At 72.0% G+C, this 52,033-nt stretch carries 47 protein-coding genes and 1 pseudogene (1 of these 48 cut by a window edge); 32 read left to right on the top strand and 16 right to left on the bottom strand.

The features are described from left to right. A partial coding sequence (locus DV20_RS12120; RefSeq protein ID WP_043779423.1) for an SDR family oxidoreductase occupies positions 1–624 on the top strand: 624 nt, incomplete at its 5' end. 70 nt (positions 625–694) lie between these two features. Here DV20_RS12120 and DV20_RS12115 read toward each other — a convergent pair. Continuing rightward, positions 695–1,657 (bottom strand): DMT family transporter, encoded by a 963-nt coding sequence (locus DV20_RS12115; protein ID WP_160169715.1) that lies wholly within the window; start codon positions 1,655–1,657, stop codon positions 695–697. Then, a complete protein-coding gene (locus DV20_RS12110; RefSeq protein WP_160169714.1) occupies positions 1,654–2,763 on the bottom strand; it encodes a fatty acid desaturase family protein in 1,110 nt (369 codons plus the stop codon). The genes DV20_RS12115 and DV20_RS12110 overlap by 4 nt, the downstream gene beginning before the upstream one ends. A 612-nt stretch (positions 2,764–3,375) precedes the next feature. On the opposite strand from DV20_RS12110, the gene DV20_RS12105 reads away from it, so the two are divergent. Genes DV20_RS12105 through DV20_RS12085 form a run of 5 tightly spaced genes read left to right on the top strand, consistent with a single transcriptional unit; the run spans position 3,376 to position 8,423 of the window. Beyond that, a complete protein-coding gene (locus DV20_RS12105) occupies positions 3,376–4,692 on the top strand; it encodes an ABC transporter substrate-binding protein (protein WP_043779420.1) in 1,317 nt (438 codons plus the stop codon). 6 nt (positions 4,693–4,698) lie between these two features. Further along, the gene (locus DV20_RS12100) at positions 4,699–5,658 is read left to right on the top strand and encodes a carbohydrate ABC transporter permease (RefSeq protein ID WP_043779417.1); all 960 of its coding nucleotides are present in this window, start codon (positions 4,699–4,701) and stop codon (positions 5,656–5,658) included. Further along, positions 5,651–6,490, top strand: coding sequence for a carbohydrate ABC transporter permease (locus DV20_RS12095; RefSeq protein WP_043779415.1), 840 nt, complete (start codon positions 5,651–5,653; stop codon positions 6,488–6,490). The genes DV20_RS12100 and DV20_RS12095 overlap by 8 nt, the downstream gene beginning before the upstream one ends. Before the next feature lie 38 nt (positions 6,491–6,528). Then, positions 6,529–7,869 (top strand): GH1 family beta-glucosidase, encoded by a 1,341-nt coding sequence (locus tag DV20_RS12090; RefSeq protein ID WP_043779412.1) that lies wholly within the window; start codon positions 6,529–6,531, stop codon positions 7,867–7,869. 17 nt (positions 7,870–7,886) lie between these two features. Then, positions 7,887–8,423, top strand: coding sequence for a DUF305 domain-containing protein (locus tag DV20_RS12085; RefSeq protein ID WP_152603680.1), 537 nt, complete (start codon positions 7,887–7,889; stop codon positions 8,421–8,423). A gap of 62 nt (positions 8,424–8,485) precedes the next feature. On the opposite strand, the gene DV20_RS12080 is transcribed toward DV20_RS12085, so the two are convergent. After that, the gene (locus DV20_RS12080; RefSeq protein ID WP_200876398.1) at positions 8,486–9,328 is read right to left on the bottom strand and encodes a DUF1996 domain-containing protein; all 843 of its coding nucleotides are present in this window, start codon (positions 9,326–9,328) and stop codon (positions 8,486–8,488) included. Between the two features lie 893 nt (positions 9,329–10,221). Continuing rightward, positions 10,222–11,460, bottom strand: coding sequence for an MFS transporter (locus DV20_RS12070; protein ID WP_043779404.1), 1,239 nt, complete (start codon positions 11,458–11,460; stop codon positions 10,222–10,224). 54 nt (positions 11,461–11,514) lie between these two features. Here DV20_RS12070 and DV20_RS12065 point away from each other — a divergent pair, with 54 nt between their 5' ends. Continuing rightward, positions 11,515–12,231 (top strand): AraC family transcriptional regulator, encoded by a 717-nt coding sequence (locus tag DV20_RS12065; protein WP_043779402.1) that lies wholly within the window; start codon positions 11,515–11,517, stop codon positions 12,229–12,231. A 66-nt stretch (positions 12,232–12,297) separates the two neighbouring features. Here the strand turns inward: DV20_RS12065 and DV20_RS12060 are convergent, their stop codons facing one another. From DV20_RS12060 to DV20_RS12050, 4 genes and pseudogenes are all read right to left on the bottom strand, one after another. Beyond that, entirely contained in the window at positions 12,298–12,759 is a 462-nt protein-coding gene (locus tag DV20_RS12060; protein ID WP_043779400.1) for a nitroreductase/quinone reductase family protein, read from the bottom strand. Positions 12,760–12,815: 56 nt separating this feature from the next. Beyond that, positions 12,816–13,025 carry a zinc-binding dehydrogenase gene (locus DV20_RS46495; protein ID WP_235190798.1) on the bottom strand — a complete coding sequence of 70 codons (210 nt, stop codon included), beginning with the start codon at positions 13,023–13,025 and terminating at the stop codon, positions 12,816–12,818. 128 nt (positions 13,026–13,153) lie between these two features. Further along, positions 13,154–13,816, bottom strand: a pseudogene (locus DV20_RS12055) (alcohol dehydrogenase catalytic domain-containing protein); the annotation flags it as partial. Positions 13,817–13,820: 4 nt separating this feature from the next. Further along, positions 13,821–14,417, bottom strand: coding sequence for an NADPH-dependent F420 reductase (locus tag DV20_RS12050; protein ID WP_043779398.1), 597 nt, complete (start codon positions 14,415–14,417; stop codon positions 13,821–13,823). A 152-nt stretch (positions 14,418–14,569) separates the two neighbouring features. Here DV20_RS12050 and DV20_RS12045 point away from each other — a divergent pair, with 152 nt between their 5' ends. The 3 genes from DV20_RS12045 (at position 14,570) to DV20_RS12035 (ending at position 19,128) form a co-directional block, all read left to right on the top strand. Next, the gene (locus tag DV20_RS12045) at positions 14,570–15,181 is read left to right on the top strand and encodes a TetR/AcrR family transcriptional regulator (RefSeq protein ID WP_235190797.1); all 612 of its coding nucleotides are present in this window, start codon (positions 14,570–14,572) and stop codon (positions 15,179–15,181) included. 157 nt (positions 15,182–15,338) lie between these two features. Continuing rightward, entirely contained in the window at positions 15,339–16,046 is a 708-nt protein-coding gene (locus tag DV20_RS12040) for a hypothetical protein (protein ID WP_043779393.1), read from the top strand. Positions 16,047–16,338: 292 nt separating this feature from the next. Beyond that, the gene (locus tag DV20_RS12035; protein ID WP_051735918.1) at positions 16,339–19,128 is read left to right on the top strand and encodes an AfsR/SARP family transcriptional regulator; all 2,790 of its coding nucleotides are present in this window, start codon (positions 16,339–16,341) and stop codon (positions 19,126–19,128) included. A gap of 36 nt (positions 19,129–19,164) precedes the next feature. On the opposite strand, the gene DV20_RS44850 is transcribed toward DV20_RS12035, so the two are convergent. The 4 genes from DV20_RS44850 to DV20_RS12015 all read right to left on the bottom strand — a co-directional run bounded on the left by DV20_RS44850 (position 19,165) and on the right by DV20_RS12015 (position 23,063). Continuing rightward, positions 19,165–19,641 carry a hypothetical protein gene (locus DV20_RS44850; protein ID WP_160169713.1) on the bottom strand — a complete coding sequence of 159 codons (477 nt, stop codon included), beginning with the start codon at positions 19,639–19,641 and terminating at the stop codon, positions 19,165–19,167. A gap of 155 nt (positions 19,642–19,796) precedes the next feature. Continuing rightward, positions 19,797–20,735 (bottom strand): hypothetical protein, encoded by a 939-nt coding sequence (locus DV20_RS12025; protein ID WP_152603679.1) that lies wholly within the window; start codon positions 20,733–20,735, stop codon positions 19,797–19,799. 135 nt (positions 20,736–20,870) lie between these two features. After that, positions 20,871–22,379, bottom strand: a complete 1,509-nt coding sequence (locus tag DV20_RS12020) for an FAD-dependent monooxygenase (protein ID WP_043779388.1) — start codon at positions 22,377–22,379, stop codon at positions 20,871–20,873. Positions 22,380–22,448: 69 nt separating this feature from the next. After that, positions 22,449–23,063: an acyl-CoA-like ligand-binding transcription factor gene (locus tag DV20_RS12015; protein WP_051735917.1), complete on the bottom strand. Its 615-nt coding sequence runs from the start codon at positions 23,061–23,063 to the stop codon at positions 22,449–22,451. Between the two features lie 147 nt (positions 23,064–23,210). Between DV20_RS12015 and DV20_RS12010 the strand changes: the two genes are divergently transcribed. The 3 genes from DV20_RS12010 (at position 23,211) to DV20_RS12000 (ending at position 26,243) form a co-directional block, all read left to right on the top strand. Further along, a complete protein-coding gene (locus DV20_RS12010) occupies positions 23,211–24,440 on the top strand; it encodes a serine/threonine-protein kinase (RefSeq protein WP_043779384.1) in 1,230 nt (409 codons plus the stop codon). A 214-nt stretch (positions 24,441–24,654) separates the two neighbouring features. Continuing rightward, positions 24,655–25,509 carry an LLM class flavin-dependent oxidoreductase gene (locus DV20_RS12005; protein WP_043779381.1) on the top strand — a complete coding sequence of 285 codons (855 nt, stop codon included), beginning with the start codon at positions 24,655–24,657 and terminating at the stop codon, positions 25,507–25,509. Between the two features lie 230 nt (positions 25,510–25,739). Next, a complete protein-coding gene (locus DV20_RS12000) occupies positions 25,740–26,243 on the top strand; it encodes an AAA family ATPase (RefSeq protein WP_043779380.1) in 504 nt (167 codons plus the stop codon). Positions 26,244–26,258: 15 nt separating this feature from the next. On the opposite strand, the gene DV20_RS11995 is transcribed toward DV20_RS12000, so the two are convergent. After that, positions 26,259–26,747, bottom strand: coding sequence for a beta-class carbonic anhydrase (locus tag DV20_RS11995; RefSeq protein ID WP_043779377.1), 489 nt, complete (start codon positions 26,745–26,747; stop codon positions 26,259–26,261). 234 nt (positions 26,748–26,981) lie between these two features. On the opposite strand from DV20_RS11995, the gene DV20_RS11990 reads away from it, so the two are divergent. Then, positions 26,982–27,938, top strand: a complete 957-nt coding sequence (locus DV20_RS11990; RefSeq protein WP_235190796.1) for an L-threonylcarbamoyladenylate synthase — start codon at positions 26,982–26,984, stop codon at positions 27,936–27,938. Positions 27,939–27,963: 25 nt separating this feature from the next. On the opposite strand, the gene DV20_RS11985 is transcribed toward DV20_RS11990, so the two are convergent. After that, positions 27,964–28,605 carry a carbonic anhydrase gene (locus DV20_RS11985; RefSeq protein WP_043779372.1) on the bottom strand — a complete coding sequence of 214 codons (642 nt, stop codon included), beginning with the start codon at positions 28,603–28,605 and terminating at the stop codon, positions 27,964–27,966. Positions 28,606–29,151: 546 nt separating this feature from the next. Between DV20_RS11985 and DV20_RS11980 the strand changes: the two genes are divergently transcribed. Together DV20_RS11980 and DV20_RS11975 are read left to right on the top strand one after the other, a co-directional pair. Beyond that, entirely contained in the window at positions 29,152–29,991 is an 840-nt protein-coding gene (locus DV20_RS11980; RefSeq protein WP_043779370.1) for a helix-turn-helix domain-containing protein, read from the top strand. Between the two features lie 35 nt (positions 29,992–30,026). Next, positions 30,027–31,013, top strand: a complete 987-nt coding sequence (locus DV20_RS11975; protein WP_043779512.1) for a hypothetical protein — start codon at positions 30,027–30,029, stop codon at positions 31,011–31,013. 28 nt (positions 31,014–31,041) lie between these two features. On the opposite strand, the gene DV20_RS11970 is transcribed toward DV20_RS11975, so the two are convergent. Beyond that, the gene (locus DV20_RS11970) at positions 31,042–31,905 is read right to left on the bottom strand and encodes a LysR family transcriptional regulator (RefSeq protein ID WP_043779368.1); all 864 of its coding nucleotides are present in this window, start codon (positions 31,903–31,905) and stop codon (positions 31,042–31,044) included. Between the two features lie 139 nt (positions 31,906–32,044). Between DV20_RS11970 and DV20_RS11965 the strand changes: the two genes are divergently transcribed. The 6 genes from DV20_RS11965 (at position 32,045) to DV20_RS11940 (ending at position 37,733) form a co-directional block, all read left to right on the top strand. After that, positions 32,045–32,902, top strand: coding sequence for an NAD-dependent epimerase/dehydratase family protein (locus tag DV20_RS11965; protein WP_043779366.1), 858 nt, complete (start codon positions 32,045–32,047; stop codon positions 32,900–32,902). Between the two features lie 40 nt (positions 32,903–32,942). Next, positions 32,943–33,359: a MarR family winged helix-turn-helix transcriptional regulator gene (locus DV20_RS11960; RefSeq protein WP_043779364.1), complete on the top strand. Its 417-nt coding sequence runs from the start codon at positions 32,943–32,945 to the stop codon at positions 33,357–33,359. Beyond that, the gene (locus tag DV20_RS11955) at positions 33,356–33,805 is read left to right on the top strand and encodes a hypothetical protein (protein WP_051735915.1); all 450 of its coding nucleotides are present in this window, start codon (positions 33,356–33,358) and stop codon (positions 33,803–33,805) included. Before DV20_RS11960 ends, DV20_RS11955 begins: the two co-directional genes overlap by 4 nt. 108 nt (positions 33,806–33,913) lie before the next feature. After that, complete coding sequence (locus tag DV20_RS11950; protein ID WP_160169712.1) at positions 33,914–34,507, top strand: toll/interleukin-1 receptor domain-containing protein; 594 nt, start codon at positions 33,914–33,916, stop codon at positions 34,505–34,507. Between the two features lie 385 nt (positions 34,508–34,892). Further along, positions 34,893–37,067, top strand: coding sequence for a cyclic nucleotide-binding domain-containing protein (locus DV20_RS43835; protein ID WP_084093432.1), 2,175 nt, complete (start codon positions 34,893–34,895; stop codon positions 37,065–37,067). Between the two features lie 240 nt (positions 37,068–37,307). Further along, positions 37,308–37,733, top strand: coding sequence for a hypothetical protein (locus tag DV20_RS11940; RefSeq protein ID WP_235190795.1), 426 nt, complete (start codon positions 37,308–37,310; stop codon positions 37,731–37,733). A gap of 6 nt (positions 37,734–37,739) precedes the next feature. Here DV20_RS11940 and DV20_RS43045 read toward each other — a convergent pair whose 3' ends face one another. Further along, a complete protein-coding gene (locus DV20_RS43045) occupies positions 37,740–38,570 on the bottom strand; it encodes an SEFIR domain-containing protein (protein ID WP_051735913.1) in 831 nt (276 codons plus the stop codon). Between the two features lie 85 nt (positions 38,571–38,655). Between DV20_RS43045 and DV20_RS11930 the strand changes: the two genes are divergently transcribed. The 10 genes from DV20_RS11930 to DV20_RS11885 all read left to right on the top strand — a co-directional run. Then, the gene (locus DV20_RS11930) at positions 38,656–39,276 is read left to right on the top strand and encodes an NUDIX domain-containing protein (protein WP_063607791.1); all 621 of its coding nucleotides are present in this window, start codon (positions 38,656–38,658) and stop codon (positions 39,274–39,276) included. Positions 39,277–39,307: 31 nt separating this feature from the next. After that, positions 39,308–40,552, top strand: a complete 1,245-nt coding sequence (locus DV20_RS11925; RefSeq protein ID WP_043779362.1) for a helix-turn-helix domain-containing protein — start codon at positions 39,308–39,310, stop codon at positions 40,550–40,552. A gap of 225 nt (positions 40,553–40,777) precedes the next feature. Further along, on the top strand, positions 40,778–41,428 hold the full coding sequence (grpE, locus tag DV20_RS11920; RefSeq protein WP_051735912.1) for a nucleotide exchange factor GrpE: 651 nt from the start codon (positions 40,778–40,780) through the stop codon (positions 41,426–41,428). Continuing rightward, positions 41,421–43,094: an Hsp70 family protein gene (locus DV20_RS11915; RefSeq protein WP_043779359.1), complete on the top strand. Its 1,674-nt coding sequence runs from the start codon at positions 41,421–41,423 to the stop codon at positions 43,092–43,094. Before grpE ends, DV20_RS11915 begins: the two co-directional genes overlap by 8 nt. 1 nt (position 43,095) lies before the next feature. Continuing rightward, positions 43,096–45,729, top strand: coding sequence for a hypothetical protein (locus DV20_RS11910; protein WP_051735911.1), 2,634 nt, complete (start codon positions 43,096–43,098; stop codon positions 45,727–45,729). Continuing rightward, a complete protein-coding gene (locus DV20_RS11905) occupies positions 45,729–46,925 on the top strand; it encodes a TRAFAC clade GTPase domain-containing protein (protein WP_043779357.1) in 1,197 nt (398 codons plus the stop codon). The genes DV20_RS11910 and DV20_RS11905 overlap by 1 nt, the downstream gene beginning before the upstream one ends. Continuing rightward, on the top strand, positions 46,922–49,405 hold the full coding sequence (locus DV20_RS11900) for a GTPase-associated protein 1-related protein (protein ID WP_051735910.1): 2,484 nt from the start codon (positions 46,922–46,924) through the stop codon (positions 49,403–49,405). Before DV20_RS11905 ends, DV20_RS11900 begins: the two co-directional genes overlap by 4 nt. 3 nt (positions 49,406–49,408) lie before the next feature. Beyond that, positions 49,409–51,034, top strand: coding sequence for a TRAFAC clade GTPase domain-containing protein (locus DV20_RS11895; protein ID WP_051735909.1), 1,626 nt, complete (start codon positions 49,409–49,411; stop codon positions 51,032–51,034). Continuing rightward, positions 51,031–51,222, top strand: a complete 192-nt coding sequence (locus DV20_RS11890; protein WP_043779355.1) for a hypothetical protein — start codon at positions 51,031–51,033, stop codon at positions 51,220–51,222. Before DV20_RS11895 ends, DV20_RS11890 begins: the two co-directional genes overlap by 4 nt. Continuing rightward, positions 51,219–52,033, top strand: partial view of an Hsp70 family protein gene (locus DV20_RS11885; protein ID WP_043779354.1) — the 5' portion only. It continues 706 nt past the right edge of the window; 815 of the gene's 1,521 nt are visible here — the first part of the coding sequence; its start codon is at positions 51,219–51,221; its stop codon lies beyond the right edge, outside the window. The genes DV20_RS11890 and DV20_RS11885 overlap by 4 nt, the downstream gene beginning before the upstream one ends.

The following is a 52,033-nucleotide window of genomic DNA, read 5'->3' as shown; positions in this document are numbered from 1 at the left end:
GCCGAGCGCACGGCGGAGCTGGTGCGCGAGGCGGGGCGGCGGGTCGTGCTGGTGCCCGGGGACATCCGCGACGAGCAGCATTGCACGCACGTCATCGACACGGCCGTGGCCGAGCTCGGGGGCATCGACGTGCTGGTGAACAACGCCGCCTACCAGATGGCCCAGGAGGAAGGCCTGCTCGCCATCTCCACCGAACAGTTCGATCGGGTGCTGAAGACCAACTTGTACGCGATGTTCTGGCTGTGCAAGGCGGCCGTGCCGCACATGCCCCGGGGATCGGCGATCATCAACACCTCGTCGATCCAGGCGTTCCAGCCCTCACCGGAACTGCTGGACTACGCCACGACCAAGGCGGGCATCGCGAACTTCACCAAGGGACTCGCGCAGGACCTGGCCGAGAAGGGGATCCGGGTGAACTCGGTCGCGCCCGGTCCGGTGTGGACACCGCTGATCCCGGCCACCATGCCCGAGGAGAAGGTGGACTCCTTCGGCGAGCAGACCCCGATGGGCCGGGCCGGGCAGCCGGCCGAGCTCGCCCCGGCGTTCGTGTTCTTCGCTTCCCCGGAGTCCAGTTACGTCACCGGCGAAGTCCTGGGTGTCACGGGCGGTCAGCCACTGACCTGACCGGGTCCGGCGAAGAAGCGATCCGATGCCCGACGTGGTCCCGGTGTGCCCGGCCGACCACGGCCGGGCGTCAGGTGCTGTCCTCGCTGCTGCGAACAGCACGCCCGGTATTTCCCCACTTCCGGCCGGTCCGGACCTTCGGCGGCTGACTTCGGGGCTTCGCCGCGTAGACGACACCGGCGCCGACGATCGCCGCGCCGAGGAAACGAAGGGGCGAGCCTGGGGAGACCCCCAGAACCATGCCGGTCACGAGGGCGCAGACCGGAACGGCGCCGGCGAAGACCCCCGCCGTCTCGACGGGAATCCGGTCCAAGGCCGCGTACCACATCGAGAACGCGCCCGCGGAGGCGACAACGGCGAGGTAGAGAATGGCCAATGCCTCTTCCGTGGTGGGCAGCCGGGGAGCGGACCAGTCGGCGACCACCGCGACGATCCCGCAGAGGACCGCGCCGGCCGTCGCCGCGTAGGTTGCCGTGGCCATCGCGCCGATCTCCCGTACCAAAGGCACCGCCACCAGCGAAAACGCGCATTCACCGGCGAGCGCGCCCAGCGCGAAGAGCAGCCCGGCCGGGTCGTTCACGGACCCGGACCACTGCAGGATCACCGTGCCGAGCACCACGACGACGGCTGCGGCCACGGCCCTTGCCGTAGGTGACCGGCCGGCCAGCAGCGGGCCGAACAGCACCAAGACGACCGGGACCCCGCCGACGACGGCGCCCGCTATTCCCGCGTCGATCCGTTGCAGGGCCAAGATCAGGCAGATGTTGAACCCCGCCAGTCCGGTCGCGCCGAGCACGCAGATCTTGACCAGCTGCGCCCTGGTGACTTTGCCGAGGTGCCGCCGGAAACAGACGGCGAGGAGCACCGCGGCGAGGCCATACCGAACCGCTTGACCGGTCATGACGGGGAAGTTCGTCAACGCTGTGGTCGCGGCGATCGCGGAGCCGACCGCGGCACTGGAGCCGAGCGCCAGCAAGTAACCCGGCCAGACGGCAGACACCTTGCCCGCCGCCGGAGGGGCGTCCGGTTTCATGCGCCCGCGCCTGCGGTGTCGAGCGAACCGGAGAGCGGACAGGTGTGGCTGCATCCGGCGGGGCCGGAACCCTTGCTCGGGCACGGCGGGCGTGGTCGGCCTTCCGCCATGCGTTCCGGTCGCAGGACGTCCTGGATGACGGACGGGCGGCAATGGTGACTGGCGAACAGGAAACCGGCGCAGTGGTGTGCCAGCCGGTAGGAAGGAACAGCCAGCAACGCCCGGTGCAGACGACGAACCCGGTAGTGCGGCACCGCCAGGTACAGGTGGTGCGCCAGGTGCCAATTCGAATTGTGCGGGGCGAGGAGCTGGCGGACCAGCCACGGCGCCTCCCAGCTGCGCGTGGCCTGCCACGGGTTTTCCGATCGCAGCCCGGCGTGATCGGCTATGTCGCTCCAATACCTCAGAACCTGGTAGACGGTGAGATACGGGACAACCCACAGAGTCAGCAACTCGAAGCCGAAACCCGTGGCCACCAGTGCAGCCGGTGTGATCACGAGAAACAGCACGCGAAGCCGCGTTTCCCCGCGGTCCTCGTCCCGGCCGGCGAGGTCCGCGGCCACCTGGAACGGTACGTGCGCCAGCAGCAGTGGTTTCAGGAGGTGGCGGCGGGTGAACTGTTTCATGTCCCGAGGGTTCACCAAGCCGAGACGCAGGTAGCCGAGCAACTTCGGATCACGGCGATCGTCCCACAGATGCCGATGGTGCTCGCAATGCGCGCAGGTGTAGGACGACAAGCCGGAGAACAGTGGCCATGCGATAAGGGCTCGGCCGAGCCAGGTGTTCAGCGAGGCGCGACGGGTGAGTTTCAGGTGGCTCGCCTCGTGCATGAGGCTGCGTAGGGCGCGCTGTTTGGCCCCGATGACGAGCACGCCCGCCAGGTACACCAGCGGTTGATAGCCGGAGAGCACGACGAGCGCGGCCACGCCGGCGATGACCAGCCAATCCGCGCCGAGCGCGAGCGGCCCGTGCCAATTGTCCCGGCTGTTGTGGATGTTCTTGACGGCTTCCTTCGTCTCCGTCGACAGTTCACTTTTGTATCCGCGCGCCGCCGGTCTCGAAGCCTGACATCTGGATCTGACTCGTTCGGGTTGTTTCGCCGTCATCTCTTGTTTCCCCCTTCGCGACATGTCAACAGCCTCGGCCACCCCATGCGCAGGCCAAGATCGGCGACAGAAAAATGATGTTCGGCTACGCGGCAAAGTTCGCTCGTGCGCCTGAACACGCATTAATGCGTGCATCCCCTACGGTATTACTACCATGGGACCGTGGTTCGGTCAAGCGTTTTTACGTCGGATTGCGGTGCGAACCGGGTGCCGGTTCGAAATCGATTTATATGACAAAAACTGGCCAACTCGCCGTGTGAAAAGATGCATTGATCGAATGTGTGGAACGGCGATGTTCAACTCCGGGATTGCCGTCTTCGGCCGGCCGCGTCCGCGACGCTGTCCGACGCGGTCGGCGAGCGGCGCGGGTCGAGCCCTCGGGTCCCGGGACTGCGTGGGTGCGGTTTCGTCGGCGTCCACCCCGGCCGCGAGGCCGGTGGGCGCTGCGTCACCGCCTGCTTTCTCCTGGTAACCACTTCGTCAAGGGTGTGAACAGCCGAGTTCACGCCCTTGACTCTTGTTGGTCACACGAGTTAAATCAAGGCGCGAATTAAGCTGTGTCCTGAGTCACAGAGACCTTCGTGGCTCGTCCACGCACCCCGAGGACTTCAGATGCGAATGAGAACCACCGCGTCAGCGCTCGTCCTGGCGCTGGCCGCCGCCACCACCGCCGCCTGTGGGGGCGGTGACTCCACGTCGGCCGACGGCCCCAAGGAACTCACCTACTGGGCCTCCAACCAGGGCACGAGCCTTGACAACGACAAAGCGGTCCTGCAGCCCGAGCTCGAAAAGTTCGAGAAGGCCACCGGCGTCAAGGTCAAGCTCGAGGTCGTGCCGTGGTCGGATCTGCTCAACCGGATCCTGGCCGCCACCACCTCCGGTCAGGGGCCCGACGTCCTCAACATCGGCAACACGTGGTCGGCGTCGCTCCAGGCGACCGGCGCTTTCCTGCCGTTCGACGACGCCGCCCTCGACAAGGTGGGGGGCAAGTCGCGGTTCCTCGGACCGTCGCTGGCCGCGACCGGCGCGAGCGGCCAGCCCCCGGTGGGCGTTCCGCTCTACGGGCAGGCCTACGGTCTCTACTACAACAAGAAGCTGTTCTCCGACGCCGGTATCACCGCGCCCCCGGCGACGTGGGAAGAGCTCGTCGCGGACGGCAAGAAGCTGACCGACCCGCAGAAGGGGCAGTGGGGGCTGTCGCTGCAGGCGGGCCAGGTGACCGAGAACAGCCACCACGCCGCGATCCTCGGCGCCCAGCACGGGGCGAACTTCTTCGCCCCGGACGGCAAGCCGCAGCTCGCGTCGGATCCGGCGGTCGCGGCCGTCCAGCAGTACGTCGACCTCATGCAGAAGGACAAGATCGTCAACCCGTCGAACGCGGAGTACGCCGACACCGCGAAGTCCCTCAAGGACCTGGTGGACGGCAAGGCCGCGATGTTCATGAACCAGGCGTCGACCGGTTCGTTCAAGAACATCGGCGCGGACATGAACAACATCGGGGTCGCGCCGATCCCGCTGCCGGCCAACCCGCCCCCGAACAGCCGGAAGGTCACCAGCTTCGTCGCGGGCATCAACCTGTCGGTGTTCAAGAGCACCAAGAACCAGGCCGCCGCACTGGACTTCGTGAAGTTCATGGTCTCCGCGCCCGAACAGGCCCAGCTGAACAAGACCTACGGCTCGCTGCCCACCGTCCAGGACGCCTACAGTGACCCGGCGTTCCAGACCGAGGACGTCAAGGTGTTCCAGAGCGTCCTGAGCAGCACCGCCGAACCGATGCCGCAGGTCACGCAGGAGTCGCAGTTCGAGACGCTGATCGGCACCGCGATGAAGACGATGTTCGCCGACGTCGCGGCGGGCCGGACGGTCGAGGCCGGCAAGATCAAGGATCAGCTGGCCCAGGCCGACCAGCAGATCGCGGCCGGGAGCTAACCCGAGATGACGACCGCTGTGCGGGGGGCTCCGGCCGCGAAGGCGGCCGGAGCCCCCCGGCCCGGAAGCTCGCGGCGCAACCGCCGCCGTCCGGCCCTCCCGTACCTCCTGCTGTTGCCCGCCCTGCTGCTCGAACTGCTCATCCACGTCGTCCCGATGCTCGTCGGCGTCGTGATGAGCTTCGTCAAGCTGACCCAGTACTACATCCGCAACTGGTCGGCGGCCCCGGGTGCCGGGCTCGACAACTACAAGTTCGTCCTCGACTTCGACACCGCCACGGGCAAGGCGCTGGCGCACTCGTTCGGGATCACCGTCGAGTACACGGTGCTGTCGGTGGGGCTGTGCTGGCTCTTCGGCACGTCCGCCGCGGTCCTGATGCAGCGCAGTTTCCGCGGGCGGGGCCTGCTGCGGACGTTGTTCCTCGTGCCGTACGCGCTGCCGATGTACGCCGCCGTCATCACCTGGTCGTTCATGTTCCAACGCGACACCGGCCTGGTGAACAGCCTGCTCGGCACCCACTCGTTCTGGCTGATCGGGGACAACAGCTTCTGGTCGCTGCTGACCGTGTCGGTGTGGCGGAACTGGCCGTTCGCGTTCCTCATCGTCATGGCGGGGTTGCAGAACATCCCCGGGGAGCTCTACGAAGCGGCCTCGATCGACGGTGCCGGCTGGTGGACCCAGTTCCGGGCGATCACGCAGCCCATGCTGCGGCCGGTCAACCAGGTGCTGCTGCTCGTGCTGTTCCTGTGGACGTTCAACGACTTCAACACCCCGTACGTCCTGTTCGGGAAGTCCGCCCCGCGCGAGGCGTCGCTGATCTCCGTCCACATCTACCAAAGTTCGTTCGTGACCTGGAACTTCGGCCTCGGCTCGGCCATGTCGGTGCTGTTGCTGCTGTTCCTGATGCTGGTCAGCGCCGGGTACCTCGCGTTGACCGCCCGCCGGAGGAGGACGGTCAGTGTCTGAGCCCCGTTGGGTCCCCTGGGCCCGCCGCATCGTCCTCGGCTTCCTCGCGCTGTTCACCCTGCTGCCGCTGTACGTGATGGTCTCCACGTCGCTGAAGCCCCTCGGGGACGTCCAGGGGGTGTGGCAGTGGATCCCGACGACGGTGACGATCCAGCCGTTCCTCGACATCTGGAAGACCATCCCGCTGGCCAAGTACTTCCTCAACAGCCTGGTCATCTCCGGCGCGGCCACCGTCTGCTCGGTGCTGATCGCGATCTTCGCGGCCTACGCCATCAACCGGTACAAGTTCCGCGGCCGGAACTTCTTCGCCATGACCGTCCTGTCGACCCAGATGTTCCCCGGCATCCTCTTCCTGCTGCCGCTGTTCCTGATCTTCGTCAGCATCGGCAACACGACCGGCATCGTCCTCTACGGCTCCCGCCTCGGCCTGACCCTGACCTACCTGACCTTCTCGCTGCCGTTCGCCATCTGGATGCTCGCCGGCTACTTCGACTCCATCCCCAAGGAGCTCGACGAGGCCGCGATGGTCGACGGCAACGGGCCGGTGGGCGCGCTCATCCGCGTCGTCATCCCGGCCGCGGTCCCCGGCATCGTCGCGGTGTCGATCTATTCGTTCATGACGGCTTGGGGCGAGGTCCTGTTCGCCTCCGTGATGACCGACTCGGACACCCGGACACTCGCCGTCGGCCTGCAGGAGTACTCCACGCAGGTGCAGGTGTACTGGAACCAGGTCATGGCCGCGAGCCTGATCGTCTCGGTGCCGATCGTCGCCGGGTTCCTGCTCTTCCAGCGCTACCTGGTCTCCGGGCTCACCGCCGGCGCCGTCAAGTAACCCCCCCGCCCACTTACTTCTCCAGGTGAGGTCCTGCCTTGAAGGTTTCTCTGCCCGCGGATTTCCTGTGGGGCGCGGCCACGGCCGCGTACCAGGTCGAAGGCGCCGTCGACGTCGACGGCCGCCTGCCGTCCATCTGGGACGACTTCTGCCGGGTACCCGGCGCCATCGACAACGGCGACACCGGCGACGTCGTGTGCGACCACTACCGGCGCTGGCCCGAAGACCTGGCGATCATGAAGCAGCTGGGTCTCGACGCCTACCGCTTCTCCATCGCCTGGCCGCGGGTGATCCCCACCGGCCGCGGCGAGGTGAACCCCCGGGGTCTCGACCACTACGACCGCTTCGTCGACGCCTTGTGCGAAGCCGGGATCCGGCCGTTCGTCACCCTGTACCACTGGGACCTGCCTTCGGCGCTGCAGACCACGGGCGGGTGGCCCGAGCGCGACACCGCCCACGCCTACGCGGAGTACGCCGCGGTCGTCGCCGCCCGGCTCGGAGACCGGGTGCGGGACTGGAGCACCATCAACGAACCCCTGTGCGCCGCCTGGCTCGGCCACCTCGAGGGCCGGTTCGCCCCCGGCGTCAAGGACCTGACGCAGGCTGTGCGCGCCTCGCACCACCTGCTGCTCGCCCACGGGCTCGGTGTGCAGGCGATCCGGGCGCACGCCGCCCGGCCCGCGAACATCGGTCTGGTCTGCAACCTGTCGGGCATCGAAGCCGCCTCGGACCGCGACGAGGACATCGCCGCGGCGAAGCGGATGGACGGGCACGTCAACCGGTGGTGGCTCGACCCGGCCAACGGGCGCGGCTACCCGGCCGACATGGTCGAGGTCTACGGCGTCGAGCCACCCGTGCTCGGCGACGACCTCGACGTCATCGCGGCGCCCACCGACTACCACGGCCTCAACTACTACTTCCGCCAGATCGTCGAGGACGATCCCACCGGCCCCGCGCCCTTCGCCAGGCAGGTGCCGGTGGAGGGCGCGGGTACCACCGCCATGGGCTGGGAAATCCACGGTCCTGGCCTGGCCGACCTGATCCACCGGCTGCACGACGACTACGGCGCGCAGGCCATTTACATCACCGAGAACGGGGCCGCGTTCGACGACAAGGTCGCCGAAGACGGCTCGGTCCAGGACCACGACCGCATCGCCTTCTTCGAGGAGCACCTTGCGGCGGTCGCCTCGGCGGCCGAGGCGGGCGCGCCGGTCAAGGGGTACTTCGCCTGGTCACTGCTCGACAACTTCGAGTGGGACAACGGCCTCGACAAACGGTTCGGCCTCGTCCGGGTCGACTTCGAGACCCAGTTGCGCACCGTCAAGGCCAGCGGTCACTTCTACAGCCAGCTCATCGCCGAGCACCGGACCCGCTCTTGAGGCGTCATCTTCTCGGATTGGGCATCGCGGGCACAGTATTCGTCGGCGTCTGCGTCACCGGGTGCCACGGCCAATCCGGAAATCCCTCCGCGAATACACCCACCTCTGCCGCGGCGTCGTCGTTCACTACTACGGACCGCGCCTGGATCGAGATCAACATAGCCATGGACGAGCAGCTTGTTCCGATGCTCGACCTCGTGGACAGCCGCACCGGCACCGCGGCTGTCCGCGACCTCGGCAGAAAAGCCGCTGCCTCGACGAAGTCGGAGCTGCTGGATCTGCGGCGGCTTCACGATGAGGCCGGCCTCCCGGCGGAGAACCCCCACCGGGGGATGGAGATGCCGGGAATGGTTTCCTCGAACCAGCTCGCGCAGGCCGGCGCCTTGCGCGAGGCGGACTTCGACAACCACTTCAAGAAGTGCCTGCGCGATCACCTGGATCAAAAAGAACGTCTGGCGCTCGGCGAGAAGTCGTCCGGCACAGAGCCGCAGACCGTGAGCCTGGCTTCGCGAGTCCTGCGGGAGCAGGACCAGCTCTCCGCGCTGGTCGAATAGCGGCACCGGTGGGCCGCCGTGCCGGCCGAGCAGGACGACACGGCGGCCGTTCGCCGTCGGTCTCAGCCGCCGGTGAAGCTCGGTGTGGTCCCGCACTTCGCGTTCTGGTTCAAGCAGGTCTTGACCAGTGCGGCCAGCTTGACGTGGTCCCAGCCGTTCATGAAGTCACCGTGCATCGACGACGCCATTCCGGACGACAAGGCGAGACCGTCGCCGCCCAGGATGTCGTAGTTCACCATGTACGACAGGTTCGGCACCGCGACCGGGTAGTTCCCCTGGCACTTGCCGGCGACCGGGTCACCCATGTGCGACTTGTGGTCGGGCGAGTCGATGTGCTTGCCGTCCCAGCAGTCCTTGAACACGAGTTGGTAGATCAGGTTCCCGCCAGGGGCGCAGACGGGCCAGTTCCCGTCGACGCTCCGCCCGATCTCGGCGCTGCCCGCGCACCAGAACTGGTTCCCCTGGCCCTTCTGCGTGGGCACCTGCAGCTTGGCGTCACCCTGCACCATCACCAGCCCGGGCGGGAACGGCCGGACGGCCGACGGGTCGGGGAGCCGGGAACCGTAGTAGACGCGCATGCTCTTGAACGGAACGGCCACCCCGTTCCTCTGCAGCTGCGGCACCCAGTAAGCGGCGTTGTCACCGGGGGAGTTGCACGTTGTCGATCCGGCGGCCAGCAGGGTTTCCGTTGTCATGAACGCGTCGTTCCTCGGCCCGAAGAACGTGTGCATGTGGGAGGCCCCGGGCAGCCGCGGGAAGACGATCGCGTCGTCCTTGGCTTCGTTCGCGATCGTGCAGTCGGTGTGGAACTCGGCGACCCGCGTCGTCCCGGCCGGCACCGGTGGCGGCACGATGCGCTGGTAGTCGGTCAGTTCACGCTGGTACCGGGCCTGGTCCACGTCCACCCAGCCGGCATCGGCCGCGACGGAGCTGCCCGAAGCTCCGGCGGCGGAGCCCGATCCGCCGGTTTCGCTCGCGCCGGCCGCGAAGGCCGTGCTCCCGGCCAGCGCAAGAGCGAGAGCGGCGGTGAGAACGGCTCGGGTCCGGAGCCGGGACTGTCGAGGTCGAGCAGCCCGATTCGGCGTATTTCGCATATGAATCTCCTTTCGAAATGGTGCACAGCTGCCACGAAGATCTGGAGTGAGGCCATCGCGGAGACGGCACAGTTGCCGAGGAAGCCACGGTCGCGCTGACGCCGTTGAGCGGCTGGACGCGGGCGCCTCGGTTACCCGTGGCCGCGGATGGTGCTCTCTTGGCGGGGGGAGGGCGGATGGCCTCGGACGCCCGGGTGTCGTTCGATGTCGCTCGCGGAAACCGCGGCTACTGCCGAGAAGTCGGGTTACCGCTCGCGTCGGCGAGCACGGTCCACCGTGACGCGGAGGGCACGGGGCACCACTCGGCCGGGGCGGACGGCGGATGCGCCCCGCGGCTGCGGTCGATGGTGCTGTGGCCCTGGAGCGTTGTGGCGCGTCGTGGTCGGGAGAACGTCGTTGATCTCATCGAGCCCACCTGGTCGGTCGTGATCGGCGTTCGGGTGAGGTGGCGGATTTACCACTGAAATCTCGTCACGATCCGTGAGCGAACCGACGGGGATGACGTGGGGGACCAGTGGAGCATCAACCAACCCGAGATGCTGGAGCGTTCCAGGTGGCGGCCGCGGAACCGGTTCCATCGAGACAACTGACAGTAAACCGCCCCCATTGGGGGACGTCAAGACGCTGGACCGCAAATTTCCCACCACCACGGTGCGTCACGGACGGCTGAGTGGACCTGGGAACCGCGGCCGGGCCGAAGCGGATCAGCCGCCGGTCGTGTACCGCCGGAACGGCCGCACCAGGACGGCTGCCGTGACGACCAGCACCACGCACATCAGCGCGGGCGCCGACCACGCCACGGTGAGCGGAAACGCCGAGGCCATGATCCCGGCGCGGACGTCGCCGAGGCGGGGACCGCCGGCGACGACGACCGTGTACACCCCCTGCAGCCGGCCGCGCATCCGGTCGGGGACGGCGGTCTGCAGGATCGTCTGCCGGTACACCGCGCTGACGAGGTCGGCCGCGCCGGCGATGACGAGCAGCGTGACCGCGAGCCACAGGTCGGGGGCCAGGCCGGCCAGCGCGACGGCGCCCGCCCAGACGGCCACCGCCGCGGCGAGGGCGGCGCCTTGGCGCCGCACCCGGCCGATCCAGCCGCTGGACAGCCCGGCCAGCACCGAGCCGATCGCGATGGAGGAGTACAGCAAACCGGCTCCGCCGTGCCACCGGGTCTCGGCGGCTTGGGGGTACAACGCGGTCGGCATGGCCAGCACCATCGCGGCGATGTCGAGGAGGAACGACAGCAGCAGAACCTGGCGGCCGGCGAGGAACCGCAGGCCGTCGAGGACCGACCGCAGCCCGGGACGGCCGATCGGGTCCGCCGAGGGCAGGGCGGGCAGCCGGAAGGTGGCGTAGAGCGCGGCGGTGAACAGCACCGCGTCGGCGCCGTAGGCGTAGCAGAAGCCGTTCGGGAGTCCGATGAGGACACCCGCGACGAGGGGCCCCAGCACCTGTCCGACTGTCGAGGCGGTGTAGCCGAGCGAGTTGGCCGCGGGCACCAGGCCGGGTGCGACGAGGGCCGGGGTGATGGCCCCGCGCACAGCGGACGACACGGCGAAGCCGCCGGACTGGACGGCGACGAGCGCGAGGATCACCGGTACCGATCCGAGCCCGGCCACCGCCTGGGCGAGCAGTGCGAGCGTGACCGTCCAGGTCAGCGCCGACGACGCCAGGTACAGGCGTCGCCGGTCCACGGCGTCGGCGACCGCGCCGCCGTAGAGCCCGAACACGAGGATCGGGACGAGCCCGGCCAGCCCGGCGAGACCGACGTCGAACGACGAGTGCGACAGGTCGTAGATCTGCACGGGCACCGCGACTTCGGTCACCATCGTCCCGATGACCGCGGCGCCCTGGCCGAGGAAGGTCCGGCGGAACACGGGATCCGCCAGCGGCCGCGTGTCCACGGCGATCCGCCGCAGGAGGTCCTTCGAACCGGTCGTCATGCGCTCACGTTCGCAGCACCCACCGGAGTCGCACTTCCGATAATCTGTCGACTTGTGTCAGAAAACCGCCACCGGCACGCCGCCGGGCAGGTCATCGAACGGCACCGGCACGACGAGCACCAGCTGGTGTACGTCATCCGGGGGGTGCTCGCGGTCCACACCGACCGCGGCGCGTGGGTCGCCTGCGCCGACCGCGCCGTCTGGATGCCCGCCGGAACCTGGCACGAGCACCGCGTCTACGGCGCTTCCGAGGTCCTCACCCTCATGTTCCCGACGCACGACGCGCCCTTGGACGGCGCCGCGCCGACGGTGATCGCCGTCAGCACGCTGCTGCGCGAACTGCTCCTCGCCGGTACCGAACCCGGTCTCGGCGCCGCGGAGGCCGGCCGGCTGCACGCTGTGCTGCGTGACCGGCTCCGCCGCGCGCACGACCAGCCGCTGACCCTGCCCGAGGCCCGCGACCCCCGGCTGGCCCACGCGTGCCGGCTCGTCACCGACGACCTCAGCCGGCCCCGCACGACGGCGTGGCTCGCCCGGCACACCGGCACCAGCGAGCGCACGCTGTCCCGCCTGTTCCGCCTCGAGTTCGGGACCACGTATCCGCAGTGGCGCACCACGACGCGCGTGTTCCACGCGATGATCCAGCTCGCGGAGGGCGCCAGCGTCACCCAGACCGCGCACCGCTGCGGCTGGGCGACGCCGAGCGCGTTCGTCGAAACGTTCACCCGGACCATGGGCCGCACGCCCGGCAGCTACCGGGCCACCGCCTGACTTGCCGGGCGTCCGGCCCCTCCGTCGGCGAACCCGCGCCCGGCAAGTTCCGCGTGGTGAGTCCGGTCAGCTCTGGGTGGGTTCGAGCAGGATCAGCGGCACCTCGCGGTTGCCGGCCTCGGCGGCCTGGGCGCGAAGGCCGGCGAAGAACGGGTAGAGCTCGTCGGCGTAGGCCAGCCAGTTCTCCCGCTCGGCGCCTTCGGCCACCCGGGCGGTCATCAGCCGGCGATCGGGACCGTCCTGCAGCTGCACCGTCGGGTGCGTCACGAGGTTGTGGAACCAGCTCGGGTTGCGAGCCTGGCCGCCGGCCGCCGCGCCGACGGCGTAGACGCCGTCACGCTCGATGCGCATCAGGGCGACCTTGCGCAGCTTGCCCGAACGGGCGCCGCGCATGGTCAGCACGACCACCGGGCCGCCCGCCGTCGTCGCGCCTTCGCGGCCGTCGGTGCGCTCGTAGAGCTCGACCTGAGCGCGGGTCGTCGCGTCGGCGCTGGGAACGTACTCGCCTTCGAGCAGATCTGTTGTCATGTCGGAGAATTCCCTTCGTGGGGTGGGTTTTCACGCGCCGCTGTGGTTCACCGGCTTCAGCCGGTCACCCGGATCACGGTCTTTCCGATGGTCCGGCCGCTTTCGGCGAGGGCGTGCGCCGTCTTCATGCTTTCGGCGGTCAGGCCCTCGAGCGTGGTGGTGACGATCGGGCGCAGCCGGCCCGCCGCGACGTCGTCCGCCGCGCGGGCGAGGATCCGGCCCTGGCTGCCGACGTCACCGCCGGCCACGATCCTGCTGAACACCATCTCGCTGTGCAGCGACAGTGACTTGGCCGTGAGGCTCCGGGGTCGAAGGGGCCGGCGAGGTCGGTGGCGGCCAGGTGACCGAAGGGGCGCAGCACCTCGGCGATCGCGCCCAGGTGGCCGCTGGTGCCCGAGGTCGAGAGCACCAGGTCGACGTGGTCGATCCCCGCCGCGCGGAGCTGTGCGGCCAGGTCGGCGCGGTGGTCGACGACCAGATCGGCGCCCATCTCCGTCGCCCACTTCCGCGACTCGGGTCGCGAGGCGGTGCTGATCACGAAGGCCGGCGTCGTGGCCTTGAGCAGTTGCGTGGCCATCGACCCGACGCCGCCGGCTCCGCCGACGACGAGCACGCGGCCGACACCGGGCGGCAGCGCGTCCTGGTCGCGGAACAGCGATTCCCAGGCCGTGAGGACACCGATGGGCAGCGACGCGGCGTCGGTGAACGCGAGCCGGTCCGGGATCTTGGCCACCACCCGGTGGTCGACCGCGACGCGTTCGGCCCAGCTGCCGTCGCGGGTGATGTCGCCGGTGCCCATCACCCGGTCCCCGGCCGCGAACCCGGTGGCCGCGGGCCCGGCCGCGGCGACGACCCCGGCGAACTCCCAGCCGAGGACGACCCGTCCGCCGGGCTCGGCGCTGCGCGTCTGCCGGATCGCGGCTTCGCCCGGGTTGATGCCGATCGCGCGGACGTCGACCAGCAGGTCGCCGTCCCGGAGCCGGGGTTCGGCGACTTCGGTCAGGGTGATGGCGAACGCGTCGAGCGCGTGGGCCTTTTCGTAGGCAAGCGCTTTCACGGCTTCAGTCCTGCCTGAGGGCGTGCAGGGCCGAGAGCGGGCCGCCGATCTGCATCAGGCGGCCGCCCTCCCGCAGCGTCCCGGCGTCGACCGGCGCGAACCCGAGGCCGTCGGCGACTTCGTGGAACGTGGTTTTGGCCGCCGTGTCGTCGCCGGCGTAGAACAGCAGCTGCCGTCCTTCCGCGTGCCGGGGATCGGCGGCGATGTACGGGGCGTAGAGGGTGTTGAAGGCCTTGACCACGCGCGCGCCCGGTGCCCGGTCGGCGACGAACTCGCTCGCCGTGTCGAACCCGAGATCGGCGACGGCCGGCCGCATCGACTCCAGGTTGTTGGTGGTGTCGACGAGGATGCGGCCGTCCCATTCGGGCAGGCCGGCCAGCGCGGCGCCGACCTGCGGCCACCCCACGGTGAGGAAGACCATGTCGGCGGCGGCGGCTTCGCCGGCCGTGCCCGCGCTCGCGAGCGGTCCCAGCCTGGTCACGACGTCTCCCAGGGTGTCCGGGCCGCGGCTGTTGCTGAGTGTCACCTTGTGGCCGGCCGCCACGAGGTGCCCGGCGATCGCCTGCGCGACCGTCCCGGCGCCGATGGTTCCGAAGTCCATGACCGTCCCTTCAGTCTTCGATGACGTCCGTCATCATTAGCAATGATGGTAGTGGTCATCATTCACTGTCAAGCGGGGCTCTCCCGTCGACATCCGATTTGATGATGAGTATCATCGGAAGACGCAGCCGGCTCGCGAGGAAGGTGTTCGACGTGCCCCGCATCACGCAGGAGCAGAAGCGGCTCAACCGCGAGAAGATCGTCAACGCGGCCGGCGCGGGGTTCCGCTCGCGCGGCATCGACGGCATCGGCATCGAGGAGCTGATGAAGTCGGCCGGCATGACGCACGGCGGGTTCTACAACCACTTCGCCTCGAAGGACGACCTCGCTCTCGAAGTCCTCCACCAGGGCTTCACCGACTCGCTCGCGTCGCTCGAGGCCATCCGCGAGGCGCATCCCCGCTCGGCGCGCGCGGCCCTGCACGACATGATCGACGGGTACGTCAACGCCGAGCACCGCGACCACCCCGAGGCCGGCTGCGCCTCGGCCGCCCTCGCCTCCGACGCCGGCCGCCACGGACCCGCTGCCCAGGCCGAGTACCGACGGGGGCTCGACGGCTACTTCGCCGCCATCACGGACATGCTGCTCGAACGCGCACGCCAGTCCGGCACCGAGCTCACCGCCGTCGAAGCCCGCGAGCGCGCCGTGGCGCTGTTCAGCCAGATGGTCGGCGCGCTGACCCTCTCCCGCGCAGTGGCCGACGCCGCCCCGGACCTGTCGGACGAGGTCTTGGCGGTCAACCGCAGGCGGCTCAAGAAGTTGTAGCCCGGCCGAGTCGAGAGGGCGGGATCGCCGGCCGGTCAGGGTGCCTCCCCGGGTCATCCCCGGGGCTGATCCCGGCTCGCCGATCGGCCTCCGGGCTGAGCGAAAGTGCCCACCACGGTCCGATCCGGACGACGGCGGCGGGTGGGACGGTGTCCCCATGACCGAAGATCGCGGGTTCCCCGGACGCTGGGTCGGCGGCACCGCCCTGATCCTGGGACCTTTGCTGCTGCTCACCGGAACCCTGCTGCGGGCGCCGTTCCCCTTCTTCTTCCCGCACCAGATCGCCGCGGCCACCGCCCACCCGGTGCTGATGACCGCCGCCTACAGTGCTTTCCTGGCCGGGAACGTGCTGATGGGGCCGGCCGTCGTGACGCTGGCCCGGAACATCGGCCTGCGAAGACCCGCTTGGGCGGCGTGGGGCGGCACCCTGGTCGTCGTCGGCCTGTTCGAACGCACTTTCCACGCGGGCATCGACCACGCGGCCTTCACCGTGGTGCGCCACCGCGGACCCGAGGCGGCGACCGGGTTCGTCACCGACCTCTACCAGGATCTCCACCTGTTCAGCTTCTTGTCCTTCACCATCATGTTCGGCTGGTACGTCCTCGCCATCGGCGCCTATCTCAGCGGCGCGCTGGGCAGGATCCGTTCGATCGCGCTCGCCACCATGGGTTTGCTGCCGCTCGGCGTGCTGAAGGGAACCGAGATCGTGTCGATCATCGGTACCACCGGACTGGTCGTCGCCCTGCTCCCGGCGGGTGTTCGCCTGCTGCGCGGCGGACCACGGCCGAGCCGCAAGGCGATCCTGCTCACCGGGCCCGCGGTCCTGGGCCTGGCCGCGCTCGGCTACGTGAGCACCCTCGGCTGAACCGCGCCGGCTTCAGCGAGCTGCGGGCTCTCTCGTGTGCCGACGCCCGGCCGGCACCGAACACGGGGGAGCCGGTCCGGCGCGTCCCCGTCCGATGGTCCCTCGGGCTTTCGAACCGGAGCTGCGCCGATTTCACCCGATCGATGATTCGGCGAACTCGGGCAGCGGAGTCTCGCTGGTCGAGGTGCGGACGCGGTACGCCGGCCGGTGCGCGGGGACCGGCGCACCCGGCGTGCCACCGGCCGGTGACCGTATCCTGGACCTCGGTGCCGGTTCGGGGAGGGATGGCGCGGTGCTGCGTTTGCTGGGCGAGGTGAGCGCATGCGTCGACGGCGCACCGGTCGAGCTGGGGCATCCCAAGCAGCTGTGCGTGCTCGCCGCGCTGGGTGTGGAGCACGGCCGGGCGGTGCCGATCGAGCGGCTCGTCGAGCGGGTGTGGGGCGGCGCCGCGCCGAGACGCGGTCACGAGACGGTGCACAGCTACGTGTCGCGGCTGCGGCGGGCGCTCGGTCCCCTGGACGGCGTCACCATCGTCCGGCGCCCGGGCGGGTACGCGCTGACGGCGGACACCACGCCGGCCGCCGTCGACCTGTACCGCTTCGAGGACTTGCGCGCGCAGGCGGAGGCCGACACCGACGACGAGCGGGTGGCCGTGCGGTTGAGCGAAGCACTGGCGTTGTGGCGGGGCCGGCCGCTGACCGGCCCGGCCGGTGACTGGGTCGAAGCGGAACGCGAGCGGCTGGAACGAGAACACCTCGCCACCCGGCTGGAGCTGATCGAGACCCGGCTCCGGCTCGGCCAGGGCACGCGGCTGGTGGCCGAGCTCGCCGTCCTGGCCGCCGCGCACCCCTATGACGAGCGGATCGCCGGCCAGTACATGACGGCCCTGCACCAGTCCGGGCGGACGGCGGACGCGCTCGGCCACTACCAGGCGGTCCGCGCCCGGCTGGCCGGCGAACTGGGCATCGACCCGGCCGCCCCGCTGGCGGACCTGCACGGGCGGATCCTGGCCGCCGGTCCGCCCGGGCCGGCGCCGGTTCCGCCCGCGCCGGTGCCGCGGCAGCTGCCGCCGTCGATCCGGGACTTCACCGGCCGGGCGGACCACCTCGCCGCCCTGGATGCCCTGCTCCCGCCCGCCGACGGCCGCGACGGCGGGCACGCGGTCGTGATCTCCGCGCTGGACGGCTCGGGCGGCATCGGCAAGACCACCCTGGCCGTGCACTGGGCCCACCACGTCCAGCACCGGTTCCCCGACGGCACGCTCTACACGAACCTGCGCGGCTACGGCCCCGGACGCCCCGCGAGCGCCGACGAGGTCCTCGACGACTTCCTGGTCGCCCTCGGGGTTCCGGCGGCGGCCCTCCCGGCCGGGCCCGGCGCCCGGGAGGGGCTGTTCCGCAGCCTGCTGGCCGGACGCCGGGTCCTCCTCGTGCTGGACAACGCGAACAGCGACGAGCAGGTGCGGCCGCTGCTGCCCGGGACACCGGGCTGCATGGTGCTGACCACCAGCCGCGACAGTCTCACCGGGCTCGTGGTCACCGAGGCCGCGCACCGGCTCACCGTCGACCTGCTCACCGAGCCGGAGGCGCTGCGGCTGGTCACCGGCATCATCGGCCCCGCGCGGGCCGCCGCCGAGCCGGAAGCCGTGGCGGAGCTGATCGCGCTGTGCGCGCGGCTGCCGCTGGCGTTGCGGATCGCCGCCGGGCGGGCGGCGGCCCACCAGCACGTCTCCGTCGCCGACATCGTCGCCGAACTCGCCGACGACCACTCCCGGCTCGACGCGCTGAGCTGGGGGCGGGACCCCCGGGCGGCGGTCCGCACGGTGCTGGGCTGGTCCTACGACCGCCTGCCGCCGCCGCAGCAGCTGCTGTTCCGCCGCCTCGGCCTGCACCCCGGCCCGGACGTCTCCCCGCCCGCCGCCGCGGCGCTCGTGGGCCGTTCGCCGCACGAGGCGCACCTGCTGCTCAGGGCCCTGGCCGACGCACACCTCATCGAGCCCGTCGCCGGCGGCCGCTACCGGTTCCACGACCTCCTGCGGGCCTACGCGGCCGAGCGGGCCCGCGAGCACGACACCCCCGCCGACCGGCGCTCGGCCCTCGACACGCTGCTCACCTGGTACAGCCACACCGCACACGTCGCCGACCGGCGGCTCTACCCGGCCAGCACGCGGCTGGTGGCCGACCTCGCCGAACCCGCCCACCCGCACGCACTGGCCGACCGCGAGCACGCCTGGGCCTGGTTCACCGCCGAGCGGGCCAACCTGGTGGCGGCCCTGCACCACGCCGTCGCCGAGGGAAGGGACGCGCATGCCGTGCACCTGGTGGACGCGTTCGGGTTTCTCATCCTGATGGGCGCCTGGGAGGAACGGATCGAGACGGCCGACGCCGCGCTGATCGCGGCCCGCCGGTCCGGCGACCGGGCGCACGAGGCGAACGTCCTGCTGGCCCGCGGGGAGGCCTTGACGCACCTGAAGCGGCCCGAGGCGGAAGCCGACCTGGTGCGCGCCGTGGAACTGGCCCGCGAAGCCGGCATCCGGCACATCCGCATCTCGGGCCTCAACGACCTGGGCCAATGGCTGCGCCGCCGGGGCCGGCCCGCCGAGGCACTACGCCACCTCGAGGAGGCGCTGGCGCTCAGCCGCGGCGTCGACACCGGCCGGTGGGAGGCCATCCTGGAGGGGATCATCGGGGACGTGCACGCCGATCTGGGGAACCACCGGCAGGTGCTGGAGCACGGCGAGCGCAGCGCGCGGCTGCGCCATCGCATCGGTGACGCCGACGGCGAGGCGTGCGCGCTGGCCGTGCTGGCCAGGGGGTGGCAGGGGATCGGTGAGCACGACCGGGCCATCGCGCACTGCCGGCGGGCGATCGCCCTCGGCCGGCGGTCCCTCGGCAGCCAGGACGCCACGCTCGCCGAGCCGCTGGCGATCCTGGCCACGTCGCTGCACCGGCTGGGTCAGGTGGCCGAAGCCGTCGCCTGCTGGCGGGAAGCCGCCGCGATCTACGCGGACCGGGGGCTGGACGCCGACGCCGCGGCGATCCACGACCGGATCCGGGCGGCACGCTCCGCGGTGGCCGGCTGAGCCGCCCGGCCCGGGTCTTCCGGGCCGGGCGTCCGGTCAGCGGATGATGCCGGTGTGGCCGGTGGCGAGCAGCGAGCCGGTGTGGCTGCTGAACTTCTGCGAGTACGCCTGGAAGGTCCAGCGACCGCTCAGGCCGGTCAATTTCGGCGTCCAGCACCGAGTCTGACCCGGAGCGATGCGCTTGTTGCCGCCCGGGTCGTCACAGGTGACGGTTTCGGTCAGCCCGCCGTCACGGAAGCGGTTGAGGTAGACCTGCGCGTACTCGCTGACCGTCATCGGGCTGTTGTAGATCGCGAAAGCCCAGTAGTCGTAGTTGCCGTCCCGGCAGACCTCGACGGTGCCGATGCTGCCGCCGCCGCTCACCGGGGTGATCGCGGCCGCCGGTTGCACGACGACTCCGTAGCTGCTGCCGTACTGGCAGTGCGGTGCGGCCTGGGTCTGTGCCGAGGCGGCCGGGGTCAGGCACCCCAGGGCCGCCACCGCCACGCCGAGCGCCGCAATGACCTTCTTCACCATGTGTTCCTCCGCATCCGTCGAGCGGCGGTTGCCGCGGTCACCACGATGCGGAGGCCGCCGTGTGCCGCCCTGGCGGAATTCCTGGAACGCCCTGGTCAGGGGGCCGACCGGGGGCGACGAAGACGAGTCCCCGTCCGCGGCAGGGCGGGGGGTCAGGTTTCCGTTTCCTCTTCCTTTTCGCCGGTGCCGACCGTCGCCGGTTCCTTTTCCGTTGTCGGCTCCGGTGGCGGTGGCAGGCCCGGTTCGCTCGCCGTGTTGGGGTGTTTCACGGTCACTGTTTCGTCGGACGGCGTCTCCGGGGCCTTCCGCTTCTTCTCGCGGGGCTGCAGGGCCGTGGGCTTGAACGTCGCCTCGAACGTGGGCCAGTCCGGCATCTTCCCGTAGGTGTCCACCAGGTCGTACCACGATTCGGCGTCGACACTCCGCGCCTCGAGCGCGTCGAAGGCCGGCGGTGCGGTGCCGGACTTGCCGGCCAGGCGGCGAATCGCGCCGTTGACCATCTCCAAGTAAGCGAACTGCTCCTTGCCGATGAGGCCCAGCCGGAACGCCTTGAGCTTCGCACCGGGGTCGACCGGTACGGTGGGCTGCACCCCGAAGATCCGGGACACGACCTGGTCGGCCGCCTTCACGTCGAACGGCCCGGTGCCGTCGGTGCCCGTGCGGAGGTGCCGGGATGAGACGTAATGATAATGGTTTCCGTCCGGATCCGTCACGTGGTACGACTCGAAGTCGTGCGCTTGGATGTTCTTCCAGGTGGCCAGTTTGGTTCGGACCGGTATCGAGACATGCCAATCCGAGCCCGCGTCGATCATCAGATAGTACGGATGTCCGCGCCGCGGCTTCAGGTAGGTCATCAGCTGCACCATCTGTTCGCTGATCCCGGAGAAGCCGGACAGCTTCATGCGCTGCACCACCGGCGCGGATGGCCCGCCGCGCCCGGAAAGCAGCTGTCCGAGAGCGCGATTCCCCGCTGCCGCCTGCAGAGACAGAAGGTGTCCCGCCGCCGAAGGCAGGCCGCGCGAGGCGCGGCCGGCGCCGGACGGACCGGCGCGGCCCTCGACGTCGTGGGCCGGTCGATACCTCTTCACCATCCCAAGATCGCACCCCGGCCGGCCGGGACCCCGCCCGATGGGGCGGACATCGGGGCCGGATCGGTTGCCCGGTCAGCCAAGTCTCGCGGCCGGGGGGCGTGCATCGGGTCGCGGGCCGACCGGCCCGGGGGTCCTTCAGGCGTTGACCGGGACGCCGAACCAGTGCCGGGCCGTGTTCCGCAGCTCGTCCTGGTCGGGATGGTTCTCGGACGACGCCCACGCCACGTAGGAGTCCGGGCGGAGCAGGAGCGCGGTGACGTCGGTGGTGGCCGTGGCGCGGACGGTTTCGACGCCGTCGGCGTGCAGGCCGCCGTCCTCGGTGAGGTCGATCAGCAGCGGTCTGCCCCGGCGGGCCAGTTCGGCGAGGCGGATCGTGCCGTCGGGGGTGTGCAGGTCGAGATCGGGGGCGGGCCAGCCGGCCAGAGGGTGGGCGTCGCCCGCGACCGGGTAGCGGACGTCCGCGCCGGCGACGAGCCGGGCGAGCGCGCGCACGACGCCCGGTTGGGTGAGCAGCTCGCCGAAGATCTCGCGCAGGCCGGTGACGTCGTCGCCGGGGGCGAGCAGTGCGGCCTGGGTCCGGGAGTAGGTGATGGTGCGGTCGGCGATCGGGCGCCGTTCGGTCTCGTAGGTGTCGAGGACGTCGGCGGTGCCGTTGATCGCGGCCGCGAGTTTCCAGCCCAGGTTGATCGCGTCCTGCATGCCGAGGTTGAGGCCGGTGCCGCCGGCGGCGAAGACGTGTGCCGCGTCGCCGACGAGGAAGACCCGGCCGTCCCGGTACCGGTCGGCGACCCGGGTGTTGCCGCCGTTGATCCGGCGCAGCACGTGCGGGCCGGGGCCGGGTGGCGGCCCGAGCGGCACGTCGGTGCCGAGCACGCGGTGGACGCTGGCCCGCAGCTCCTCGAGGGTCATGGGCGTGCCGGTTTCCGGCTCGTCCCACTCGACGGTGGCGACCAGCGGGGGAAAGCCGGGCAAGGGCGCGTAGGAGAACCCGCCGCGTGCGGTGCGGACGGGCAGGAACGGCAGGACCGGGCCGTGGCCGGGGACGTTCAGCGCGCCGGTCGCGGGATCGAGCCAGTCCGGCGGCACCGTCACGTGCGCGGAACGGCTGGTGGTCCGGTCGTAGGTGACGCCGGGGAACCCGATGCCGGAGGCCTTGCGCACCAGGCTGTGCGCGCTGTCCGCGCCGACGACGTAGCCGGCCCGCAGCTCGTAGGTTTCCGCGTCGGGGCCGCGGACGGTGAGGGTGACGCCGTCGCCGTCCTGGGTGAGGCCCGTGAGCTCGTGACCGCGGCGGATCTCGGCCCCGAGTTCCGTGGCGCGTTCCTCCAGAACCCGCACGGTCTTCAGTTCCGGCACCGGGAGGTTGTAGATCGGGCTGTCCTCGAGAAGACCGAGGTCGAGCGGCATCGCGGCGAACATGAAGTAGCTGGTGTTGGGCTGCGGCGGCCCGGGCCGGCCGCTGAGCCGCTCGAACAGCCCGCGGCGGTCGGCCATGCGGACGACCTGGCCGACGAGGCCGTTGGACCGGGGTTGCGTGCTGGGCTCGGTCAAGCGTTCCAGCACGACGGGGCGGACGCCGCCGAGCGCGAGTTCGCACGCGAGCATCAGGCCGTTGGGGCCACCGCCGACGATGACTGCATCCATGGTTGTCGCTCCTTGTTTTCGGGCATGCCGAGGAGCCCGTCGAGCGGGCTTTTGCCGGTGTGGCGGGGGTCAGTGCGGTTCCGGGAGCCCGGCTCGGATCCGGTCGAAGACCTCGCGGAGCAGGAACACCAGCGATCGGGTGGGGTCGCGGGTCCAGTGCGCCATCGCCGTGCCGAGCCCGGTGCTGACGACCGCGGCGACGAGCTGGGGGTACAGGTCGCCGACGGCGTCGGTGTGGGTGCGCTCGGCGATGGCGACGGTCAGCTCGTCCTGTGCCGCGGCGTGCGCGCGGAACACCTCGTGCTGGATGTCGGGCTCGGCGAGCAGTTTCTGCAGTGCCGAGGAGTACCGGTCGTCCGGTGGGCCGGCCCGGCCGGGCGGCGGCTCGAACTGCGCGACGACCGCGTGGACGAGTGCGTCCCACAGTGGTTCGCCGGCCGGGCGCTCCCGCAGCACCTCGGCGATGCGCTGCCCTCGTTCGATGTGCGCGGCGACGATGGCTTCGGCCTTGCTGGTGAAGTAGTTGCGGAAGGTGCGGCCGGAGACGTTCGCCGCCGCGGCGATGTCGTCCACCGATACGTTGCCGAATCCGCGTTCGAGCACGAGCGCGATGGCGGCGTGGCTCAACGCGAGACGGGTCTCCCGCTTCTTGCGTTCGCGCAGCCCGCCCTCTTCGGTCGTCATGTCCGCCACCCTAGCCAAACTTTCCAACTTTGCAAAGTTTCCAGACTGGAAAGTTTTACCCGGTGACCGGTCCGCCCCCGAAGTCGCGTTTGCGGGCACTTCCGTGGCGGGTACCGGAGGAACAGCCGAGCGGGAGGGGACGGGCCGATGACGAACGAGCTGCCGGGCGTGATCGGCGGGCGGTACGAGACCCGGGCGCTGATCGGCCGGGGAGCCACCGCCCGGGTGTACCGGGCCGTCGACCGGGAACTGGGGCGCGAGGTGGCCGTCAAGCTCTACGACAGTCACGGGGTGGCGGTGGAGCAGCTGCGCCGGGCGCGGGAGAAGTCCTTGCTGGCCAGCGTTCAGCACCCGGGGATCGTCGCGTTGTTCGACAGCGGCGCCGAGGGGGACTCGCCGTACCTGGTGATGCAGCTGATCGACGGGGAGAACCTCGCCGAGCGGTTGTGCGCCGGACCGTTCACGGCGGAGGAGGTGAGCGGGCTGGCGGTCCGGCTGGCGGACGCGCTGGCCCACGTCCACGGCCGGAACATCGTGCACCGCGATCTGAAGCCGGCGAACGTCCTGCTCGGCCCGGACGGCCCGGTGATCACCGACTTCGGCATCGCGCACGCGCTGGACTCCACGCGGATCACCGGCACCGGCCTGGTCACCGGCACGGCGGCCTACCTGGCGCCGGAACAGATCCTCGGGGAGGTGCCCGGGCCGCCGGCCGACGTCTACGCCCTCGGGCTGATCCTGCTGGAGTGCCTGACCGCGCGGCTCGAGTTCCCCGGCGCCTTGGCGGAGTCGGCGTTGGCCCGGTTGCACCGGGCGCCGCGCGTTCCCGACGGCACTCCGGACGCGCTCGCGGACACGTTGACCCGGATGACCGCCCGCGAGCCCGCGGACCGGCCGGGTGCCGAGGAGATACCGCGGTTGCTGCGCGCGCTGCCGACGGCCGCGGCGCCGTCCGTCGCTCCGCCGTCCGTCGCTCCGCCGTCCGTCGCTCCGCCGGGCGGGCGGCGGCGGGTGCCGGCCGCGGCCGGTGGCTTGGTGACCGTGGCCGCCGCGGCGGTGCTCGCGGTGGTGTTCACCAGTCCGGCCGATTCCGGGACCACGCGGGTGCCCCTGCCCGCGGCCGCACCCCCCACCAGCTCCAGCGCGGTCCCTCCGTCGAGCACGGGCTCTCCGGCTTCGGTCGTCGTGGTGGCCTCGTCACCGGCTGCGAAGCCGGTGACGGCGGGCGTGGTCGACGTCGCGCACCCGAAGCCCGGCCCGGCGAAGCCGGCTGGTGGTCCCGTGACACCCGACGGCGGCCCGGTGAAGCCTGGTGGCGGTCCGCGTCCGGCCGCGGGGAAGGCCGTGGGGCCGCAAGGGGCGGCGGGCAGGCCGTGACCACCCGGACCGCGTGCGCGCGGTCCACTATGCGCATCCGTTGACTCCTTGCCCGAGCTGGACGCCTCCGACCATGCCCGCGGGCACCCGGATCCCGGGTATCCAGGGGCAGTATCGCCGCGTGGCTCCGCCGAGCGGCCGGTCTCGCGATCATGCTGGGAAGCAACGGAGGGCGGCCCGTACCGGTCGCCTCGATCAAGGAGAATCCCGAAGAATGCGCATCGGAATCGGCCTGCCCAACCAGGTCCGTGACGTCAACCCCCAGCTGATTCCTTCCTGGGCGAAGCGCGCCGAGGAGCTGGGCTTCGCGAGCTTGGGTACCGTGGGCCGCTACGCCTACCCCGGAGTCAGCGACACCGTCACGCTGGCTGCCGCGGCCGGCGCCACGACCGAAATCGCTTTGCTCAGCACCGTTCTGGTCGCCCCGGCGTGGCCGGCCGCCCTGCTGGCCAAGGAGGTGGCGGGCATCGACGGGGTTTCCGGCGGCCGGCTCACCCTGGGCGTCGGTGTCGGGATGCGAGCCGACGACTTCGTGGCCGACGGGTACGGCCTGCGGGACCGGGGCAAGAGGTTCGACGACGACCTCGCGGTCTACCGCGAGGTGTGGGACGGCGCCGCGGTGGGCGGCGGAACCAACCCGGCGGTGCCGGCCGGAACGCGCCGCGTACCCCTGCTCTTCGGGGGGTTCAGCCCGGCCGCGCTCGCTCGCGCCGCTCGCGAAGGCGACGGCTACATCGGTGGTTCCATGCCGGTCGAGATGGTGGGCCAGTCCTTCGACGCCGCCCGCGCCGCCTGGAAGGAGGCGGGGCGGGAAGACCCGCCGCGGCTGGTCGGCATCGCCTACTTCGCCTTGGGCGACGTCGAGCGGGGCCGGGCCGGAGTACACGACTACTACTCCTTCATGGGCGACGACACCGCCTCGATGATCGCCGGCACCCTCTCCGGCGGAACCGATGCGGTACGCGCCACGGTCAAGGCGTTCGACGAGCTCGGTGCGGACGAACTGGTCCTCAACCCCACGGTGGCCGACCTCGACGAGGTCTCCCGCCTCGCGGATGCCGTGCTGTAGCGGTGTTCCGCGGGCTGGACGGGCAGCACGAGTGCGCTGCCCGTCTCGCGCCCATCCTCCCGCGGCGGAGAACCCCTCTCGGCGGGGTAATCCCGGAGGCAGCCGCCCGGGCGGTCTAGGCTGCCGGACGTGACGATGCCGGCGGAACCCGGGGCGCGCAACGCGGCGGAAAGCGTGACGACCGCCTGGGAACAGATCATCGTCTGGCGCGCGTCCGGCCTCGGGGCCGGATGAAGGCCGCCGTTCTGGTCGTGCTCGGTGGCCTGCCGGGCACCGGTAAGTCCACTGTGGCCCGTCCGCTGGCCCGCGCGCTCGGTGCGGCCTACCTCCGGATCGACACGATCGAGCAGGCTCTGGCGGACTCCGGCGAGCTCGCGGAGCCGCCACGGGCCGCGGGGTACGTCGCCGGCTACGCGCTCGCCCGCGACCAGCTGGCCAACGGCGTCGACGTCGTCGCCGAGTGCGTGAACCCGCTGAAGATCACCAGGGATGCCTGGCGCGCGGTGGGGACCCGGGTGCTGGAGGTCGAGCTCGTGTGCTCCGACCCGGCCGAGCACCGTGCCCGGGTGGAAGGGCGGGTGGCCGACATCCCGGGGCTCCGGCTCCCGTCGTGGCGGGACGTCGTCGAGCGGGAATACGAGCCGTGGGATCGCGACCACCTGGTCATCGACACGGCTGTCGTGACCGCGGCCGAGAGTGCCGAGCTGATCCTGCGGCAGCTCAACCGGTCATGACACGCCGGACCCGGCTCACTCCACTTCGTTCAGCCTTCCGGTGGCGACGTCGAACACGAAGCCCCGCACGGAATCCTTCTTCGGGACGAACGGGCTGTTCCTGATCCGGGCGATCGACTGGCGGACGTCTTCGCCGGGATCGGTGAAGGATTCCGCGGCCCAGGCCGGCTTGACGCCGACGTCCTCCTGGATGGACTTCTTGAAGTCGTCGTCGGTGAAGGTGAGCATGCCGCAGTCGGTGTGGTGGATGAGGATGATCTCCTCGGTGCCGAGCAGCCGCTGGCTGATGGCGAGGGAACGGATCTCGTCCTCGGTGACGACGCCGCCGGCGTTGCGGATCACGTGTGCGTCACCCTCGTGGAGACCGAGGACGCCGTAGACGTTGATGCGGGCGTCCATGCAGGCGAGCACGGCGACGTGCTTGGCGGGCGGCAGAGGCAGCGGTCCGGTGAAGTTCGCGGCGTATTCGGCGTTGTTGGCCAAGAGCTCGTCGGTGACCGACATGGTGGTCCTTCCTCGTGGTGGCGTGGACCGAGTGGACGCGCGCGGGCCGTCGCGTGCAACCGTGCCCACGAGCTGGGAGGCCGTAGGTGCGCGGTCGGCCCCGCGGACGCCGGTCAACCAGCCGGTTCTACGCTGGTCCAGGACGTGGTGACCGCGCCCGGGCCCCCGCTCGAGCGTGAAGACCACGCGAGGCGCCAGCGGAACGGTCGGAAAGGTTGAACGGTGACAGCGAGCGTGAGTGATATCGGCAAGGCGGCCGGCGTCCTGCGCGCCGGGGGCCTGGTCGCCGTCCCGACCGAGACGGTGTACGGGCTGGGCGCCAACGTCGAGGACCCCGCCGCCGTCGCGCGCGTGTTCCAGGTCAAGGGCCGTCCGCCGACCCACCCGCTGATCGTCCACCTCGGCTCGGCCGAGCAACTGGGCGACTGGGTCGCCGACGTGCCCGAGACGGCGCTCGTGCTGGCCGGGCACTTCTGGCCGGGACCGCTCACGCTCGTCCTGCGCCGCGGCCGCCGGGTGCCGCTGGAAGCGACCGGCGGGCTGGAGACGGTGGCCGTCCGGGTGCCCGCCCACCCGGTCGCGCTCGAGCTGCTGTCGGCATTCGGGGGCGGTGTCGCGGCGCCGTCCGCCAACCGCTTCGGCTCGGTCAGCCCCACCACGGCCGACCACGTCCGTGCCGAACTCGGCGACGCCGTCGACTTCGTGCTCGACGGTGGCCCCTGCGACGTGGGCGTCGAGTCGACCATCGTCGACGCGACCGGCGAAGTACCGGGCATCCTGCGGCCCGGTGGGGTGACGCCGGAGGAGCTCGAAGCGGTGCTCGGGCGCCCGGTCGGGGCCGGCGTGACGAACCACATCCGGGTACCGGGACAGCATCCGTCGCACTACGCGCCCCGGGCGCGCGTGGTCCTGGTCGAGCCGGCGGAGATCGCCACCACAGCGCAGGCTGCGCAGGAGCGGGGACACCAGGTGGGCGTCCTCCTGCCGCCTTCCTGCGCCGACGTTCCGGTGAAGGCGCACGCCGTGGTGGCGGTCCCGCCGTCGATGGCCGGCTACGCGCGCGGGCTGTACGGGTTCCTGCGGGAACTCGACCGGCTGGGATGCGACCTCATCGTCGCGTCCCTGCCGGCGGAAGAGGGGCTGGGGCTCGCGATCGCCAACCGGCTTCGCCGCGCGGCCGGTCCCCGTTGACCGTGCCGAGGGGCCGGGAATTCGGTCAGGAAGCGGAGCCGGCGTTGACGTCGACGCCGCGGGCCGCCACCACGTCCGCGCGGCCGTCGGCCAGCCGGTAGCACAGGCCCACCACCGCGGCCTGGCCCGCCTCGACCCGGTCGGCGAGCACGCGGGAGCGCTCCAGCAGCAGGTCCACGGTGTGCCGGACGTGCTGGGCGAGGATCTCGTCCGGTTCCACCCGGCCGGCCGCCCGGGCCGCCAGCACGCTGGGGGTCACCCGCTCGACGACGTCCCGGATGTACCCGCTGGGCGTCACCCCGTCCTCCAGGGCGGCGGACGCGGCGCCCACGGCACCGCAGGAGTCGTGGCCGAGGACCACCACCAGCGGGCAGTCCAGCACCGCCACGCCGTATTCGATGCTGCCCAGGACCTCGGAGCCCGCCACGTGGCCCGCGGTGCGGACGACGAACAGGTCACCCAGGCCGCGGTCGAAGATGATTTCGGCGGCCAGCCGGGAATCGGAACAGCCGAACAGCACGGCGAAGGGGCGCTGGCCGGGCGTGACCTCGGCGCGCCGCGCCGCGTCCTGGTTCGGGTGCTCCGGGGCGCCTTCGACGAAGCGCCGGTTGCCGGCGAGCAGCAGTTCGAAAGCGTCGGCGGGGGTCAACGATTCGATCATGGGCATACCTGCAGCCTAAGCCCCGGCATCCCGCGCACGAAAGCCAGCAGGTGGCGATCGGGCGTCGCCGTGTCAGGGAGAGCCCGAGAGCCGACCGTTCCGTCAACGTGCTGGATGCCACCCTCATGCTCGACGTGGACCGGTTCGCGGCCGAGGCGTTCGGCGCCGAGGACCTCCGGGTACCGGCGTTCTCGGCGCTGCCGATCGCTCCGGAGCCGGACCGGTCCCTGAACCCCGATGATGCGGTTGCACGAGCGGGTCAGGAGGCTGCCGCAGATCACGATCGCCAAGGTGCGCGGGCCGGCCCGCGGGGGCGGTGCCGAGCTGCTGACGGCGATGGACCTGCGGTTCGCCTCCTTGGAGCGCGCCGGGTTGGCGCAGAACGAGGCGGCGGGCGCGCAGACCCGTGACGGGGGAGCGGCGCCTGGAGGCCATCTTCGCCGAACTCCGGTAGCCGCGTCGAAGTACCCTCCGCCGGCCGGACCCGGCCCGCGGCCCGGGTGGTATCGGCGAGTCCTGGTTGTCCCACCGCCCGAAGATCATGCTGGAACCGTGGAACGGAACGAACTCGCGGGCTTCCTCCGGCGCCGTCGTGCGCTGCTGCAACCGGGGAACGTCGGGCTCCCGGCCGGTGGACGGCGCCGGACGCCGGGGCTGCGGCGGTTCGAGGTCGCCCAGCTGGCCGGCATGTCACCGGACTACTACGCCCGGATCGAGCAGGGGCGCGGTCCTCAGCCGTCGGTCGCGGTGCTGACCGCGCTGGCTCGCGCGCTGCGGCTGACGTTCGACGAACGCGACCACCTGTTCCGCCTCGCCGGTCATCCCGCGCCGCCTCTCGCGGGTGGTGACGAGCACGTCGGCCGCGGCCTCCTGCGGCTGCTGGACGGACTGGCGGGCCTGCCCGCCATGGTCGCCTCCGACCTGAACGTCGTGCTCGCGCAGAACCCGATGGCGGATGCCCTGCTGGGCGAGCAGACGCGGTTCCGCGGCCTCGCCCGCAGCTGCACCTACCGGTGGTTCACCGGCCCGGACCTGCGCGGGCGTTACCCGGCGGAGGACCACGAGCACGAAAGCCGGGCGCAGGTGGCGGACCTGCGGGCCACGCTCGCGGCCCGCCCCGCCGATCCCGTGGCGGTGAAGCTGGTCGGGGCGTTGCGCGCGAAGAGCGAGGAGTTCGCCCGCCTCTGGGACCGGCACGACGTCGCGGTGCGGCGCAGTGACCGCAAGCGCGTCCTGCACCCCGCCGTCGGCCTCGTCGAGCTCGACTTCGACGTCCTGGCCACGGCCCGGGCCGACCAGCGCCTGATCGTGTATTCACCCGCGCCGGGCACCGCCGCGGTCTCCCAGCTGGAGCTGCTGGCCGTGCTCGGCCAGGAACAGTTCACCCCGTGACCGGCGCCGGCCGACTCCTCGCCCGAAAGGAAGCCATGTCTTTCCCGCAGCCCACCAGCTCGTGGCGGCGCGTCGCCACGCTCGGCCTCGCCGCTCTGCTCGCCGCGAGCGCCACCGCTCCGGAAGCCTTCGCGGCCCCGGCGCACCGTGCCGGCGGTACCCGCCTGGGTGAGGTGCGGGTCGTCGCCCGCTTCGACCGGTCGGCGGGCCAGGTCGCCGAAAGCATCGCCCCGGAGCCCGGCGGCAGCGTGGTCATCGGCATGATCCCCGCCCGCCAGGTCGTGCGGGTCGCGCCGGACGGGGTGGTCCGGGTGCTCGTCACCATGCCGCTGCCCCCGGGCGGCGGCGGCACCACCCCGGTCATCGGCGTGCCCGTGGTCACCGGGGTCGCCCGGGCGGACCGCGGCGACGTGTACTTCCTCTACTCCTCGGGGCAGGGCGGGCTGACCGGGATCTGGCAGGTCCGCCCCTCCGGCGCGCCCCGGCTCGTCGTGCCGCTGCCCGCCGGCACGATGCCGAACGCCTTGGTCATCGACGGCGGCCGCTTCCTGGTCACCGACTCCGCCGGCGGGCGCATCTGGCAGGCCCCGCTGCGTGGCGGCGCGGCTTCGGTGTGGTCGGCGGACCCGGCTCTGGCGCCCGACGGCTTCTTCGGCGCGAACGGCCTGAAGGTCCACGACGGCGCCGTGTGGGCGAGCAACTCCGACCGCGGCACCATCGTCCGCATCCCGGTGGCCGGGGGTGGCCGCGCCGGCCGCGCCGAGGTCCGGGCCACGGGACTGGCCGGCATCGACGACTTCGACTTCACCGGCCGGGGCGACGAAATCCTCGCGGCGATCAACCAGGCCGGCCGGCTGGTGCGCGTCGGACCGGACGGCAGCCGAGCCACCCTGCTCGACGCCGAGGACGGTATGCAGGGGACCACCGCCGTCGTCGTGCGGGGAAACCGGGTCTACGTCACCAACGGCGCCAACCTGGCCGGCGACAACCCGAACCTCCTGCTCGCGCGGCTGCGGTACTGACTCTTCTCGAGCGGCCGGGGCGGGACAGCTAGGGCACCAGGCTCGCGGCCGCGTCGAGGAACGCGTCGATCAGGGGTGAGCGGCCCGTCGCGAGCCAAGCCAGGCACACGCGGTTCGGCCCGATGTCCTCGATCGGGATGCCGATGACGTCCGGGCGGGTGTAGAACGTCGCCGTCGACCGGGGGATGACGCTGATCCCCGCGCCGGCGGCGACCAGTTCCAGCTTTTCTTCGACACTGTGGATGCGCGGCACTTCGGGGCGGTCCGGCTCGCGCAGTTCGAAGGCGATGTCCCGCCACTCCGGGACGGCGTCGGGGTCCTGCAGCAGGTGCTCGTCGGCGAGTTCGGTGACCGACACGGACTCCTTGCCGGCCAGCCGGTGCCCGGCGGGCACCATCACGACGCGGGGTTCGGTGAACAGCGGCCGGACGGTGAGCCCGCGCTGGTCGATCGGCAGGCGGACGATGCTGACGTCGACGCGGCCGTCGTGGACGACCTCCACCTGGTCGTGCCAGCTCGTGCGCAGCAGCCGGACGCCGACGTCCGGCCGCTTCCGGGCCAGCGCCCGCACCGCCGGGGTGACCACGATGCCCGGCATGAACCCGACGGTGAGCACCGGCTTCGCCTCGGCCGCGGCCGTGACCCGCCGGTGCACGGCTTCGGCGGCCGCCAGCAGGTCCCGGGCGTCCGCCAGGAGCTGTTCACCCGCCGCCGTGAGGACCGTGCTGCGGCGGTCCCGGACGAACAGGGCGGTTTTCAGCTCGTCCTCGAGGGCGCGGATCTGGCGCGACAGCGCGGGCTGGGCGATGTGCAGGCGCGCGGCGGCCCGCCCGAAGTGCAGCTCTTCGGCCACCGCGACGAAGTACCGCAGCTTCCGCAGGTCGAAGTCCACGCCGGCGCACCTCCCGCTCCCATCATCGCAGGCCGGTGATGCCGTCGCGGCATCACAGCGCGCGAAACGGGTCTTGGACGCGCCGGGGGTGCCCGGGCCACCGTGGAGGAGGAACGGAACACGGGTGAAAGGGACAGTGATGAAGATCTTCCTCACGGGCGGGTCGGGCTACATCGGCCGCGCGACGATCGGCGAGCTGGTGCGGCTCGGGCACACCGTCGAGGCGCTCGCGCGCAGCGACCGCGCCGAGGCGGCGGTCGCCGCCGCCGGGGCGACGGCTGTCCGCGGTGGCCTGACCGACCTCGACGTGCTCGGCCAGGCGGCGGCGCGGGCGGAAGCCGTGATCCACCTCGCCCAGGCCACCAGCGGCGAGGAGGACCTGGCGGCCGCCACCGCGATGCAGGACGGCGTCGGCGGCGGCACCTACGTGCACACCGGCGGCAGCTGGGTCTACGGCGACACCGACGGCGTGCGGGACGAACGCGCGCCGTGGAACCCGCCGGCGATCGTGGCCTGGCGCGAACCCGTCGAAGACGCGGTGCTGGCCCGGGCCGCCGACGGCGGACGGCCGGTCATCGTCCGGCCCGGCCTGCTCTACGGCGGCGACAACCGCCTGATCGACATCTTCTTCGTCCAGCCGGGCAAAGAAACCGGCGCGATCCCGTACCTCGGCGACGGCACCAACCACTGGGCCCTGATCCACCTCGACGACCTCGCCCGCCTCTACGCGGCGGCGCTGCCGGCACCGGCGGGCTCGGTGTACCTCGGGGTGGGCGGGGTCAACCCGACCGCCAAGGAGGTCGCCGAGGCGTGCGCCCACGCCGCCGGGCTCGACGGGAAGACCGTCTCCCTCAGCCTCGAGCAGGCGCGCCAGCAGATGGGCCCGATCGCCGACGCGTTCGCCCTCGACCAGCAGCTCACGTCGGCCAAGGCGCAGCGTGAGCTGGGCTGGACGCCCGTGCACACCGACCCGCTGGCCGAGCTCGCCGCGGGATGAATTTGCCGCGAAGTAGTACGAAACCGTATAGTACGAAACCGTGAAGAACGGATCCGTACTACTTGAGCTGCAGCGCGCCACCCACGCGACGCTCCACCTGCTCACGACGGAGCTTGCCGATCTCGAGCTCACCGCGTCGGAGATCAACGCGTTGGGCAACCTCGCGGACGGCACCGGCCGGACGGTGTCCGAGCTGGGGGCCGCCGTGGGGACCCGGCCCGCGACGCTGACCGGCATCCTCGATCGCCTGGAACGCCGCGGCCTGATCACCCGCGGTCCCCGGCCGGGCGACCGCCGTGCGGTGCTCATCGAACTGACGGTGGAAGGCGAACGGACCGCCGCGCTGATCCGCCGTGCTCTCGGCGATCTGGAGAAGCGCGCTCTCGCCGGCCTTCCGGCGGGTGCCGTCGACGGAGCTCGCGCGGTACTGCGGGCCTTGACGGAGGCCGGCCGATGAGCCTCGACCACGCGGCAGACCGAATCCCGGCCACCGGCAACCCGTTCGACGCTCTGCTGGCCGAAGTCATGGCCCACGCGGACCGGTTCGGCCATCGCCAGCACATCCACCTGACCTGGCTCGCCGTGCGTCGATACGGCACGGACACCGCGACCGCGATGATCAGCGACGGCATCCGGCGGACGGCGCGATACGCCGGCGCCCCGCAGAAGTACAACGCGACGGTCAGCCGGGCCTGGGTCGAGCTCGTCGGCCATCACATCGCGTCCGGCGACGAAGCGGACTTCGACGCCTTCGCGAAGCGTCACCCCGCGCTGCTGGACAAGCGTCTGCTCGCTCACCACTACCGACCATCGACCCTGGCGACGGCCGAGGCGCGGTCCGGCTGGGTGGAGCCCGACCTCAAGCCGTTGCCGGGGGCGGTGATCGTGATCCCCGGCGACTGATCACGCAGTCCGAACCGGGCAAGCCCCGGCTGCGGGTCCGGCCGTAACGGACGCTCGATCTCCGGCGACTCCCACCGCGTGTCGGAACCGAGCAGCCAGCCGGGTCTCGTGCCACTGCTGGACGGATACCACTACGACGTCTTCCTCAGCTACCGCCGGTCCGGTCCCGGCAACGCGGCCCGGTGGGTGCAGCAACACTTCCACCGGATGTTGGTGGACTGCCTGGCCGACCAGATCGGCCAGGCCGCGATATTCATCGACAAGAGCGCCGAGACGGGCGTCCACTGGCCGACCATGCTCCAACAAGCTCTCGCCCGCAGCAAGATGCTCGTGGCTGTCTGGTCGCCACCCTACTTCGCGTCGCAGTGGGGCCTGGTCGAGCTGAACACGATGGTGGCCCGGGAACAGGCCGTTGGTGGGGTGACCCAGCTGGTGTACCCGCTGATCTATTCCGACGGCGAGACGTTTCCCGAGACCGCCAGGAAGCGGCAGGGCCGCCCGGTGCACAAGGTGTCCAACCCGTTCCCGTCGCTCGAGGGATCCCACCGGCAGGCGGACCTGTACGACGAGACGTGCGCGATCGCGATCGAGCTGGCCGGGCTACTCGCACGGGTGCCCGCATGGCGGCCGAACTGGCCCACCTGCGAAGTTCCGGCCGCTCCTGCGCGGCCCCCGATCGATTTTCCGGTGTACCAGCCGTGATCTACACCTTCACCACCGAGAAGCCGGACGGCCGTTTTGATCGGCTGGCCCACGACGTAGCGGTCCAGCTGGCCCAGTGGGCTTACCGGGTCCTGTACATCGACTGGAGTCCCTCTGCCGGGCCGGGCGGCGTCGCGACCCTGATCGCTGATCGGCTCGATCCGCTCGGCGCCGTGCGCACCGTGGACGTTCCGGGCGGCGGCTCTCTCGACGTCATCGCCGGCGGAACCGCTGACCGCCTCCCGGCCGACCGGGAGGCCTGGGCGCGTGCCTACGCCAACGGAGTCGCCGATTTCCTCGAGGACTGTGTCGAACGCTGGCAGGCGGTCTATGAGGTCGTCGTCATCCGGGGCGGGCGGCCGGCGATCCGAGCCGGGCGATTGCGGTGGCCCACCTGCCCGACGCGGTCGTGGTCGACTGCCACGGCGGCGAGGCGGCGGCGCTGCACGCCGCGAGCGCGAGCCGGGACCTGCTGCCCTACGGGCGTGCCCAGCTGTCGGTGCTGCCACTGCACGGGAATCCTGAAGACTACGAGCGGTGGACGCTGCCCTGGGTGCACGCCACGGTCCAGCCCGAGCGTGTGGCCGATCTCGTCGCCGGGGACGTCCGAATCCTCGCCGCCCTGCTGGCGAACGGGCTCGCGGGGACCGATCTGCTCGTCGCCGACCCCATGGCCTACGTGTTCGCCGCGGAACACCACGACGGCGTGCTGGAAGCGGCCCGGGCCGTACGCCCGGAGGTGGCGCAGTTGACGCCGGCGCACGAGGACCTCGACAAGATCCTCCCGGAACTGCTCACCGCGCACCCGACGCCCGTTGCCCGGATCCACGACGTCCTGGTGTCCGACGCCCACGTCGCCTCATGGCTCACGGATCTGCTCGCCGACACCGAATTCCGGCCAAGGGAGGCGCGGACATCCCACAGCGCCGACGCACCCGTCCGGTACCAGTGCCCGGCCGACGGCAACTATGTCTGGTACCGCCACGGCGGTGAACCGGTATTGGATTGCCCGGATCACGGGGTCGCGCTCGAAGCCGTCCCCATCACGCATCGCGTTGACGCGGGCGCCACCGAACAGCAGACGACGCCGTCGCAGGCCGTCCCCCAGGCCGAGGAGCCACGGACAACCACCGCTGAGGCGGAGGAGCACGGCCCACCCGACGGTGCCCTGGCCGCCATCCCGGCCAAGGGGGCGCTCCTGGCCTACCTCGCCGATGCCGACCGCGACTACCTGCTCGCCAGGGGCGTCCGGCGCCGATTCCGGGCGAACGATGTCATGATCATGGAAGGCGACTCGTCCGATCACGTCCTCGTGCTGGTGTCCGGATGGGTGCGGGTCTCCACGATCGTCGAGGACGGCCGTGAGGTGCTCTTCGGGCTGCGTGGTCCCGGCGAAGTGCTGGGCGATTTCGCGGCGGTGACCGGCTCGGCGCGGACGGCGACGGTGCGGGCGATCGAGCCGTGTACCGTCATCCAGCTGACCGGCGCGGAGTTCGTGGGCGTCCTGCGCGCCCGGCCCGAAATCGCCATCGCGGTGATCAAGACGGTCGCCGCGCGGCTACGCAACGCCGAGTTGGCGCGTATCGAGTCCGCAGCGTTCGATGTCAGCCGGCGTGTGGCCTCGCACCTGGTTCGCTTGGCCGAAGAGCACGGCCGCACCGTGCCGGAAGGCGTGGTCATCGAGGTCGCGCTCTCGCAGGTCGACATCGCCGCGCAGATCGGCGCCGCCCGGCAGACCGTCGCGCGGACACTGCGGGGGCTCCGGGAGCGGGGAATCGTCGAGACCGGTCGCCGTCGGATCCTCATCCGCGAGCTGCGCGTCCTGCGCGCCTTCGCCCGCTCCGAGCCGAAGGCGGAAACCATCGACCGCTACCCACAAGCCCCAGCCCTACTGCGCAGCCTCGGCGACGCCGCGGAAGCTCCTGACCTCGACGCCGCGCCCGAGCAACACGAGTATGCTCGCACCGGCTCGCAGGAGGCGCCGAAGCCGTACTGGCTGCGTGGCCGCGATGCCGACGTCCAACCCGAACGACAGCAACTTCGTGATCTCGACGATGGTGTGCGTTGGGCGAGCGGTACGGCACGTCCGGAACGGCGGATTTTTCTCTGTTATCGAGCTGATGATGAACAATTCGGAGCCAGACTTGTCGACAGCGAGCTGGCCCGGGAGTTCGGCTCGGACACGGTGTTCTTCGGCAGCCGCTCGCTCGCCGCCGGCGGGGACTGGCGAAGGGACACCTTTGAGGCGGTCGCTTCCTCGAGCGTGCTCCTCGTGCTCATCGGGCAGCACTGGCTCACCGCTGCGGACGAACGCGGCCACCGACGGCTGGACGATCCGGATGACTTCGTGCGCCGCGAGATCGAACTGGGTTTCGAGCTGGGGAAGAGAATTATACCGGTGTACCTCGGACGCTCTCCACTCACACCCGACGAGCTGCCTGCGTCCCTGCGGACGCTCGCCACCATCCCGGGTATTACAATCGAGTTCTACAGCAGAGAGTCGGGTATCGCCAGGCTGGTCGCGCAGCTACGCCAACAGATCCCGTCACCGAGTAAGTAAGTCACGTCGAATTCGAAGCCATCTGATGCGACAGCCGACCACTGGCCACGTGCGAGGACTTGCGCCTGCGCTGCGCCGTTGCCCGGATCACAGGCGGTCGTCACGGACGGTGACTGCCGCCGACATCGGCCGGGGGGCGCTCTGCCGATTGCGGCACCAATCACACCGGTGTTTTTCGGCGAACGGTGACGTTCCTGCACCGATCTCGGCCCACATTCGGAGGATCCGCCGGGTGCGGGCATGTCCTACGATGAAAGAATGGGGAGGAAACGCAAGAAGAAGTCCGGGATAATCGGCCGCTACTTCGGCTACCTGCTGTTGCCCGTCATCGTGTACGGCTGGGCGTCCGGCAACATGAGTGCGTCCTTCATCCTCATAGCGTCGTCACTGACGTTCCTCTACATGCTTTTCGCGGTGCCCGCGTGGTGCATGGCGGAAACGCGGCAAGGTCTGCCGTGCCGGCGGAACTCCAATGGACTGCTCCTCGGTTGCTCCATCCGGGAGCACAAGTGGCAGAAGCTCAAAATGGCCTTTCGCGCCGGCAAATGGGGTGAGCTGTCCGGCAAGTTCTGGAACAACACGGCCAACGCCGCCGCGGCGGTCAGCGCTCTGGCCGGTGTCGGGTCCGCGCTCGCCGCGGTGATCACCCTCGTGACGAAGAAATAGCTTCCCTCAGGTCAGGTATTCGAGCAGTTTCCGCGCGCCGACCGCGGTCAGTTCTTCGATCTCGTAATGCGTGTTGCCCGTCGGGCCCACCCAGTCCGGGAGTTCCTCGGCCGAGCGGCCCGGGAGGACGATGGGCAATTGCTTGCGCAGGGCCGCCGCGTGGTCCTTGTAGCGCATTTCGCGCAGCAGCTGGGCTTCCCAGCGGACTCCGCGGCCTTCGCCCGGCGGGGCCTCGCCTTCCGCGCGCTCCTTGAACGCCGGGGAGGCGATCATCAGCACGTACTTCGCCCGCCGGATCTGCTGGTGGGTCCACTGGGGCCAGTCGCGGGGCTCGCTCGCGGCCCACAGGTCGATCTGCGCGTCGATCCCGTTTTCGCGCAGCAGGCGCCAGAATCGGCGGACGAGGTCGATGTGCTCGGGGTTGTCGTGCGCGTACGAGATGAACACCGTGAACTCGCCGGCCGCGGCGTCCGGGTCGATCTCCGCCGGGGCCTCGGCCGACGACACGAAGTTCGTGATCTCCTCGCCCGCCGTCTCGCCGCCGACGTCGAGGGATGCGCTGCGCGTGCCGAACCGGCCCTGGACCTTGAGCTCCCCGACCGTGGCCGTCAGCTCGGCGATCGTGCGGGACAGCGCGAGGATCGTCTTCCGGCTCCACACCAGGGCGACGGCCGTCGTCGCGTTGGTGCCGATGACCAGGGCCGCGTCCGTCAGCGGGCTGCGGTGGCCCGGCAGCGGGATCGCGTCGCACTCCGCGGTCAGCCGGGTGGCGAGCGACGCGGGGACGGCGACGAGCGCCGGCAGGGCCGAAGGGACGAAATCGGGATCGGAAGACACGGGTGGAGTATCGCGGCGCGCGAAGCCGGGGCGCAAGCGAACGGAAGGCCCGGGCGAACGCCCCCTTCGGCGATAGGCTCGCCCGATGCCGCTGAACGAAGACCGCGCCGAACCCGCCTGGCGGCGGCTGGCCACCGAGGTCGTGCACCGGAACCGCTGGTTCGAGGTCCGGCGCGACGACGTCGTCCTCCCGGACGGCAGCCGGGGCGCCTACGACCACGTCGTCGTGCCCGGCTCGGTCACCGTGCTCGCGATCGACGACGCCGGCCGCGCGGTGGTGACGCGGCAGTGGATCTACACCCACGGCGCGGTCCAGTGGCGCCTGCCGGGCGGCGGCATCGAGCCGCGCGACGCCGGCCCGGCGGCCGCGGCCCGGCGGGAACTGGCGGAGGAGACCGGCCTGCACGCGCGGCGGTGGGAGCCGCTCGGCCGCGTCCACGGCGCGGACTCGGTCAGCAACCACGTCGACTGGATGTTCCTGGCCACCGGCCTCACCAGCCACGCCGCGGCGCTCGAACCCGGGGAAGCGGACCTGCGGGTGGTGCGCCTGCCGTTCGGGGAGCTGCTGGACCTCGTGCGGGCGGGCGAGGTCCCGCACGCCGCCAGCGCGCACGCCGTGCTGGCGACCGCCCTGTGGCGGCGGGACGGGCGCGATCGGGTGGCTCCGGGAAACGGCGACGCGGTGAGCAGCGACGTGTCAAGCTGAAGGGAACACCGCACGCGGGGAGGTGAGCGTCATGGTGTCCGCCGCCCGGTTCGGCGCGGAGCTCCGGAAACGCCGGGAGGCCGCGGGCCTTTCGCTGGCCGGGCTGAGCGAGCGCGTGCACTACAGCAAGGGCTACCTCAGCAAGGTCGAGAACGGCCTCAAGCTGCCCACCGCGCAGCTGGCCCGGTTGTGCGACAGCGCGGTCGGCGCCGGCGGCGAACTGGTCCGCCTCACCGAGAAACCAGCGCCCACCGGGCCCCTCGACGTCATCCCGGCCGACGTCGGCGCGTTCCGCCCGCGGGAGGAAGACGCGCCGCCCGGATCCGGGGCACCGCCGGAACCCGGCGAAGACGCCCTCGCCGACGGGGACGCCGCCGTGCTGGTGCCCCTGTTCCGCGACCGCCTCGAGTCGGCCCGCAGGCTCGCGCAGCTGGTCGGGGCGCCGAAGGTGCTGCCCGGCCTGATCGCCGACACCCGGGCGGTGCGCCGGATCGCGGCCGCCGACCCGGGCGGGCAGCCGGACCTGTGGCTGCTCGCCGCGCGGTTCGCCGAGTTCACCGGCTGGATGACCCAGGAAGCGGGCGACGACCCGGCGTCGCTGCAGTGGACCGACGTCGCGGTGCGGATGGCCGCGCTCGGCGGCGACACCGCGATGGAGTCGTACGCGATGGTCCGGCGGGCGGACGTGACCCTGCACGCCGCCGACGCGCTGGCGACGATCGACTGGGGCCGGCGCGGCCAATCCGACGAGCGCGTGCCCGCCCGGATCCGCGGGCTCGCGGCGCAACGCGAAGCGCAAGGGCACGCACTGGCGGGGGACCGCGCCGCGTGCGAGCGCGCCCTGGACCGCTCGGCGGCGCTGCTCGCCGAGGCGGCGGAGACCGCCGGGGAGCCGGTGCTGGGCACCACGACCGCGCCCGACCTGCACTCGCTGATCGTCGGCTGGTGCCTGCACGACCTCGGGCACCCCCGGGAGGCGGCGGAGATCCTCGACCCGGTCGTCGCCCGGTTCGCCCCGGACGCCCGGCGCAACCTGGTCCGCTACGCCACCCGGGCCGCCCTCGCGCACGCGGGCGCCGGGGAGCTGGAGCGCGCGTGCGAGCTGATGGGGACGGTCGCCGACCAGTTGCCGCAGCTGGGTTCGGCCACGATCCGGCACGACGTCCGGCTGTTCGACCGGCTGCTGGTGCGCTGGCCGGGCCACCCGCCCGCCCGGGCCATGCGGGGGCGCCTGCTCCGCGCGCTGCACGCGCCGGGGGTCACCCCGGAAGCCTGACGCACTACCACAAACCGGGCGAGCGCAAAAGGACAATTTCCGGTCATTGTCCCGCCAAATCTGTTGACCGGTGGACAATACCCTCGGCTCGGCCGAACAGTCCCCCGCCATTCTTCGGAAACGCTCGCAGGGGAACGACCGGACGCAGTAACGTGACGACCCGTCGCCCGCGACTCACCGGGGGGCCGGGTGACCCAATCACGAGTGAATTCGAGGAGTTGTGGCGTGAGCGAAGCGCAGCAGGCCGAGCCGGTGGACCGCGTGCTCGAGGATCCGCCGCCCGCCGAGCCGCCCGCGCCGGAACCGGAGCCGGAACCGGAACCGGCGCCCGAGCCGGGGGCGGCCGTGGCCGAGGCGATTGCCGCGCTGACCGAGCAGATCCGCGCCCACCACGCCCGCGCCGAAGCCCGCGAACGCGTCATCGACCAGCTGCACGCGGAGGTCCTCCGGCTGCGCGCGGGGGAGCAGCAGGTCGTCCTGCGCCCGGTCGTCACCGATCTGCAGAACCTGCGCGGGGAAATTCTCCGGCAAGTGCGGACGCTGCCCGACGGGATGGACCGCGAGCAGGTCGTCCGCCTCTTGGAATCATTTGCGCTGGACGTCGAACTCGCGCTGGAAAGGTGCGGTATCGTCCCCGTCCGGCCGCGCACGGGAGAAAAGTTTTCCGGCCGGGAACACCGGGCGGTGAAAGTCGTGGAAGCGGCCGCCGCCGAAGAGGACGGGACGATCGCCGACGTTCTCGCCGACGGTTACCGGGACGTCGCGTCGGGGCGGTCGGTGGCGGCGGCGAAGGTCCACGTCCGCCGGTGGACGGCCCCGGCGGCCGAGCCGGCGCCGGGCAACGAGCACGAACTGGAGGAACGCACGGATGGCTGACGAAACGCTCCGCGTCTTCGGCATCGACCTGGGCACGACCTACTCGGCGATCGCCTACGTGGACGAGAGCGGCCGGACCACGGTGTGCCGGAACACCGACAACGAGGAGACCACCCCGTCGGTGGTGTACTTCGAGAACGAGTCGAACGTGGTGGTCGGCTCGGTCGCCAAGGAGTCCGCGGTCACCCAGCCGGACCGGGTCGTCTCCCGCGTCAAGCGCGAAATGGGCACCAAGGCGGTGTTCGACTTCGACGGCCACGCGCACACCCCGGAGTCCATCTCGGCGCTGATCCTCAAGCAGCTGGCCAAGGACGCCGCGGAGTACAGCGGCGGCGAAGTCGCGAAGGTGGTCGTCACCGTCCCGGCGTACTTCGGCATGCTCGAACGCGACGCCACCAAGAACGCCGGGAAGATCGCCGGGCTGGACGTGATCGGCATCGTGCCCGAGCCGGTCGCCGCCGCCCTGCACTACGAGGCGACCACCGGCGCCGACAACAAGACCGTGCTCGTCTACGACCTCGGCGGCGGGACCTTCGACACGACGGTCATCCGGGTGTCGGCCGAGGAGATCGAGGTGGTCTGCACCGACGGCGACGACCGCCTCGGCGGCGCGGACTGGGACGACCGGCTGCGCGACCACCTGCTCGCCGCCTTCACCGCGCAGGTGCCGCCGGGGACCGACCCGGAGGACGACGAGGAGTTCCTGCAGTCGCTCGCGACCCTGGCGGAGAACACGAAGAAGCAGCTGTCCAAAGTGGATTCGCGACCGGTCGCGCTGCGCGGGGCCGGCGCGAGTGCCCGCATCGACGTCACCCGCGCCCAGTTCGAGGAGATGACCGAGGACCTGCTCGACAAGACGATCGACATCGTCCGCCGCACCCTCGCCACCCTCGAGGAGAAGACGCCGGGCGCCGCGATCGACGAGGTCCTGCTGGTCGGCGGGTCGACGAGCATGCCGGCCGTCACCACCCGCCTGCGCGCCGAATTCGGCTGGGAGCCGAAACTGCACGACCCGCACCTGGCGGTGGCCAAGGGCGCGGCGCTGTACGCGCTCGGCCGGGTCGTCCACAAGGAGCAGGAGGACGCGCGGGAGCAGGCGAGCTCGGCCGCCGACGCCGAAACCCGCGCCGCCGAGGCGGTCGGCGACCTCGAAGCCCGCACGGGCATCGCGGCCGGCACGCTCCGCAGCCTCGCCGCGAAGCAGACGCGCAACGTGCTGCCGAAGGCGTTCGGCGTCAAGCTGCTGGACACCAGCGACCCGGACTGGGAGCGCAAGCCGGAGCGCCACTACGTCGCGCACCTGGTGCACGCCAACGACGCCCTGCCGACCGGCGTCCAGGTCCTCGACGCGCGGACGGTGTACGAAGGCCAGCAGGAGATCGAGGTCGAGCTGTTCGAGCAGTCCGGCGCCGTGGCCGGGCCCGAGCTGAGCGAGAACAAGTTCCTCAACGAGGGCAAGGGCAGCATCACCGGCCTGCCGCCGCTGCCGAAGGGCTCGCCGCTGAAGATCGAGATGGAGGTCGACGACGAAGGGCTGCTGCGCGTCGAGGCCACCGAACCGAGCACCGGGAAGTCGCTGCGGATCGAGGTCCGGGTCAGCGTCCTGTCCGAAGCGCAGATCGAGGAAGCGACCAAGACCGTCTCCGCGCTGACGGTGTCGAGCTGACATGGTCCCGCCCTTCGATCCGAAGGCCTACGAACAGGCGGTGGTGAAACCGCTGCGGGGCTGGAACGGCCGCGAGCTGCCGGACGACCTGCTCGCCCGGTACGCCGTCGACCTCGCGATGACCGACCAGGAGCTCGAACGCCGGCTGCGGGAGGTCCGCTCGCGCTGGAACAAGGGGCTGACCAGCCCCGGGTTCGCGCAGAAGGTCTACCGGGCGTTCCTCAAGGCCGACGAGGCGCTGCAGCAGGAGCACGGCGGCGAACTGGCGCGGATCGCCTTCTGGCGCGCCTACGCCGCCGACCGGAAGGACGCCAACCGGCAGCGGATCGAGGACCTCGCCAAGACGCTGCGGCAGAACTTCGGCGCGCTCGGGCTGATCGCGCCCGGGCAGCTCGACGCGACGGTCCGCGCGGCCTACGGCGCGCTGTCGCCGGACGAGGTCGACCGGGCGCTGGCCGAGGCGGGGGTCGACCGGCGCGCCCCGGTCGAGCTGCCGAAGTCCAGCGGCCTGCTCGACACGACCTACCGGCACCTGCGCGACCACCTGATCGACGCGGGCTGCTCGAGCGTCGTCGAGCTGCTGCGGGGCGAGCCGGCGCCGTTCCGGCTGCTGGACGGGGGTGCCGCGGCCGGCGTCTCGGCGGTGGCCGTGGAGCGGGCGGTCGCCCGGGAGAACCGGCGGGCCGGCAACCAGGGGGCGCGGCAGGCGCTCGGCATCCTGGCCACCGCCGCCAAGGCCGGTGCCGACCTCGGGAAGCTGGCGCTGTTCCACCTCCTCGACGACGTCCGCAAGCAGCACCGCGCCGGGGTGCCGGCGAGCGCGCTGCTGAAGCAGCTGCTGGCCACCCGGTGGGACGCCGTCGAGGCGCGGCTCGCCGTCTTCAGCGTGCTCAACGAGTCCGCCGGGGCGCCGATGGGGAGCCTGGCGGCGGTGCGGGAGCTGCTGGAGGCGGGCCGGCTGGTGGCCGCCCGGCAGCTGGTCTCGTCGATCAGCGGCGCCGAGGACGCCGCCGCGGCGGCCGAACTGGTCGAGCGCCAGCAGGCACGGGTGAACGAGCTGGTCGAGGGGGCGCGGCGCGCCCTGCGCGACGGCGCCGAGGCCGACGCCGGCCACCGCTACCGGCAGGCCGTGGCGCTCGCCGCCGACGACGAAGACCTGCGCGCCGAGCTGCGCCGGATCCCGCCGGAGCCGGCGTTGGCCCTCGATGCGCGCGAAGAAGGCATCGCCGTGCGGCTTTCGTGGCGCCCGGCGCCCAGCCACGACGACGCGACGCGGTACCGGCTGGTCCGGCGGGAGGGGCGGGTGCCGACCGACGCGGACGACGGCGTGGTCATCGCGGTCGAGTCCGGCCGGACGGTCGGCGTCGACCCGAAGGCGCCGGCCGGGACGAAGCTCGGGTACGCGGTTTTCGCCTCGGCCGAAGGCGCTCCCTGGTCGCGGCCGGTCGGCCGGGTCGTGGAGGTGCTGCCCGGCGTGGCCGACGTCCGCCTCTGTTTCGCGGACGGCGCCGTGGAAGGCGCGTGGTCGGTGCACCCCGACGCGATCGCGGTCGACGTGCGCCGCGGTGACGGCGTCGCGGTCCGCGTGCACGACCGCACGCGGTTCCGCGACCGCACCGCGAGCGAGGGCAGCGAACACGTCTACGGCTTCGTCGCGCGGTACCGCCGCGCCGACGGCACCGAAGCGGAGTCCGCACCGGTGCGGGCGCGGATCACCGCGGCCGGGCGGCCGCAGCCGGTGCGGGTGCTCAGCCTGCGCCCCGCCGTCGGCAGCGGCCCGCGGATCCAGCTGTCGTGGAAGGCCCAGCCCGACGCCGAGGTGGTCATCCGCCGGGCGAGCGTGCCGTGCCCGTGGGAGTTCGGCGCCGTCGTGCCGGCCGCCGAACTCGCCGGTTACGGCGAGGAGGTCGCCGGACGGCGCGACGAGCGCGACGGCTGGCAGGTCCTCGAGGCGGACGTGCCGACCGGGAACTACCGGTACGTCGCCTTCACGATGGGGCCCGACGGCGCGATCCGCGGGCACGACGAGTCCTTCGGCATCGCCCTGCCGGTGTCCGGGGTGCGCCACCAGCGGTTCGGCGACGACCTGCTGCTGGCGTGGGAATGGCCGGAGCAGGTCGGCGCCGCCGAGGTCCACTGGACCGGCACGCGCGGCTCGGACCGGATGTTGCTGACGCGGCAGCAGTACCAGACCGCCGGGGGCTGCCGGATCCCGTGCGGGCCCGGGGCCGCGACGGTCAAGGTGCGGACGAAGGTGCAGACCGGCGCCGGCGAATGCGTTTCCCCGTTCGTCGACGTCGTCGTCGCGGACCGGCCGCCGACCGTCGGGTACGCCGTCGAAATGTCGCGCCGGCCACTGGTCGGCGGCGGGACCGTGCGCGTCCGGCTCGACGCCGACCAGGAGATCGCGCGGTGCGCCGTCGTCGTCGTCGCCGCACACGGCCCGGTGATGCCGCGCAGTCCCGGTGACGGCGTCGAGCTCTTCCGCGGCGAGCGCACCCTCCGGCCGGGCCACCAGGTCGAACTGGCCGCGGAGCTCCCGCGGCTGCGCAAGCCCTACTGGGTGCGGTGCTTCGTGGAGACCGAGGGTGTCCGGGTCACCGATCCGTCCGTCAAGCAGCTGAAGGTGTCCTGATGTCCAAAGTGGCCTGTCCATACTGCTACCACCGGATCGACGGGAGCAAGCTGCGGTTCCAGTGCACGGGCCGGGCTTCGCCGGGGCGCGACCGGTGCAAGCGCACCCTCGACGAGGTCCGGCAGCGGCTCACCGGGTACAACTCCGACTCGCTGCCGACGTTCCCGCCGCCGGAGACGCGCAACCCGCTCCCGGTGCGCACCGCGCCGTGCCCGGACTGCGGGACGTCGACGGGGATCCGCGCCTGCCCGGTGTGCCACACGCCGTTGCCGGCGAACTTCGCCGAAAGCCGCAGCCCGCTGATCGGCATGGTGGGCGGCAAGAGCGCGGGCAAGACCGTCTACACGACGGTGCTCGCCCACGAGCTGCGCAACAACATCCGCCGCCGGTTCGCCGCCGACATCTGGTTCGCCGGCGACCAGCAGGGCGGCAGCGGGTCGGTCAGCGACTGGCTGGCCGGCTACGAGCAGGCGTTGTTCAGCGACCGGCGGCTGTTCGAGTCGACGGCGAGCTCCGCCGACGGGCTCAAGGTGCCGCTGGTGCTGCAGTGGCGCCAGCCCCGCCGCAGCCTGGGCCGCGAGGTGCACAGCACGACGACGCTGTCGTTCTACGACGCCGCCGGCGAGGACATGACGACCCAGGAGTTCGTCAACGCGCAGGCCTACCTCACCTCGGCCGACGGGCTCATCGTGCTGCTGGACCCGTTCCAGCTGAAGGGCTCGCTCGACCGGATCACCGTGCCGGGCCGGAGCCGGCAGGACGCGGACCCGCCGATCAACGTGCTGACCCGGATCACCGAGCTGCTGCGCAGCAGCGGCGGGGTCAGCGCGCGCCGGAAGATCACCACGCCGATCGCCGTGGTGTTCTCGAAGTTCGACGCCTTCTTCCCGATGCTGGGCGACGGGCACCCCCTGCTGCGGCCGGCGCCGGCCGGCCCGCGCTACGACGAGGCCCACGGCCGCGACACCGACGAGCACCTGCGCGCGTTCCTCACCGACCTGGGGGCCGACGACATCGACGCGCACCTGCGTTCCCACTACAAGAAGTTCCGCTACTTCCCGGTGTCCTCGCTGGGTGCCGAACCGGACTACGACGAAGGCCGGGTCGACCCGGGCGGTGTGCGGCCGTTCCGGGTCGACGAACCGCTGCTGTGGCTGCTCGGCCTGTTCAAGGTCATCGACCGGAGTGCCTCGTGAGCGGGCCGCCGGAGTTCGGCTCGCTGTACTACACCGACTGCGTGCCGGGGCAGGGCACCCGCGGCGGGGCCGGGTTCCAGTTCCAGGCCGTGTCGCCGGGCATCGCCCACGACACCATGTCGCTGGTGCAGCGCACCTGCCTGTACGAGCCGCCGGTGGCCTGGATGCGGGAGCAGCGCGACGTCGCCGAGTACCCGCCGTCGCTGACGCACGTGTTCGACGAGGGCGTCTACGTGACCGCCCGCGGCCGGTACCTGGGCGCGGAGGCCAACGGGGCGCGCGAAGGCAACCAGTTCACCCATGCCGTGGTCACCACCGACCCGGAGGCCTACGGCCTGACCCGGCCCGCGCAGCTCTGGGACGCGCCGTGGTGGGCCGAAAGCCCGGCGCCGACGACCGAATGCGACCCGCTGCCCGCCGACCCGGCGCCCGGCCCGTGGGGGCTCGACGCCGTCCGCGAGTGGGTGCTCGGCCGGCCCGGCGGCGAGGAATGGCTGCTGGCGGTGCATTCGGCGCTGGACCGCCTGCACACGCCGGAAGGGCGGCGGGTGCTGTTCGTGTCCGACGACGCTTCGGCGGTGCTCGGCTGGCTCGCCGCCGGCACGGTGCTGCTCGCCCAGGCCCGCGCCCTGCGCGTCGGGTTCCGCGTGTTCGCGGCGAACCCCCGCCAGAGCCGGCACGACGTGCTGGCGGTGCACGACGACTGGGCAGGCCCGCTCGCCAACCCCGAGCGGGACCACGGGTTCCTCGTCTTCAACCTCACCACCGGACGGCACTCGGCGGTCGAGCCGACCGAGGGCGCGCGGCTGTGGGTGCCGCGGTTCCTGCGGCAGGACCCCTACGACGTCGTCGACGCGATCGAGCTAGCCCAGCGGTTCGCGGGGGACCGGGACCGCCCGGACGCGGTGGACCGCCGCGTGGCCGCGCTGGCCGTGCTCGGCGAGCCCGTCGAGCACCCCGTGCACGCCGCCGAGCTGGTCGGCTGGCTGGGTGGCCGCGCGGCCACCCAGCCGGAAGAGGTCGTCCAGCCGATCGCGGAGGCCGCGTTGCGCGCCGGCCTCGACCTCCGCGCGCTGCGCGGCCTGCACGAGGCGGTGCGGCGCCACGGGATCGGGCCGGAGCTCGCCCGGGTCGAGCGGGCGGTGTTCGCCGCGGAGCTGGCCGCGCTGACCGGCGCGCCGATCAGCGCGAGGCCGGACGCGACGAAGGCGGAGCTGGCCGCGCGGGCCGCCGACGCGGTGGCGCCCGAACGGCTCGACGACGTCCTGCTGCTGGCGACCCGGTTCGACGCGGCGCCCCGGATCGCCGAGTTCCCCGCGGGAGCGCACCGGTTCGCCCGGTGGTGGGCCGACCACCCGGACGCCCCCGTCCGGCCCGAGCGGTGGTCCTGCGGCGGTGACGTGGTCGACCTGGTGCGGGACGAGCTCACCGCGCGCCTGGCCGGGCCCGACGCCGGGAAGTGCCGAGCCGCCATCGGCGAGCACTGGTGGCGGCGGCTGCTGCCGGCGGCGACGGACCCGACCGCGGACCTCGACGCCGCCGTCACGGCGGCGGCCGTGGCGTCCGGCGGCCGGGACGTCCGCCGCGAGACGATCACGGAGGTGCTCGTGCGGACGTCCGCCCTCCCCGCCGAGCACCGCGGCGAGTGGGCGTGGCACGCGCTGTTCACGGAGTCGGCACCGACCGCCGAAGAGCTGACGGCGTTGCTGCGGACCCTGCCGGCGGGGCCGATGCCCGGGCCGCTCGAGGACGTCGTCGCGGCGGTGCTGGACCAGCTGGTGGGGGAGCGGCCGACCGCCGCCGAGCTGGACGTCCTTGCCGAGGTGTCCGGCCGCAGCGCGCTGCCCGGCCGCAGCCGGCTGGCCGGACTGTCCCAAGAGGACGCCGGCGTGCGCCGCTGGCTGGCCGCGCTCGGCGAGGGGAAGCCGGTGCGGCCGAACGCTCTCGCGCAGGTCAGCCGGCCGGTGCTGACCGCGCGGGCCGCGGACATCGCGGCGGCGCTGCTGGACCGCGTGCGGCCGGCGGAGGCGACCGCCGTGGTGGAGCGGGCCGGACCGGACCTGCTGGAGGTGCTGCTGCGCGAGCTGCCCCGGCACTGGGACGACCGCGAGCAGGCGCGCCGGGCCGACGTGGCCGCGGCGCTCAGCTTCGTCGTGATCGGCCTGCCCGCCACCCCCGACGCGGCCGCGGGCACGGCCGAGCGCGTGCTGCTGAACTGGCTGAACGCGGCCGGGCGGGACCGGCAGCCGCGGATCGCGCAGGTGCTGCGGGCGGCCGGCGAGGACCACGCCACCCGCTGGCACCGACTGCTCGACAGCCGCGGGGCCCGGGGCACCACCGGTCAGACCGAACGCGCCAAGCGGACCGCGCGCGACGGCGCGGCCCGGGCCGGGCAGCGCGCCGAAAAGCGGGCCGCGGACGGCGACGGCGGGACGGCGAAATCCGGCTGGCGGCTCCCCGGCTTCCCCAAGGGACGGTGAGCGGTGCCGTACATCCTGGGGTTTATCGCGGCGATCGTCGCGCTGTACTTCGTGGCGTGGCTGCTCGTCGCCGGCCTGCTGTGGTTCTTCCTGCCCGCCCTGTCGATCGTGCTGCCCGTGGCGGCCGCCGCCGGGGTGCTGCTGGCCTTCGGCTCGGCCCTGCTCACGCTCACCGACCGTCGCACGCCGCCCGAGACCGTCACGCCGGACCGCGTCACCGCCGGCGCCACCCGCCTGCGCCGGCTGCGGGGGAACAACCCGTTCGCGCGGGACCGCGCCTGGCCGGCGTACTTCAGCGCGCAGGCGCACGCCGACCTCGGCCAGGTCTGGCGGGCCGATGCCACCCTCCTCGCGGACGGCTGGCACTGGATCGGCGGCGTCTTCCGGCGCTCGTGGCCGGGCCGGGCGGCGGTGGCGTTCGTCCTCGCCCCCGGGTGGTTCGCCGTGAGCGCGGGCGCGCTGGCCGCCACCGCGGTGATCGTCGGGGCGGGCGGGGTGCTGTTGTTCGTCCTGTGGGCGCTGTGGGCGGTTCCGACGGGCCTGCTGCGGGCGGCCGACCAGCTCGTCCGCCGGTCGCGCGGGGCGAGCGGGAGCTGCCCGGCGTGCTACCACGTCACCCAGCTGCCGGTGTTCGCCTGCCCGGGCTGCGGGGAGATCCACCGCGACGTCCGGCCGGGCCGGCTGGGCGGGCTCTGGCGGCGGTGCGGCTGCGGCCACGTGCTCCCGACGTCGGTCGTGCGCGCCGCGCGGAAGATCCCGCCGCGCTGCCCGCGCTGCCTCGAGCCCCTGCGCGCCGGGGCGGCGCTGGTCACCGACGTCCGGCTGCCGGTGTTCGGGCCGGTCTCGGCGGGCAAGACCCGGCTCGTCTACACCGGTCTGCTCGCGGTGCGCGACCGCGTCGCCGCCGACGGCGGGGAGATCGAGTTCGTCGACGAAGACAGCCGTCAGACGTTCGACAACGCGGTGTCGCTGCTCGGGGCCGGCGGCGACACGGTGAAGACGCCGGCGGGGGAGCTGCCGCCGGCGGTCACCGTCCGGTACACCGCCGGACGGCGGCGCGCGCTGCTGCACCTGTTCGACGCGGCGGGGGAGTTCTACGCCGACCGCGACGACAACACCGAACTCGAGTTCCTCGACCACGCGCAGGGCCTGGTGTTCGTGGTGGACCCGTTCTCGCTGCCGTGGGTGCGCGACCAGCTCGCCGGGGGCTCGTCCGTGCCGGTCGAGGCGAACCCGGCCGCCGAGGCCCCGGAGTACGTCTACCACCTGACGGCGAAACGCCTCCAGGACTACCGGGTGGACACCCGCAGGCAGCGGCTCGCGGTGGCGGTGGTCAAGGCGGACCTGCTGGCCGGCCTCCCGCCGGCGGACGACCTCACGCCGGACGGCGTCCGGGCCTGGCTGGAGCGGGCCGGGCTGGACAACCTCGTCCTCGCGGCCGAACGCGACTTCCGCGAGGTCCGCTACTTCCTGGTGGCCTCCCTCGCCGGCCTCCCGGCCGGCGACCCGCGATCGCCGGCCGCGCCGCTGGCGTGGCTCTCGGCCGGCGCCGGGCTCCGGCTGTGGGCCGACCCGGCGAACGCCTCGCCTCCCGGCGAACCGGACAAGGAACCGGAGGAAGCGGTATGAGGGCGTTCAAGGCGTTGCCGCCCGCCTACGCGACCTATCGCGTGGTGCTGATCGCGGTCGTGCTGGCGCTGCTGGCCGTGACGGCTCTGGTCGTCGCCGGCGCGTTCCCCGAGTGGTGGCGGGAAGTGCTGTCCTGGGCCGCGCACCTGCGCCGGGCCTGGACCGGCCTGGGGTGGAGTGCGGTGTGATCCTCGGCATCGACCTCGGCACCACGTTCTCGGCCGTCGCCGCGGCCGGCGCGGACGGGCAGCCGGAAGTGCTGCCGAACCTGCTGGGCGAGCCGGCGACGCCGTCGGTGGTGTACTTCGCGTCGGCCACCGAGGCGCTGGTCGGCGCCGCGGCCCGCACCGCCGGGGCGGCCGACCCGGACAACGCCGTGGCGCTCGTCAAACGCCGGATGGGCGAGGACTTCGAGCTGCTGTTCCACGACGTCGCGCACACGCCGGAGTCGGTGTCCGCGCTGATCTTGCGCAGCCTGGTGCAGGACGCGCGCCGCCACCTGGGTGCGGGGGCGGGCGAGGTGGTCCGGGCGGTCGTCACCGTCCCGGCGTACTTCGGGGCGCGGGAACGGGAAGCGACCTTCCAGGCGGCGCGGCTGGCCGGGATCGAAGTGCTGGAGCTGCTCAGCGAACCGGTCGCGGCCGCGCTGCACTACGGCGTCACCGCGCGGCCCGGGAGCGTCGTGCTCGTCTACGACCTCGGCGGCGGCACGTTCGACACGACGGTGCTGCGCGTCGGCCGGGACGGCGCCCAGGTCGTGGCGACCGACGGAGACAGCAGGCTCGGCGGCGCCGACTGGGACGAGCGGATCGCGGACTTCCTCCTCGAAAGCTTCACCACGGCGGCACCCGGCATCGACCCGTACGACGACGACGCGTTCCCGCACGAGGTGCGCGCGACGGCGGAAGCGGTCAAGAAGGACCTGAGCGTGCGGACGGGCCGGCCGGTTCCCCTGTGCTGCGCGGGGCGGCGGGTGACCGTGCCGTTCGACCGGGCGGC

The sequence above is a fragment of the Amycolatopsis rifamycinica genome, from assembly GCF_000695625.1.
GTDB lineage: Bacteria > Actinomycetota > Actinomycetes > Mycobacteriales > Pseudonocardiaceae > Amycolatopsis > Amycolatopsis rifamycinica.
Note: the sequence above shows the minus strand (reverse complement) of the source record. Positions and strands in the feature narration are given on the sequence as shown.

Excerpts from the sequence above, each read along its gene's own strand:
- DV20_RS12115 (WP_160169715.1), bottom strand. The coding sequence starts at position 1,657 with ATGAAACCGGACGCCCCTCCGGCGGCGGGCAAGGTGTCTGCCGTCTGG.
- DV20_RS12110 (WP_160169714.1), bottom strand. The coding sequence starts at position 2,763 with ATGACGGCGAAACAACCCGAACGAGTCAGATCCAGATGTCAGGCTTCG.
- DV20_RS12105 (WP_043779420.1), top strand. The coding sequence starts at position 3,376 with ATGCGAATGAGAACCACCGCGTCAGCGCTCGTCCTGGCGCTGGCCGCC.
- DV20_RS12100 (WP_043779417.1), top strand. The coding sequence starts at position 4,699 with ATGACGACCGCTGTGCGGGGGGCTCCGGCCGCGAAGGCGGCCGGAGCC.
- DV20_RS12070 (WP_043779404.1), bottom strand. The coding sequence starts at position 11,460 with ATGACGACCGGTTCGAAGGACCTCCTGCGGCGGATCGCCGTGGACACG.
- DV20_RS12060 (WP_043779400.1), bottom strand. The coding sequence starts at position 12,759 with ATGACAACAGATCTGCTCGAAGGCGAGTACGTTCCCAGCGCCGACGCG.
- DV20_RS46495 (WP_235190798.1), bottom strand. The coding sequence starts at position 13,025 with ATGGTGTTCAGCAGGATCGTGGCCGGCGGTGACGTCGGCAGCCAGGGC.
- DV20_RS12050 (WP_043779398.1), bottom strand. The coding sequence starts at position 14,417 with ATGGACTTCGGAACCATCGGCGCCGGGACGGTCGCGCAGGCGATCGCC.
- DV20_RS12040 (WP_043779393.1), top strand. The coding sequence starts at position 15,339 with ATGACCGAAGATCGCGGGTTCCCCGGACGCTGGGTCGGCGGCACCGCC.
- DV20_RS12025 (WP_152603679.1), bottom strand. The coding sequence starts at position 20,735 with ATGGTGAAGAGGTATCGACCGGCCCACGACGTCGAGGGCCGCGCCGGT.
- DV20_RS12020 (WP_043779388.1), bottom strand. The coding sequence starts at position 22,379 with ATGGATGCAGTCATCGTCGGCGGTGGCCCCAACGGCCTGATGCTCGCG.
- DV20_RS12015 (WP_051735917.1), bottom strand. The coding sequence starts at position 23,063 with ATGACGACCGAAGAGGGCGGGCTGCGCGAACGCAAGAAGCGGGAGACC.
- DV20_RS12010 (WP_043779384.1), top strand. The coding sequence starts at position 23,211 with ATGACGAACGAGCTGCCGGGCGTGATCGGCGGGCGGTACGAGACCCGG.
- DV20_RS12005 (WP_043779381.1), top strand. The coding sequence starts at position 24,655 with ATGCGCATCGGAATCGGCCTGCCCAACCAGGTCCGTGACGTCAACCCC.
- DV20_RS12000 (WP_043779380.1), top strand. The coding sequence starts at position 25,740 with ATGAAGGCCGCCGTTCTGGTCGTGCTCGGTGGCCTGCCGGGCACCGGT.
- DV20_RS11995 (WP_043779377.1), bottom strand. The coding sequence starts at position 26,747 with ATGTCGGTCACCGACGAGCTCTTGGCCAACAACGCCGAATACGCCGCG.
- DV20_RS11985 (WP_043779372.1), bottom strand. The coding sequence starts at position 28,605 with ATGCCCATGATCGAATCGTTGACCCCCGCCGACGCTTTCGAACTGCTG.
- DV20_RS11975 (WP_043779512.1), top strand. The coding sequence starts at position 30,027 with ATGTCTTTCCCGCAGCCCACCAGCTCGTGGCGGCGCGTCGCCACGCTC.
- DV20_RS11965 (WP_043779366.1), top strand. The coding sequence starts at position 32,045 with ATGAAGATCTTCCTCACGGGCGGGTCGGGCTACATCGGCCGCGCGACG.
- DV20_RS11955 (WP_051735915.1), top strand. The coding sequence starts at position 33,356 with ATGAGCCTCGACCACGCGGCAGACCGAATCCCGGCCACCGGCAACCCG.
- DV20_RS11940 (WP_235190795.1), top strand. The coding sequence starts at position 37,308 with ATGTCCTACGATGAAAGAATGGGGAGGAAACGCAAGAAGAAGTCCGGG.
- DV20_RS11930 (WP_063607791.1), top strand. The coding sequence starts at position 38,656 with ATGCCGCTGAACGAAGACCGCGCCGAACCCGCCTGGCGGCGGCTGGCC.
- DV20_RS11925 (WP_043779362.1), top strand. The coding sequence starts at position 39,308 with ATGGTGTCCGCCGCCCGGTTCGGCGCGGAGCTCCGGAAACGCCGGGAG.
- DV20_RS11915 (WP_043779359.1), top strand. The coding sequence starts at position 41,421 with ATGGCTGACGAAACGCTCCGCGTCTTCGGCATCGACCTGGGCACGACC.
- DV20_RS11910 (WP_051735911.1), top strand. The coding sequence starts at position 43,096 with ATGGTCCCGCCCTTCGATCCGAAGGCCTACGAACAGGCGGTGGTGAAA.
- DV20_RS11905 (WP_043779357.1), top strand. The coding sequence starts at position 45,729 with ATGTCCAAAGTGGCCTGTCCATACTGCTACCACCGGATCGACGGGAGC.
- DV20_RS11890 (WP_043779355.1), top strand. The coding sequence starts at position 51,031 with ATGAGGGCGTTCAAGGCGTTGCCGCCCGCCTACGCGACCTATCGCGTG.